This is a genomic window from Phycisphaerae bacterium (genome assembly GCA_035275405.1).
In the GTDB taxonomy this organism is placed as follows: Bacteria; Planctomycetota; Phycisphaerae; order UBA1845; family UTPLA1; genus DATEMU01.
Genome location: DATEMU010000003.1, coordinates 633,521 through 691,191 on the forward strand (window position 1 = coordinate 633,521; position 57,671 = coordinate 691,191).

47 protein-coding genes and 3 tRNA genes (2 of these 50 running past the window's edge) are annotated in these 57,671 nt (G+C 61.6%); 31 read left to right on the forward strand and 19 right to left on the reverse strand.

All coding sequences use genetic code 11. The features are described from left to right. Both VJZ71_04570 and VJZ71_04575 read right to left on the reverse strand, forming a co-directional pair. Nucleotides 1-396: the 5' portion of a tetratricopeptide repeat protein gene (locus VJZ71_04570; GenBank protein HKQ47327.1), read on the reverse strand. Its footprint begins 2,193 nt before the window's first position; 396 of the gene's 2,589 nt are visible here — the first part of the coding sequence; it begins with the start codon at nucleotides 394-396; its stop codon lies beyond the left edge, outside the window. Further along, nucleotides 393-2,975 carry a tetratricopeptide repeat protein gene (locus VJZ71_04575; protein ID HKQ47328.1) on the reverse strand — a complete coding sequence of 861 codons (2,583 nt, stop codon included), beginning with the start codon at nucleotides 2,973-2,975 and terminating at the stop codon, nucleotides 393-395. The genes VJZ71_04570 and VJZ71_04575 overlap by 4 nt, the downstream gene beginning before the upstream one ends. Nucleotides 2,976-3,030: 55 nt before the next feature. Here VJZ71_04575 and folP point away from each other — a divergent pair, with 55 nt between their 5' ends. After that, on the forward strand, nucleotides 3,031-3,867 hold the full coding sequence (folP, locus tag VJZ71_04580) for a dihydropteroate synthase (GenBank protein HKQ47329.1): 837 nt from the start codon (nucleotides 3,031-3,033) through the stop codon (nucleotides 3,865-3,867). Here the strand turns inward: folP and VJZ71_04585 are convergent. Beyond that, a complete protein-coding gene (locus VJZ71_04585) occupies nucleotides 3,856-4,467 on the reverse strand; it encodes a hypothetical protein (GenBank protein ID HKQ47330.1) in 612 nt (203 codons plus the stop codon). The two genes, folP and VJZ71_04585, sit on opposite strands and share 12 nt — an antisense overlap. 170 nt (nucleotides 4,468-4,637) lie before the next feature. On the opposite strand from VJZ71_04585, the gene VJZ71_04590 reads away from it, so the two are divergent. Together VJZ71_04590 and VJZ71_04595 are read left to right on the forward strand one after the other, a co-directional pair. Next, nucleotides 4,638-5,480 (forward strand): protein-disulfide reductase DsbD domain-containing protein, encoded by an 843-nt coding sequence (locus VJZ71_04590; GenBank protein ID HKQ47331.1) that lies wholly within the window; start codon nucleotides 4,638-4,640, stop codon nucleotides 5,478-5,480. 79 nt (nucleotides 5,481-5,559) lie between these two features. Further along, nucleotides 5,560-6,225: a thioredoxin family protein gene (locus tag VJZ71_04595; protein HKQ47332.1), complete on the forward strand. Its 666-nt coding sequence runs from the start codon at nucleotides 5,560-5,562 to the stop codon at nucleotides 6,223-6,225. Nucleotides 6,226-6,280: 55 nt separating this feature from the next. On the opposite strand, the gene VJZ71_04600 is transcribed toward VJZ71_04595, so the two are convergent. From VJZ71_04600 to sucD, 3 genes are all read right to left on the reverse strand, one after another. Further along, on the reverse strand, nucleotides 6,281-8,797 hold the full coding sequence (locus VJZ71_04600; protein ID HKQ47333.1) for a M12 family metallo-peptidase: 2,517 nt from the start codon (nucleotides 8,795-8,797) through the stop codon (nucleotides 6,281-6,283). 116 nt (nucleotides 8,798-8,913) lie between these two features. Then, nucleotides 8,914-10,146 (reverse strand): hypothetical protein, encoded by a 1,233-nt coding sequence (locus tag VJZ71_04605; protein HKQ47334.1) that lies wholly within the window; start codon nucleotides 10,144-10,146, stop codon nucleotides 8,914-8,916. A 114-nt stretch (nucleotides 10,147-10,260) separates the two neighbouring features. Continuing rightward, nucleotides 10,261-11,154 carry a succinate--CoA ligase subunit alpha gene (gene sucD / locus VJZ71_04610; protein ID HKQ47335.1) on the reverse strand — a complete coding sequence of 298 codons (894 nt, stop codon included), beginning with the start codon at nucleotides 11,152-11,154 and terminating at the stop codon, nucleotides 10,261-10,263. Between the two features lie 135 nt (nucleotides 11,155-11,289). Between sucD and VJZ71_04615 the strand changes: the two genes are divergently transcribed. The 4 genes from VJZ71_04615 to VJZ71_04630 all read left to right on the forward strand — a co-directional run bounded on the left by VJZ71_04615 (nucleotide 11,290) and on the right by VJZ71_04630 (nucleotide 16,974). Continuing rightward, nucleotides 11,290-12,453: a class I SAM-dependent RNA methyltransferase gene (locus VJZ71_04615; GenBank protein ID HKQ47336.1), complete on the forward strand. Its 1,164-nt coding sequence runs from the start codon at nucleotides 11,290-11,292 to the stop codon at nucleotides 12,451-12,453. Between the two features lie 76 nt (nucleotides 12,454-12,529). Further along, nucleotides 12,530-15,274, forward strand: a complete 2,745-nt coding sequence (locus VJZ71_04620) for a molybdopterin cofactor-binding domain-containing protein (GenBank protein HKQ47337.1) — start codon at nucleotides 12,530-12,532, stop codon at nucleotides 15,272-15,274. Nucleotides 15,275-15,307: 33 nt separating this feature from the next. Then, nucleotides 15,308-16,285: an XdhC/CoxI family protein gene (locus VJZ71_04625; GenBank protein HKQ47338.1), complete on the forward strand. Its 978-nt coding sequence runs from the start codon at nucleotides 15,308-15,310 to the stop codon at nucleotides 16,283-16,285. A 74-nt stretch (nucleotides 16,286-16,359) separates the two neighbouring features. After that, nucleotides 16,360-16,974 carry a nucleotidyltransferase family protein gene (locus tag VJZ71_04630; GenBank protein HKQ47339.1) on the forward strand — a complete coding sequence of 205 codons (615 nt, stop codon included), beginning with the start codon at nucleotides 16,360-16,362 and terminating at the stop codon, nucleotides 16,972-16,974. A gap of 44 nt (nucleotides 16,975-17,018) precedes the next feature. Here VJZ71_04630 and VJZ71_04635 read toward each other — a convergent pair whose 3' ends face one another. Beyond that, nucleotides 17,019-17,630, reverse strand: a complete 612-nt coding sequence (locus tag VJZ71_04635; GenBank protein HKQ47340.1) for a Maf family protein — start codon at nucleotides 17,628-17,630, stop codon at nucleotides 17,019-17,021. Nucleotides 17,631-17,720: 90 nt separating this feature from the next. On the opposite strand from VJZ71_04635, the gene VJZ71_04640 reads away from it, so the two are divergent. The 11 genes from VJZ71_04640 to VJZ71_04690 all read left to right on the forward strand — a co-directional run bounded on the left by VJZ71_04640 (nucleotide 17,721) and on the right by VJZ71_04690 (nucleotide 25,629). Beyond that, nucleotides 17,721-19,313: a glycosyltransferase family 39 protein gene (locus tag VJZ71_04640; GenBank protein ID HKQ47341.1), complete on the forward strand. Its 1,593-nt coding sequence runs from the start codon at nucleotides 17,721-17,723 to the stop codon at nucleotides 19,311-19,313. A 23-nt stretch (nucleotides 19,314-19,336) separates the two neighbouring features. Next, a complete protein-coding gene (locus tag VJZ71_04645; GenBank protein HKQ47342.1) occupies nucleotides 19,337-20,944 on the forward strand; it encodes a glycosyltransferase family 39 protein in 1,608 nt (535 codons plus the stop codon). Nucleotides 20,945-21,172: 228 nt separating this feature from the next. Then, nucleotides 21,173-21,245 (forward strand) — tRNA-Thr (locus tag VJZ71_04650). Between the two features lie 183 nt (nucleotides 21,246-21,428). After that, the gene (gene tuf, locus VJZ71_04655; protein ID HKQ47343.1) at nucleotides 21,429-22,637 is read left to right on the forward strand and encodes an elongation factor Tu; all 1,209 of its coding nucleotides are present in this window, start codon (nucleotides 21,429-21,431) and stop codon (nucleotides 22,635-22,637) included. Nucleotides 22,638-22,662: 25 nt separating this feature from the next. Then, complete coding sequence (gene rpmG / locus VJZ71_04660; GenBank protein ID HKQ47344.1) at nucleotides 22,663-22,839, forward strand: 50S ribosomal protein L33; 177 nt, start codon at nucleotides 22,663-22,665, stop codon at nucleotides 22,837-22,839. A 42-nt stretch (nucleotides 22,840-22,881) separates the two neighbouring features. Next, nucleotides 22,882-22,954: transfer RNA gene (locus VJZ71_04665), tRNA-Trp, on the forward strand. A 55-nt stretch (nucleotides 22,955-23,009) separates the two neighbouring features. Beyond that, nucleotides 23,010-23,663 carry a preprotein translocase subunit SecE gene (secE, locus tag VJZ71_04670; protein HKQ47345.1) on the forward strand — a complete coding sequence of 218 codons (654 nt, stop codon included), beginning with the start codon at nucleotides 23,010-23,012 and terminating at the stop codon, nucleotides 23,661-23,663. Further along, the gene (nusG, locus tag VJZ71_04675; GenBank protein ID HKQ47346.1) at nucleotides 23,660-24,397 is read left to right on the forward strand and encodes a transcription termination/antitermination protein NusG; all 738 of its coding nucleotides are present in this window, start codon (nucleotides 23,660-23,662) and stop codon (nucleotides 24,395-24,397) included. The genes secE and nusG overlap by 4 nt, the downstream gene beginning before the upstream one ends. Beyond that, nucleotides 24,390-24,566, forward strand: a complete 177-nt coding sequence (locus VJZ71_04680) for a KOW motif-containing protein (GenBank protein ID HKQ47347.1) — start codon at nucleotides 24,390-24,392, stop codon at nucleotides 24,564-24,566. Before nusG ends, VJZ71_04680 begins: the two co-directional genes overlap by 8 nt. 25 nt (nucleotides 24,567-24,591) lie before the next feature. After that, nucleotides 24,592-25,026 (forward strand): 50S ribosomal protein L11, encoded by a 435-nt coding sequence (gene rplK / locus VJZ71_04685; protein ID HKQ47348.1) that lies wholly within the window; start codon nucleotides 24,592-24,594, stop codon nucleotides 25,024-25,026. 39 nt (nucleotides 25,027-25,065) lie between these two features. Next, on the forward strand, nucleotides 25,066-25,629 hold the full coding sequence (locus VJZ71_04690; protein HKQ47349.1) for an RDD family protein: 564 nt from the start codon (nucleotides 25,066-25,068) through the stop codon (nucleotides 25,627-25,629). A 39-nt stretch (nucleotides 25,630-25,668) separates the two neighbouring features. On the opposite strand, the gene VJZ71_04695 is transcribed toward VJZ71_04690, so the two are convergent. The 4 genes from VJZ71_04695 to VJZ71_04710 all read right to left on the reverse strand — a co-directional run bounded on the left by VJZ71_04695 (nucleotide 25,669) and on the right by VJZ71_04710 (nucleotide 31,122). Next, complete coding sequence (locus tag VJZ71_04695) at nucleotides 25,669-26,307, reverse strand: MOSC domain-containing protein (GenBank protein ID HKQ47350.1); 639 nt, start codon at nucleotides 26,305-26,307, stop codon at nucleotides 25,669-25,671. 22 nt (nucleotides 26,308-26,329) lie between these two features. Then, nucleotides 26,330-28,225, reverse strand: a complete 1,896-nt coding sequence (gene pepF / locus VJZ71_04700; protein HKQ47351.1) for an oligoendopeptidase F — start codon at nucleotides 28,223-28,225, stop codon at nucleotides 26,330-26,332. A 134-nt stretch (nucleotides 28,226-28,359) separates the two neighbouring features. Then, nucleotides 28,360-30,336: a succinate dehydrogenase flavoprotein subunit gene (gene sdhA / locus VJZ71_04705; protein HKQ47352.1), complete on the reverse strand. Its 1,977-nt coding sequence runs from the start codon at nucleotides 30,334-30,336 to the stop codon at nucleotides 28,360-28,362. A 9-nt stretch (nucleotides 30,337-30,345) separates the two neighbouring features. Further along, a complete protein-coding gene (locus tag VJZ71_04710; GenBank protein HKQ47353.1) occupies nucleotides 30,346-31,122 on the reverse strand; it encodes a succinate dehydrogenase cytochrome b558 subunit in 777 nt (258 codons plus the stop codon). A 177-nt stretch (nucleotides 31,123-31,299) separates the two neighbouring features. Between VJZ71_04710 and VJZ71_04715 the strand changes: the two genes are divergently transcribed. From VJZ71_04715 to argS, 4 genes are all read left to right on the forward strand, one after another. Then, nucleotides 31,300-33,585 (forward strand): M14 family zinc carboxypeptidase, encoded by a 2,286-nt coding sequence (locus tag VJZ71_04715; protein HKQ47354.1) that lies wholly within the window; start codon nucleotides 31,300-31,302, stop codon nucleotides 33,583-33,585. A gap of 481 nt (nucleotides 33,586-34,066) precedes the next feature. Beyond that, nucleotides 34,067-36,556 (forward strand): sodium-translocating pyrophosphatase, encoded by a 2,490-nt coding sequence (locus VJZ71_04720; GenBank protein HKQ47355.1) that lies wholly within the window; start codon nucleotides 34,067-34,069, stop codon nucleotides 36,554-36,556. A 37-nt stretch (nucleotides 36,557-36,593) separates the two neighbouring features. Further along, nucleotides 36,594-37,046 carry a ribosome silencing factor gene (gene rsfS, locus VJZ71_04725; GenBank protein HKQ47356.1) on the forward strand — a complete coding sequence of 151 codons (453 nt, stop codon included), beginning with the start codon at nucleotides 36,594-36,596 and terminating at the stop codon, nucleotides 37,044-37,046. A gap of 87 nt (nucleotides 37,047-37,133) precedes the next feature. Then, on the forward strand, nucleotides 37,134-39,311 hold the full coding sequence (argS, locus tag VJZ71_04730) for an arginine--tRNA ligase (GenBank protein HKQ47357.1): 2,178 nt from the start codon (nucleotides 37,134-37,136) through the stop codon (nucleotides 39,309-39,311). 15 nt (nucleotides 39,312-39,326) lie between these two features. Here argS and VJZ71_04735 read toward each other — a convergent pair whose 3' ends face one another. The 3 genes from VJZ71_04735 to VJZ71_04745 form a co-directional block, all read right to left on the reverse strand. Then, a complete protein-coding gene (locus VJZ71_04735; GenBank protein ID HKQ47358.1) occupies nucleotides 39,327-39,887 on the reverse strand; it encodes a phospholipase D family protein in 561 nt (186 codons plus the stop codon). A 140-nt stretch (nucleotides 39,888-40,027) separates the two neighbouring features. Further along, nucleotides 40,028-41,215 (reverse strand): radical SAM protein, encoded by a 1,188-nt coding sequence (locus VJZ71_04740; protein ID HKQ47359.1) that lies wholly within the window; start codon nucleotides 41,213-41,215, stop codon nucleotides 40,028-40,030. Beyond that, nucleotides 41,212-42,018, reverse strand: a complete 807-nt coding sequence (locus VJZ71_04745; GenBank protein ID HKQ47360.1) for a menaquinone biosynthesis protein — start codon at nucleotides 42,016-42,018, stop codon at nucleotides 41,212-41,214. The genes VJZ71_04740 and VJZ71_04745 overlap by 4 nt, the downstream gene beginning before the upstream one ends. Nucleotides 42,019-42,280: 262 nt before the next feature. Here VJZ71_04745 and VJZ71_04750 point away from each other — a divergent pair, with 262 nt between their 5' ends. Continuing rightward, a complete protein-coding gene (locus VJZ71_04750) occupies nucleotides 42,281-42,436 on the forward strand; it encodes a hypothetical protein (protein ID HKQ47361.1) in 156 nt (51 codons plus the stop codon). Nucleotides 42,437-42,482: 46 nt separating this feature from the next. Here the strand turns inward: VJZ71_04750 and VJZ71_04755 are convergent, their stop codons facing one another. Both VJZ71_04755 and VJZ71_04760 read right to left on the reverse strand, forming a co-directional pair. Further along, on the reverse strand, nucleotides 42,483-43,007 hold the full coding sequence (locus VJZ71_04755) for a DinB family protein (protein ID HKQ47362.1): 525 nt from the start codon (nucleotides 43,005-43,007) through the stop codon (nucleotides 42,483-42,485). A gap of 23 nt (nucleotides 43,008-43,030) precedes the next feature. Beyond that, a complete protein-coding gene (locus VJZ71_04760; GenBank protein ID HKQ47363.1) occupies nucleotides 43,031-43,966 on the reverse strand; it encodes a PEP-CTERM sorting domain-containing protein in 936 nt (311 codons plus the stop codon). 379 nt (nucleotides 43,967-44,345) lie between these two features. On the opposite strand from VJZ71_04760, the gene VJZ71_04765 reads away from it, so the two are divergent. From VJZ71_04765 to VJZ71_04785, 5 genes are all read left to right on the forward strand, one after another. Then, entirely contained in the window at nucleotides 44,346-45,482 is a 1,137-nt protein-coding gene (locus VJZ71_04765; GenBank protein HKQ47364.1) for an NAD(P)-dependent oxidoreductase, read from the forward strand. 245 nt (nucleotides 45,483-45,727) lie between these two features. After that, a complete protein-coding gene (locus tag VJZ71_04770) occupies nucleotides 45,728-46,783 on the forward strand; it encodes an SUMF1/EgtB/PvdO family nonheme iron enzyme (protein HKQ47365.1) in 1,056 nt (351 codons plus the stop codon). An 802-nt stretch (nucleotides 46,784-47,585) separates the two neighbouring features. Then, nucleotides 47,586-48,749 carry a hypothetical protein gene (locus VJZ71_04775; protein ID HKQ47366.1) on the forward strand — a complete coding sequence of 388 codons (1,164 nt, stop codon included), beginning with the start codon at nucleotides 47,586-47,588 and terminating at the stop codon, nucleotides 48,747-48,749. A gap of 203 nt (nucleotides 48,750-48,952) precedes the next feature. Then, on the forward strand, nucleotides 48,953-49,639 hold the full coding sequence (locus tag VJZ71_04780; GenBank protein ID HKQ47367.1) for a PEP-CTERM sorting domain-containing protein: 687 nt from the start codon (nucleotides 48,953-48,955) through the stop codon (nucleotides 49,637-49,639). A gap of 239 nt (nucleotides 49,640-49,878) precedes the next feature. Beyond that, entirely contained in the window at nucleotides 49,879-51,114 is a 1,236-nt protein-coding gene (locus VJZ71_04785) for a hypothetical protein (protein ID HKQ47368.1), read from the forward strand. 109 nt (nucleotides 51,115-51,223) lie between these two features. Here the strand turns inward: VJZ71_04785 and VJZ71_04790 are convergent, their stop codons facing one another. Together VJZ71_04790 and VJZ71_04795 are read right to left on the reverse strand one after the other, a co-directional pair. Next, the gene (locus tag VJZ71_04790; GenBank protein ID HKQ47369.1) at nucleotides 51,224-53,116 is read right to left on the reverse strand and encodes a hypothetical protein; all 1,893 of its coding nucleotides are present in this window, start codon (nucleotides 53,114-53,116) and stop codon (nucleotides 51,224-51,226) included. Further along, nucleotides 53,113-53,559 carry a hypothetical protein gene (locus VJZ71_04795; protein ID HKQ47370.1) on the reverse strand — a complete coding sequence of 149 codons (447 nt, stop codon included), beginning with the start codon at nucleotides 53,557-53,559 and terminating at the stop codon, nucleotides 53,113-53,115. The genes VJZ71_04790 and VJZ71_04795 overlap by 4 nt, the downstream gene beginning before the upstream one ends. 143 nt (nucleotides 53,560-53,702) lie before the next feature. Between VJZ71_04795 and VJZ71_04800 the strand changes: the two genes are divergently transcribed. The 3 genes from VJZ71_04800 to VJZ71_04810 all read left to right on the forward strand — a co-directional run bounded on the left by VJZ71_04800 (nucleotide 53,703) and on the right by VJZ71_04810 (nucleotide 57,425). After that, nucleotides 53,703-55,385, forward strand: coding sequence for a hypothetical protein (locus VJZ71_04800; GenBank protein HKQ47371.1), 1,683 nt, complete (start codon nucleotides 53,703-53,705; stop codon nucleotides 55,383-55,385). Between the two features lie 653 nt (nucleotides 55,386-56,038). Then, nucleotides 56,039-56,112 (forward strand) — tRNA-Arg (locus tag VJZ71_04805). Nucleotides 56,113-56,195: 83 nt separating this feature from the next. Further along, the gene (locus VJZ71_04810; GenBank protein ID HKQ47372.1) at nucleotides 56,196-57,425 is read left to right on the forward strand and encodes a CofH family radical SAM protein; all 1,230 of its coding nucleotides are present in this window, start codon (nucleotides 56,196-56,198) and stop codon (nucleotides 57,423-57,425) included. 110 nt (nucleotides 57,426-57,535) lie between these two features. Here the strand turns inward: VJZ71_04810 and proC are convergent, their stop codons facing one another. Next, nucleotides 57,536-57,671 carry the 3' portion of a pyrroline-5-carboxylate reductase gene (gene proC / locus VJZ71_04815; GenBank protein HKQ47373.1) on the reverse strand. It continues 689 nt past the right edge of the window, so 136 of the gene's 825 nt are visible here — the last part of the coding sequence; its start codon lies beyond the right edge, outside the window; its stop codon occupies nucleotides 57,536-57,538.

Here is a 57,671-nt window from a genome sequence, read left to right on the forward strand (position 1 = left end):
GCGGCGGCAGCGGGCGAGGCGGAGGACGATGAGGAAGGCCATCGCCGCGTTGAGCGTGTGCAGGGCGATATTGGTGACGTGGAACGTCCACGTGCTGACGGGAAACCGGCCGGCGACGTCGGGGCCGGCAAGGGCGTAGTCGAGCATGAGCGAGAGCATCGGAATCGGCTGGTAGAGGTCGCTGTGGACCATCGTGACGAGGTTCCACGCGTTGCGCCAGGAGGGGTGATTGATGAAGACGTGCTCGACGACAAAGTAGCGGTCGTCACCGTAGAGGAATTCGCCGTGGCGGGAGGGCCAGCCGAAGGCGAAGGCGAGCGCGGCGACGAGGAGAAGACCACCAAGCGTCAACCAACGCGAGCGATCATGCAATGTGTCGTCATTGATCATTGTCATGGCTGGATCGGCATGCGGCTGGACCTGGGGGCGGAGGTTGTCGGTCGGGTGCCGGCGTCTTCGATTCTTCGGTAGAGATCCTCGGCGGCTTCGCCCCAGCCGCCGCCTTTTTCGCTTTGCATAAGCTGCGAGAGAACGGCACGGGCGGCATCGGTCTGCCGGTCGTAGAGGAAGGCGTTGGCCAGGGCGAAATGAACGGCGGGGGAGTCGCGGAGGGGGTCGGGGAGATTGAGCAGGGCGAGTCGAATGATGCGGGCCTGTTGGAGGGAAGCATGGGTGACCGATGGATCAGCGGAGAACTTGCTCAAGATGTCCTTGAAGTCTTGCGTGCGGTTTTCGCGGAGGGCGAGGTAGGCGAGGGCCCAGTCGGTGAATGGGCGATCGCGTGATTCGGAAGCGATCGTTGTTGCCGCACGTTGTGCAGATTCGGAATTGCCGGCAAGGGCCTCGGACCAAACGATCCACGGTTGTACGCCGGCGGTGCCCGCGGCCGCGACTTTTCGCCAATGGGCGGGCAGCTCCGGCTCGCGATGCTGCTGCTGGAGCAGTTCGTGGAGACCGACCGCGGCGTCGTAGTGATCGGGGTGCGCAGCGAGGACGGCGCGGTAGTCAGCTTCGGCCTCTGCGGGGCGATTGAGCTGACCCAATAGGGCGGCGCGATTGAGGCGAGGTGTTGACGCCGCGGGGTCGCGTGCGAGCAGGCGGTCATAAATAGTGAGGGCTTCCGTCGGGCGATTGGTTCGGGCAAGGATGACGCCGAGGTTGAGGAGGGCGGCGGGGTCGTTGGGGTCGAGTCGCAGGATGGATTGCAGCGACCACTCTGCATCCGGCCAGTCTTTCTGGCGGATGCGGAGCACGGCGAGGGATAAGAGCGCGTCGCGATCGTGGGGGTTGATGGTGATCGCGCGCTCGTAGGCCTCGATGGCGGCGGGGATATTGCCGGATTTTTCGTGATTGCGTGCGAGGGCGACGAGGGCAGGGAAATAACTCGCATGCTGGTCAAGAATATCGGTGTAGAGCGCGCGAGCTCGGGCGGCCTCGCCCATGTCGTCGTAGGTACGGGCAAGGTAGTAGAGCGTCCAAAGGTGATGCGGAAGACCGGCGGCGGCGCGGCTGAGTTCCCCGGCGGCGGCGGACCATTGCTTTTTGAGGCGATGGGCTTCGCCGGCGACACCGGCGAGGCGCGGGTGGTCCGGCCAGCGCGTGCGGGCCTTGGCGATGGTGATGAGGGCTTCGTCGGGCAGTTTCTCGATGACGTAGGCCTTGGCGAGTTCGACGTGGGCAAGGACATTGTCACCGTAAACGTCGAGGGCTCGCTGGTTTCGCGTAACGTTGGTGGACCAAGTGGGACCGAGTCGCCAGCCGACGATGAACCACGCGATCAGGCAGGCCGTCGCCGGGATCATCGTCGGAAGCGCAGCGGTGACGGGTCCCAACCGTCGGCGCAGCGCGTCAAAGACAGCGATGGCGGCGGACGCAACGGCGAGGTGCAGACCGACGATGGGGAGGTACATGTAACGGTCGGCTGCGAGGAAGCGGCGGGCGACGGATGCGGCGAGGAAGGGGGCGATGAGGATGAGGAAGAGGACGAGACCGAGGCAGATCGTGCGTTGGCGTCGCCAGGTGAGGGCGATGAGGATGAGCAGGGCGGCGTATTCGACGAGTGCGATGAGGACGGCGGGCGACGCCAGGTTGTGTCCTTGGGGCGGCGGCGACCAACCGGCGAGGCGGTTGGGCCAGACATAGCTTTCGAGGTAGTAGCGACCGGCGAGGAGGATGCGGATCGGGACAGGGTCGGCGGGTTCGGCCTGCATGGCGTCGATGAACCCGGCCTCGCTCGTCGCGCGATAGACGAACCAGGTTGCGGCGGCGGTGATCAGGATGAGAAGCGCGTAGATGGAACGCCTTCGTGGTGGAATTGAACCGTTGAGTCGCCAATCGCACCACATAGCGGCGATGGGGACAGTCGGTAGCACTTTGGATCCGAGCGCGAGGAGCCACGCAAGCGTGGACGCGATGGGCGATCGACCGAACGGTAACTCGAGGAGCAGGATTAGCGAAAAGAGAGTGGCCAGGAGGATCGTGCGTCCGCTGATCCAGGCTACGGGCTCGACGGCGAAGGGGTGGCACGCGAAGAATAGTGCAGTGAGCAGTCCGATGCGGCGGTCCCGGCGCGCCGGGACGAGGCGGGACGCGACAAGGAAGACGAGCGCGGCGTTGGCGGCGTGGAGGAGGATGTTGGTGAGATGGAAGCCGTAGAGGCTGACGCCGTGCGTCGAATCGGGGCTCGGCTTGGCGAGGGCGTAGTTGAGTTGGAAGGAGAGGACGGGGAGCGGTTGGTAAAGATCGCCGTGGACAATGGTAAGGAGTCGGGCGGCGTTGGCGAGCGACGGGTGGTTGACGTAGACGTGATTCAGGGCGAGGCGTTCGTCGTCACCGGCGATGTAGCCGCCAAGCCGCGTGGGCCAGCCGAAGGCGAGGGCGACGAGGGCGACGAAGAGCATGCCGGCGACAGTGCTGGTGTACGTTACGCGGTGCGCCGGAACATTGGGAGGCGCCAATACACTAGGCGACGGCATGAGCGGATGATAGGCTCATGGCAGAGAATTCGGAATGCGGAATTCGGAATGCGGAATGGCAGAAAGTATCGCACGACATCAAGTGATTGAGACGAGGCATGGGTCGCTGGTGTTTGGCGGGCGATGCCTGGTGATGGGCATCTTAAACGTGACGCCGGATAGCTTCAGTGACGGCGGGCTTTATGGGGATCCCGTGGCGGCGATTGCACATGGGCGGCGGATGGCGGCGGAGGGGGCGGATGTCATCGATGTCGGAGGGGAGTCGACGCGACCGGGGTCGGAGCCGGTGAATGATGACGTGCAAATCGAGCGGGTCGTGCCGGTGATACGGGGGCTGCGGGGCGAAGGCGTTGATTCGCCGATTTCGATCGACACGCGGTCGGCGGCAGTGGCAGCCGCGGCGCTGGAGGCGGGAGCGGACATCGTGAACGACGTGTCGGGGGCGCGGGACGATCCGGAAATGGCGGAGCTGCTCGCGCGAGAGGGCGCGGCCTTCGTGGTGATGCACATGAAGGGGACGCCGGCGACGATGCAGATCGCGCCGCAGTATGACGATGTGGTCGCGGAGGTGGGGGCGTTTTTCAGCGAGCGCGCGGCGACGCTGGAGGCGACCGGCGTCGACACGTCAAAGATGATCGTCGATCCGGGAATCGGATTTGGAAAGACGACAGAGCACAATCTGAGGCTCCTGCGCGAGATCGGGCGGTTCGTTGGACGGTGGCCGGTGCTGGTGGGGGCGTCGAGGAAGCGGTTCATCCGGGAGGTGGTGGGCGCAGACGGCATCCTGGCGGGAACAGTGGCGGTGGCGATGCACTGCGCGCTGGCGGGGGTGGGGATGGTCCGGGTGCATGATGTGGGACCGATTCGGAGGTTGGTTGAATCAGTCGCGTGACGATGCTGGGGCCGGGGTTGAGTGCTGCACAATCGCATCACGCCGTACTCGAGCAATGAGTGCGAACAACAAAATTGTGCAGGCGATCATAACGAAGGCCTGGAATGCGGGGCCGGGAATGCCGAGGGATTTCGCCGCTTCGTAGGGTTCGCTGTAGGTCTGCTGGCCCCAAAGGATAGAGCGCGGGAGGCCCCAGCTCGGCAGCGTGTAGGTCAAAAGGTCAATCCACCAGAGGCCCAACGTGATTAGAATGGGACGGGCGATGCGGCCTCCCGGCGCGCCGGGACGGGTCCACAGCAGTATCGTGGCTATGACGGCGACACAGAAGGTGCTCATCGCGCCCGCCAGAGACATCAGGGCTTCGCCGACTGGGGAAGTAATGCCGACCACTTCGCATGCTCCATAACGGCCGGACCATCCCAGGAATTGAATTTCCGGCCAGACGCGAAAGGCGAGGATTTCGACTTGGGTGATTCGGCCGCCAAACAGGACACCCATCAGACCGTGACCGATCAGTTCGTGGCAAAGCACACCCAAGGGGTAGAAGAGTAGCGTAAGCGAGACGTATTGGAGGGCGATCTTGGCGAAACGGGTTTTCATTTCACAGGCTGGCACGCCGTGTCATGTGGGCGTGCCTCAATGCACAGGGGCATGACCGCCGGCGGTGTAACTTCAGCGGCGAACGGTGTCTGTCACTATGATAACAGCGCAGGGGCTGCGGGCGGTCGCTTGGCCCTTGAGGTTTTGTCGCTGCACGGCGACACGCGCTTATGGCAATTCGTTGTTGGTACTCGCTGGTTCTTGCAACCACGCTGGTAACTTCGCCGGCGTTGGCCGGCGATCCTCCCATCAATCCCGATGAGGAGTTTCCGGGTAACCGGTACGTGAAGGTCCGCCTGGCGCTGGAGGAGACGGCGCTGACGCCGGGTAAGGGCGGTCATCTCGGGGTGATTTTTGATATTTCGAAGGACTGGCATGTTTATTGGCGGTATGCGGGCGATTCGGGGTTGCCGCCGAGGGTCGATTTCAAGCTTCCATCGGGCGTGACGATTGGGGCCGCGCTGTGGCCGGCGCCGAAACGTCACGTTGAACCCGGCGATCTGGTGGATTACATCTTTGAGAATCAACTGGTGTTGATGTATCCGATCACGGTATCGGAAGGAGCCGTTTTGGGATCGAAGGCCGCGATCCGGGCGGACGTAGATTGGCTGGTGTGCCGCGATGTCTGTGTTCCGGGACGGGCGACGGCGACGGCCGAGTTCGGTATCGCGTCAAGTTCCAAGGTGTCGCCCGAGGCGGCGATTTTTGCGAACGCTCGAGCGCGGCACCCGGTAGCGGAGGGTCGAACAGCGCCCTACACGGCGGAGTGGAGCGGGCGCAATCTCGTCATCAAGTTTAAGGGGGCTCGCAGGCTTGTTTTTTGTCCTTATGAGAATGACGCAGGGGTGTATCCGGACAATATGCACCGGGATGGCGAAGTGAAGTCCGACACCCTCCGCATTTCCTATCCGGAAGAGGTTCAGACACTGAAGACGATCCGCGGGCTGCTCGCTGTCGAGCGGGACGGGAAAGAGACGTTCCATGAAGTGCAAGCAGCGCCGCCGGAAAGTTGACGACATTTGCAATTTGTGATCCGGGGCCGGGCGGTCCGGCTTTCGGTCGTACGGTTTTCATTTGCAAGGGAGACAACAAATGATCAAGACTCATCGAACATTCGTGATATGGGCAATGGCCCTCGCTGTCTGCGTCGCGCTGGCGGGCGCGAGCCTGGCCATTGCGGGGCCAAAGACCAAGCACATGCCGGGAGCGGAGTCGGCGACGGCCACGGTGGGCGAGTTGGCGCCCGATTTCGTGCTGAAGGATACGGACGGCAAGAGCCATCGGCTCAGCGATTACACCAAGCAGGGGAAGATTGTCGTGTTGCAGTGGTTCAATCCGGAATGCCCGTTCATCAAGCTGCACCATGAGAAGCAGCCCACGATGGCCGACCTGCAAAAGAGCTTCAAGGACAAAGGTGTCGTAATCCTCTCGATCAATTCGACGCACTCGGGTCACGCCAACTACGGCAAGGATGCGGAGGCGAAGAAGAACTGGAAGATCGACTGGCCGATCCTGATCGATGCGGACGGCAAGGTCGGTCACCTGTATGGCGCGAAGACGACGCCGCACATGTTCGTCATCGATAAGGACGGCAAGCTGCGCTATGCCGGGGCGATGGACAACGATCCGCGCAACGAGAAATCGGCGACCGACAAGAAAAACTACGTGCGGCAGGCGCTGGCGTCGATCATCGACGGGGAGAAAGTCGAGACACCCGAGACGAAGCCGTATGGGTGCAGCGTGAAGTACAAGGGCTGAGCGGCTAGATAGGTGATTTGAATCCGGCCCACGGAGTGATCCTCCGTGGGTTTTTTTATGGCGACATTAACAGGGCGGTGAAGATTCGAATATCCCGGCCGTCCGACCATCCATCGTTGTTCAAGTCGGCGATACAACTGGCTGGCGGCGGGCCGACCAGCGCAACGGCGAATGGGGCGACATCGGTGTTGTCGATGAGGCCGTTGGCAGAAAAGTCGCCGGATTGGCACTGACCGGCGGTGAATTCGTGGGCGCCGCGGTCGACGATAGGCGGCGTACCCGCCCCGGTGTCGGCGATAGCAGGGATGTCGGTGCGCCGCATCAGGCCGCCGAAATCGGTCGTCAATGCGACCGGGATGAAAGAATTGCTGCCCGAGTCGATGGAGGGTGAGCCGGGCCGCAAGCGGAGATCGTCATCCGGCGTGCCGGTGGCGTTGTCCTGACCGTCGGGATCGATGAAGCGGGGATCGTCTCCGTTGTTGCCGATGCCTCCGAGGCTTCCGGTCCAGCCTTGGATCGAACAATACTGCACATTGATGGCACCGGTGAAGCTCCACAGTTGGTCGTTCTGGCTGGTCCCCCATTGGGTGCCGTTGTCGCGGAGGATGGAGTTGGCAAGCGTCGGGCCATTCGAGTCGTTAGCGATCGCGCCGCCGACAAATCCGGCGTAATTGCCGACGAAAGTACAGTTCACGATCGACGGGCTGCTGTTTGCAAACGTGGTCATGGCGCCGCCGTAATTTGCGGTGGCGGTGTTGTAGCTGAAGATGCAGCCGGCGATGACCGGGTTGCTGCCGTTCACCATATCGAAGGCCCCGCCGTGCGTATCGGCGAGATTGTCGTAAAAGCCGCAGTTCAGGAATGTCGGGGATGATCCATCCAGCGCGATGGCGCCGCCATATTCCGAGTGATTGGTGTCGAAAATGCAGCGGCTAAACGTCGTGGCCCCGGCGGAATGATAGACCGCGCCGCCGACATAGCCGGCGAAATTCAGTGAAAAAGTGGTGTCTGTGACCTGTGGCGCGCTGCCGAAGCGGTTGGCCATGGCGCCGCCGCCCGGGAAGAGAGTCGGATCGACTGCGTTGGAGATAAACGCACAGGCGGAGACGGTCGGGCTTGCAGAATCGTTGTACATCCCGCCGCCATACCACGCTGCAGAGTTGTCCTCGAAACGGCAATTGGCGATGGTCGGTGTGCTGGCCTGATTGCGCATGCCGCCGCCGGTGTTGGTGAAGAAGACCGTCTCGATGTCGGCGTTGCCGTTGCGGATGGTGAATCCGTCGAGGACGGCCGTTGCGTCGACATCTTCAGCGACGACGACGTGCTGACTGTTGTCCGTCGCGTCGCCGGGTGCGCCGATTTCCCCGTCGAGGATCGTCGGGTTGGTGATCCAGTCGCGCTGGGAGCGGAGCGTCTCCGTTCCATTGAAGCCACCGTAGATGCCGACGCCCCTTTGCAGGCGGAACGACATTTGGCGCAGCTCCGTTCCATTATCCGGCTTGTAATTGCCCGCCGCGACCCAGAGCTCCTCCACGTCCCCGCGCGAGCGGATCGCCTGGGCCACCCCATCCTGCAAATTGATGAATGCCGTCGCCCACGAGAGGCCATCGCCGCCAGGCGCCGCGGCAGAGTTGACGCGCAAGACCGCTGGCAGACCGGCGACAGGCGCGAGGCGGTAGTTGGCGACGATGTGGCGGGTTTGATTGATCGTGTGAGCGTTGTCGGCGGTGGCGGCGTTGCCGGTCGGAGTGCCGAGGTAGTTGACGTTGGGGTTGGAAAAATAGGGAATTCCCGGATTGGGCTGGAAGACGGCCATGATCGTGTGCCAGTTGTTGCCGGGGTCAACGTAGCCGTACGAGTAAGGAAAGTAAGCGTCGTTGAACGCGTGATCGGGATCATGGGCGCAGCCGAGATTATGGCCGGTCTCGTGGGCCAACGTGTAGAGGTCCCATTCGGTCCAGCGCATTTCCTGAAAACCGCTGTAGCCCGAGGGGTTTGTGGGGGCGAAGACGCGGCCGCCGACTTCGAGGCTGTTGACCCAGAGGGCGACGAGGTCGGCGGAGTATTGGTCGCGGAGGGTATGTGCGGCGGCCAGCGCGCCGGCGCCGGCCAGGAGGGCGGCCCCGTCGGTGGCGCTGTCGCCGGTTTCGGTGTAGGCGACTTCAGCGGAGTGGACGAGATTGAGGGAGGTGTCGATCAGGCTGTTGGCGAACGCCGTGTTGGCGTCGGAAATGGCGCCGGCGATTTTCGATTCGATGGAGGCGATGCCGCCGGCGGCCGAACGAGCCTGAGTGGTGTAGACAACGAGTATGTCAATGACAGTGCCGTCGTCGCAGCCGGAGGGCGGTGTGCGGTTCGATCCACTAAGCGATTTACTCGTCGGACGATTGAGGCCCGACGGCGGCGTGATAGGGCTTTGAGGCAGCGTTGTCAGGAAGCCCTTACAGCACTGGTTGAGCCTCGCTGAATGATTCTCCGACGCGCGAACCATAACGGGCGCGGACAAAAAGGCGGCGAGAATGAGCGCGCGGCGATGTTGAATCAACTTCCTACCCCCTATGGCGGGAATCATGATTTGCAACTCCCCACTGCAATTCCAGATTACCTCATCGGACTCTGCGTATCAAGGCATTGGGGAGGCGTAGCGCGGAAAACCGCGCGCAAGGGAGCCCATAATTCGCGACCCTGCTAGTTGAACCAGACGGCGAAGCCGATGAAATTGCCCTGGAAGGTGCGTTGCAGGCGCTGCCAGACTTCTGGGGACGTGATGAGGCCTTTTTCAAGGTAGGGCGCGGCGGCGGAACCTTGTATCCACAGTACGAGGTCGAAGGCCTGGGGCTCGTTAAGGATGCGGTGGAGATTGAGACCGCGGCCGTCGTCAGTGCGCCAGAAGGGGATGAGCTTCTTGCCGGCGAGGATGGCATCGAGTTCGTCGAGAAAAACGATCCAGTCTTTGGTCATCTCTTCCGTGACGGCGCCACCGGGGACGACGCTCGTTTGTTTGGGATTGGGAATCCACTCGCTGCCGCTGTCCGTCTCGGCGATGACGAGTTTCCACATTTCACGGCTGAGTTTTGTCATGGATTGCAAGTGGGCGAGGGCGCTTTTCGTTCGCTCCGCGTCCTTGAGGGGGAAATTGAGAAGGTGGATAAAGGCAATCACGTCGGCGATGTCCACGCTGGCCATCTCAAAGACCTTTGGCCCGGTCTGGAGGTAGTCATACGGCGATTTCACTTTGGCGAAGATCAGGTGACCGGTACGCTCGAAGAGTTCACGGAAGTCGTAGGCGAGGACAAAATCGCCGAGGGCCATGAGGAGATGGCAATAGCCGCGGAGCCAGAGGGCGTCGGCGCGATCGAAGTCGATGACCAGCGCGGCGGAGCCTTCGGGGGTGGGCGCGCCACCGAGGCGGGCAAAGACGCGCCAAATGGTCTCCTCTTCGGCGGCCTTACCGTCACCGTCGAGATCGAGACGGATCATGGCGAAATGGAGCGGCATCTTGACGTCGGGATCTTTGACGCCGGCGAGCGTTTCCTCGGCGCGCTGGAGATCGGCAACCCAGGTTTCCATGATCTTCCGGCAATCGTCGTAGGAGATGGTTTTGGGCTTGGGCTGATGCGGGATCGGGATGCCCACCATCTCGGAGGCCATGCCAACCCTCTCGTTAAAGCCATAGCCGTAAAGCGTCTGGGAAAGCCTCTCGACCGCGCGGATGAATTGCAGCGTACCAAGCTGGAAATTGAGGCCGTCGGCGTCGGAGGTTTTTTTGATCTCGTCGGTGAGGGCCTTTTCGCCACCAGCCAAGTCGCCACTAAAGAGGAACGCTTCGACGAATGGGGCAGTTTGCTTCGCAGGTTCGGCTGAAAGGTGTTGACCGCTTGCCAATAAAGTAAGGACGACAGCGAGTGGATTGATTCTCATGTTGTATTCTCCCAAGGCCGGTGCAGTGAGTTCTGATTGAACGAAAAAGCAGTCAGTCAGAACGGCCTCGCCAGTACGGGCTAACGGCGTGCGTCGTAGCCGAGTCGCTTTTCGCTATTTCACTCCAAGAACACGGGCCATCGTCTCGCCGATCGTGGCCGGGCTGTCGGCGACGTGGATACCGGCAGCCTTGAGGGCGGCGATTTTGCTTTCGGCGGTGCCCTGACCGCCGGAGATGATCGCGCCGGCGTGGCCCATGCGGCGGCCGGGAGGGGCGGTGCGACCGGCGATGAAGGCGACGACGGGTTTCTTAACGTTCCTTTTCACGAAGTCGGCGGCTTGTTCTTCGTCGGTGCCGCCTATCTCGCCGATCATGATGATCGCGTGAGTGGCGGGGTCTTTCTCGAACATGCCAAGCAGCTCGATGAAGTTGAGGCCTTTTACGGGGTCGCCGCCGATGCCGATGCAGGTCGTCTGCGCGATGTTGCGGGTGGTGCATTGCCAGACGGCTTCGTAGGTGAGGGTGCCGCTGCGGGAGATGAGGCCGATGTTTTTGGTCGTGCCATTCGCGGACTTATGGATGTAGCCGGGCATGATGCCGATCTTGGCGGCGCCGGGCGTAATGATGCCGGGACAGTTCGGGCCGATGAGCTTCGCGCCAGCGTCGTCGATGAACTTTTTGGCCCTGACCATGTCGAGCGTGGGGATGCCTTCGGTGATGAGGATGATGAGCTTGATGCCGGCAGCGGCGGCCTCCATCGCGCTGTCAGCGGCACCGCCGGCCGGAACGAAGATCAGCGAGCAGTTCGCGCCGGTCGCCTTCACGGCGGACTCGACGGTGTCAAAGACGGGCAGGCCGTGCTCGCTTTTCGTGCCGCCCTTGCCGGGGACAACGCCGCCGACGTACGTCGTGCCGTACTCGATTCCCATTTTGGTGTGAAAAGAGCCGGCCTTGCCGGTGATGCCGTGGGTGATGACGCGGGTGTTTTTGTCAGCCAGGATGCTCATGTAACCCTCTTGCCCTAACGGCGGGCAGAGCCCGCCCTGCCAATCGAACGCGGGGTGGATCATACCGACCCGATTAGGCACGGGGAAGCGCGGCACGAGCCGTCGCTTTGGGGCGACCGCGGATAGAATGCGGGGATGGACTTCGATCGAGCCGAGACGATTCGCGTGACGTGCGCGCCGGGGATTCCGCCGTATTTGGCGCAGGAGTTGACGGCGCTGGGGTTTGAGGCCCAGGCCGTCGAGAAGACGTTCGTCGAGATCCGCGGCACCCTTCGCGATGCGATGCGGCTGAATCTGCACCTGCGGACGGCGTTTCATGTTTTGTATCTTCTCGGCGAGTTTCGGTGCACGGGGCCGCAGGATTTGTATGACGGGGCGGCGGCGCTTGCGTGGGAGGAGATTATCCCGCCGGAGGAGTACGTCTGCGTGACATCGAGCGTGAGCCATCCGTCAATCACCGATTGGACTTATGCGAATCTGAAGGTCAAAGATGCTATCGTCGATCGGATGCAGGCGAAGGCGGGAAAGCGACCGGATTCGGGGCCGGAGCGTGATCGCGTCGTCGTTGCGGTTTACTGGCACGGCGAGGAGTGCCGTATTTTCCTGAATACGACGGGCAACAAGCTCGCGGATCGGGGGTATCGCAAGCGACCACACATGGCGCCGATGCAGGAGACACTGGCGGCGGCGGTGCTGATGGCGGCGGGGTATGACGGGACGATGCCGCTGGTGAACCCGATGTGCGGGAGCGGGACGATCGCGATCGAGGCGGCGCTGATGGCGACCGGGCGGGCGCCGGGTTTGCTACGAAGCAACTTCGGGATTTTGCACGCGAAAGGGATTGATGACAGTGCATGGCAGGCCGTGCGGCGGGAGGCGGCCAAGGCGCGTCGCAAGGATTCGCCGCCTCCGATTATCGCGACGGATATCGATCCGAAGGCGATTGAGGCGGCGCGAGCGAATGCGAAGACGGCGGGAGTGGATACGCTGATCGATTTCGCGGTTTGCGATTTCGCGGAGACGCGGGTCCCACCACCGCCGGGGATCGTCTTGCTTAACCCGGAGTATGGTGAGCGTCTGGGGGAGGTCGCGCAACTCGAAGGGACCTATAAGCGGATCGGCGACTTTTTTAAGCAGCGCTGCAGAGGGTATACCGGATACGTGTTCACGGGGAATCGCGAGCTGGCCAAGCGTGTCCACCTTACGCCGAGCCGCCGGATGGAGTTCTGGAACGCGAAGATCGAGTGCCGGCTCCTCAAATATGAACTTTATGAGGGAACCCGTCGTGCGGCGAAATAGACGCTGACCTGTGGGATTAATGGATGAACGCGGAAGGCCAATTCGATAAGATATAGGTTGCCGAGGCAAGTGATTCATGGCCGTGATTCCGAAGAGCGATACCCTGGTTTTCACGCTGAACGGGCGCGAGGTGGCGCTGGAGGATGCGCGCGACCTGTCGCTGCTGGATGCGCTGCGCGACCGGTGCGGGGTGACGTCGCCGAAGGATGGATGCCAGCCTCTGGGGCAGTGCGGGTGCTGCACGGTGCTCGTGGATGGCAAGCCCCGGCTGTCGTGCACGATGAAGGCATCGATGGTCGCCGGTAAGGAGGTCACGTCGCTGGAAGGGCTGCCGGAGGAGACGCGAAAGCAGATCGCGGACTGTTTTGTTCAGGCCGGGGGTGTGCAATGCGGATTCTGCATTCCGGGGATTGCGGTTCGGGCACATGCTCTGACGGAGAAGAATCCGTGTGCGACGCGAGCGGAAATCGCCAATGATCTGCGGGCGCATCTGTGCCGGTGTACCGGCTATACGAAGATTGTCGATGCGATTGAGTTGCTCGGGGAAACCCGTCGAAATGTCGAAACATCGAAACGTCGAAACGGAAATGGCCATGCGTGTGCCGGCGGGGTGGGTGATCGCTTGGCCAAGTATGGCGGGGCGGATTGCGTTCTTGGTGGGCACAACTACATCGATGATATCTACATCGAGGGCATGGCGCATGGGGCGATGCGGTTCAGCGATCATCCGCGGGCGCTGGTGAAGCGGATCGATACTTCGGCGGCAGAGGCGTTGGATGGAGTGCTGCGCGTGGCCACGTGGCGCGATGTTCCGGGCGACCGGTTTGTGGGGTTGATCACGTCGGATTGGCCCGTCTTTATCGCCGAGGGGGAGGAGACGCGATGCGTCGGAGACATCCTGGCGGCCGTTGCGGCGGTTGATGAGAAGACGGCGCGGCGAGCGGCGGAGTTGATAGACATCGAATACGAAGTTCGCGAGCCGGTGACGACGCCGGACGAGGGGCTTAGGCCGGATGCGCCAAAGGTTCATCCGGGCGGCAATCTCCTGTCACGGGCGGCGTTGGTGCGTGGGGACGTCGAAGAGGCGTTTGCCACGAGCGCGCACGTCGTTGAGGGCACATGGCAGACGCAAACGATCGAGCACATGTACCTGGAGCCGGAGGCGAGCATCGCCCTCCCGGTCGATCTGGATGGGCAGGGCGCTGCAAAGATATTCGGCGAGTTTTCCATGAAATCGTCGAACGGGAATGGGCACGTAATGCCGACGTGGTCGCATCCACGGAATCCTCGGGAGCTGCGCGGGCTGCATCTCTTGTCGCAGGGACAGGGGATCTTTGATGACCGGCGGCAGTGCTGCAAGGTGCTGGGGTGGGACGCAAAGCGGATGTATGCGGAGCTGGTGTCGAATGGCGGAGCGTTCGGCGGCAAGGAGGACATGTCGATTCAGGCGCAGACGTGCCTGCTGGCGCATCTCGTCGGCGTGCCGGTGAAGACGGTGCTAAATCGGTATGAGAGTCTGCGGCTGCACCCGAAGCGGCATCCGATCCGCAGTCAGTTGCAAGTTGGATGCGATGCGGAGGGGCGGTTGACGGCCCTGCGGGCGCGGATCGTCGGCGACAAAGGGGCGTATGCGTCCGTCGGGGCGAAGGTGCTGGAGCGCGCGGCGGGCCATGCGGGCGGGCCGTATCGGATTCCAAACATCGATATCGAGGCGCTGGCGGTTTACACGAACAACCCGCCGTGCGGGGCAATGCGCGGCTTCGGGGCGAATCAGTCGGCGTTTGCCATCGAGGGGGCATTGGACATGCTGGCCGAGAAGGTCGGCGTCGATGGCTGGGAGATTCGCAGCCGGAACATCATGGAGCCGGGTGACCGGTTCGTGACGGGACAGAGGATGGTGAAGCCGTTCGGGCTGCGGAAGACGCTGGAGGCGGTGAAAGAGGTTTATCGCGGCGCGAAGTTCGCAGGGATCGCCTGCGGGATCAAGAACGTCGGCATCGGCAACGGCCTTCCGGAGCGCGGGCGGGGAAGTATCACGATCGAGAGCGACACGAAGCTCGTCATTCGTACGGGTTTTACGGAGATGGGGCAGGGGCTGTTCACCGTGCTGATTCAGACGGCGGTGGAGGAGACCGGCCTGCCGGCTGAATTGTTCGAGGCGACGAGCGATACCACGCACGATCTGGATTGCGGTCAGACGACCGGCAGCCGGGGAACGGTGCTGGGTTGCCATTCAGTCATGGACGCGGCGAAGAAGTTGAAGGCCGATCTGGCGGCGGGGCGGATGCTGCGCGACTTGGTCGGTCGCGTTTATCAGGGTGAATGGGTTTGTTACAAGACGGACAAGTTCGGCGCGGACGTGCCGGAGCCGAAGACGCATCTGACATACGGTTTTGCGACGCAGGTGGTCATTCTCGACGATGATGGCAAGTTGAAGAAGGTGGTCGCGGCGCATGACGTCGGGCGGGCGATCAATCCGACGCTGCTCGAAGGTCAGGTCGAGGGTTCGCTGCACATGGGACTGGGGTACGCGCTGACGGAAGAGTTCGTCACGGAGGGCGGGCGGCTGGTAACGGACGACGTGAAGGGGTGCGGCGTTCTGCGGGCGCACCACATGCCGGAGCTGGAGATTATCCTTGTCGAGGAGGCCGACCCGGAGACGCCGTATGGTTCGCGGGGGGTAGGGGAGATCGGGCTGGTGCCGACGGCGCCGGCAGTGGCGGGAGCGCTTTATTCCTACGACAAAATTCGGCGGTTCAAGCTGCCGATGAAGGATTCGCCAGCGGCACGGGCGATCCTCGGCCCGAGGGCCGGTAAATAGCGCCGCGCCATTGACTCGTTGCTACCATTGTTTATGAACCCATTTGTCGCACTTTTCCGCTCGCTTGTCCGCCAGCTTCAGCAGAAACGGCGGGTGGCAGTATGTACGGTCGTTGGGTCGTACGGCTCGACGCCGCAGGCGGCGGGGGCGACGCTGCTGTTGCACGAGAACATGACGACGGAAGGAACGCTGGGCGGCGGGTGCGTGGAGGCGGAGGTCCGGAAGCAGGCTTTCGAGCTGCTCCAGAAGAATCGCTCGGGCCTGCTGACGTTCAAACTTGATCACGATTACGGGTGGGACGATGGGCTGATTTGCGGCGGCACCATGCGGATCGCCGTGATGTCCTTGGACTCGCCGGACAAAGCCCGGCCCTTTGAGGAGGCCGCTGAGCGAATAGAGCGGCGCGAGCGAGCCTGCGTGCCATTGCGCGTTGAGGACGAAGGGCAGGTGCAGGAATATCGTCTGCACATCGAAGCCCCGGCGCATTTGATCATCGCGGGGGGCGGCCATGTAGGCGCACAATTGGCGAAGATGGCCGTCGGGCTGGATTTCGACGTGATGGTCGTCGATGACCGGGCGGATTTTGTGAATGCCACGCGGTTGCCGCCGCCGATTCGGCCGGTCGTGGGGGACATCGAGCGGACGCTACGCGAGTTGCCGATTGATGCGAATACCTATGTCGTTATTGTGACGCGCGGACACAATCACGACGAGCAAGCGCTGCACGCGGTAATTGATTCGGCGGCGCGGTATATCGGGATGATCGGCAGCCGGCGGAAAGTTAAGTTGATCTTTGATGATCTGGCGGCACTGGGCGTCGATCCGTCAAGGCTGGCCATGGTGCATGCGCCAATCGGTTTGTCTATCGGAGCGGAGACGGTGCCGGAAATTGCCGTCAGCATCCTCGCGCAGCTTATTGAGGTGCGGCGCGCGGAGCGACCGACGCATGTGGAGGGGCCGGGCGAATCGAGTAGTCGGAAGTCGGAAGTCGAAAGTCGGAATTCGGAATGATGCAGACTCTACCCTACGCTTTTGCCTTTATCCGGTGACTATCGGCGTGCGGAGCACGCCCTACAAGGCAACCCATGTCACGCCGAATAGTTGCACTTCTGCTTGCTGCCGGCCAGTCGCGGAGGATGGGCCAGCCGAAGCAGTTACTGCCGTACCGCGAAGGAACGATGCTCGAGGCGGTGTTGGAGTCCATACTGGCCTCCAGCGCTGACGGATTGGTCGTCGTGGCGAACCCACAGGTCGGGGAGTTTCTCGGCGAAGCGCTGCCGGAACGGTGTTTTCTTGCGATAAACAGCGACGCCGAGAGCGAGATGCTCGATTCGGTGAAGATCGGCGCTGCGCGGATCGAGGTCGAATTCAAGCCGCAGGCTGAGGACGGCGTGCTGGTGGTGCTGGCGGACCAACCGCAGGTATCCGCCGGGGTGATCACGACGTGCGTCGAGGCGTATCGGCTTCCGAAGCGTCATCCGGGGATTCTGATCGCTTCTTATCGCGGGCGGCGGGGACACCCCAGCATTTTTTCCATCGGATTGTTGCGGAAGATTCAGGATTGGAATTCGGATCGGAAGTTGAGCGACTTGTCGCTAGAGCATCCTGAGGCGGTGCGCGAGTTGCCGATCACCATCGCGCCGATGCCGCTCGATGTGAATACGCCGCAAGATTATGAGCGATTGACGGGGAAGGAATAGCTCTGCAGCACTCCGGACGACCTGCCCAAGTGGAGGAACTCGAACTACCCAGCGGCCATGACGGCGACGCGCTGCCATTCCCTGAACATTTCTGCAAGTAGTTCCATCGGGAGGCCCACGACATTCGTGAAGCTACCCTCGGTTTTTTCGACGAATGGATCGCCCTCGTCCTGTATCCCATAGGCGCCGGCCTTGCCCTGCCATTGACCGGTGTCGAGGTACGTTTCGATTGTCGAGTCGCTGAGGGGGCGAACGCGGACCGTGGTGACGGCGTGATTGATGAGTCGGTGTTCGCTTCGCGGGTGAAGCAGAGCCACGCCCGTAATGACCGAGTGGAGTGTGCCGGAGAGGGCGCGAAGCGTGCGCAGGGCGTCGGCGCGATCTGCCGGCTTGCCGAAAATCTCTTCGCCGAGGACCGTAATGGTATCGGCGGCGAGGATCGTCGCGTCCGGGTGATCGACGGCGATGCTGCTGGCCTTGAAAAAGGCGAGCGATTCGGCGTGGGAAGCGACGTCGACATGCGGATGGAGTTCGTCCGGCTCTTCGAGGGGCGGGTGTACAACTTTGAACCGGTAGCCCGCGGCGCGAAGCAGCTCTGCCCGGCGAGGACTGGCCGACGCTAGGATGAGGCGATCGGGTTGTGGCGGCATGGCCATTTAGCGGGCATCCTATGTTCGATGAGGCGATTGTACCCCGGCGACCGCGCAGATGACACGGTGCGAATAGACACCCATGATCGTAGGGCCTTGTCTTTCGGCATAGGCGTCCTGGTCGTTGCGGTGATTTACGCGGTGGGGTTGACGCGTGAAATCCAGCGACCGTGGAACGGCCTGCACGAGTGGAACGGGGCGTTGTACTCGCTGTTCGCGAGAAACTTCCTGCGCTATCCGTGGGAGATCCATCACGGGATGCCGCTCATCGCAGTCGGTGAGGCCGTTCCGGCGGAAAACGAGAGGTCGATCTATCCGAGCCATCCCGCCGGATTGGTCTGGCTCGTTGCCGCTTCTTTTCGAGTGTTGGGTGAATCGGAGTGGGCGGCGCGACTGGTCCCGATCATCGCCTCTTTGGGAAGCGTTACCCTGTTGATGCTCCTGGTACGGCGGCGCTGGGGCGACGATCTCGCTCTCGTGTGCGGGCTGGTCTATAGCATCTTCCCCATGACGGTTTATTTCGGCCGGATGGTGAACCACGAACCGGTGTGCACGTTCTTCATGCTGGCGGCCGCGTGGTCGTGGGACCATTGGACGAATCCGCCCCGAGAGAACTTCGGGCGGCGCTGGGCGATCGTTGTGTGGATCATCGCGATTATTGGAGGCATATGGATAGACTGGGCCGGAGCGCTCTATGGCGGGTTGTTCGCAGTTTACATTGCGTGGCAGGCGATTCGTCGTCGCCGCCATGCGCATGGCGGGTCTCAAAGACCCTACCTGCCGACTACGACCGCCGCATTATGCGTGGGCGCCGTCACAATCGCTTCGGCTGGGATGCTTTTTCACATTGTGTGTGGGGGATTCGACGGGCGGTGGGACGATCTCGCAAGGGTGTTCGCCTCGCGCGCTTCCTCGGCGCCAGACGATTGGCCCGACCGGGCCTGGACTGTTACCGAAGGAAATTTTTCGTTGCCCGGTTTGTTTTTCGGAATAGCCGGTCTGCTATTCATCGTCGTCGAGCTTATCGCAAGTCGAACGGGAGGGCGTCCCGCGACGGCGCTCGGTGGTTTCGGCGTGCTTTTTGCAACAGGCGTTGTTTGGCTGGCGCTTTTTTGGCGTCAGTATCAGATGCACCAGTATTGGGCGTTTTATCTGGGCCCGTTTGCGGCCCTGGGCTGCGCGGTGGTGATCCAAAGGCTGACCAATTCACTCGGCAAGGTGCATCGTATCGCCGCCGGCGCGCTGCGAATCGTTCTGCTTGGGGTGCTGGTAGTCTTCGGGATTCGCGGAACACAGGACTATTACAATTTTCGGAGCCGTCCTTCCGACGACCTGGCCGCCTGGAGCGAGGTTCGGCGAATGACGTCGCCCGATCAAAGGATTCTCGTGTTTCCCGATCCGTTGCACCACGAGGACTGGGGTGGTACCCGCGTGCGCTACATCAACCCTCCCCAGTTTCCTTATTACGCCGACCGGCCCTTCGATTCAGAGGGGAATCTGGACCGCGTGGAGGCGAGGGCAAACAGCTATCCCCTTTATCTGGTCGATATGAAGGGCATCGGCGAGGGCCATGTGGGTCTGGCGGCGCTGTGCGAGCGATTTCCGTGCGATCGCCGAGGGAACATTCTGCGGGTTGACTTCATTCAAACGGCTCGGCCCGCTGACGGAGCGCCAACGTCAGCTAAATGAACGAGTCGAAAAATTCGCATCGCATGAGCGCGACCGAAAAGAAGATAGTCCCTCAAGGCGGCCGCGGTCTGCCGTTTTCCGCCTGCCTCGTCCTGATGGTCGCCATCTATGCGACCGGACTTTCGCGCGGCGTGACGCGGCCGTGGACGGGGATGCATGACTGGAATGGGGCGTTCTTTTCGCAATTGGCGCGGAATCTCCTGCGCTATCCGGCCAGCGTCCATCATGGCATGGGCGTCATGGCGATGGGGGATGCGATACCGCCCCCGGAGGAGCGCTCGCTTTACGCACGCCATCCACCGGCGCTCGTCTGGATGGTCGCCGCGGCCTTTGCCGCCGGGGGGGAAAAGGAATGGGTTGCCCGCCTGTTGCCGATCGCAGCCTCGCTGGCAACGCTCGTCCTTTTTGTGCGCCTCGTTCATCGAAAGCACGGAACCGAAACCGCGGTCTATGCGGGGTTGATCTACGCGCTTATGCCGATGACGGTCTATTTCGGCCGCATGGTGAACCATGAGGCCATCTGCCTGTTATTGATGATGGCGACGCTCGTGGCCTGGCAGATGCGCGAAAACTCCGCGGTTGGCGGCACTCGTCAATGGGCGGCCAGCTTATGTGCCATTTGTCTGGCGCTGATGATATGGGTGGACTGGGCCGGTCTGTTGTTCGCCGGGCTCTTTTGCGCATGGCTTGTTTGGCAATGGCGGCGAAGGCGGATCGGGTCCCTGCCCGTACTGATCATCGGGGGCACGGCGGTGATGACGTCGATCGGCATGGTGGTGTTTCTGGTGTACGCGGGGTTTGAAGGGCGCTGGGCGGATTTGATCGCCATGTTCAACGCCCGGCGAACGACCGCCGCGAAGGACCAGCTCCAGCGCGTCTGGACGCACGTCATTCAGAATCTTTCCTGGCCGGTGTTTCTACTGGCGATTGCGGGTATCGGCGTTTCGATCGGCCGGCGTCTGCGCTCCAAAAGCCCGACTCGGAGCCGCAAGAGAATCGCGGTTGAGCGGGCGAAGTCTGTCGGGCTGGGCGTGCTCGCGGTCACGGGGCTGCTCTGGGTGACGATATTCTGGCGGCAGCTTGTGATTCACAATTACTGGATGTTTTACCTGGGGCCATTCATCGCGACGACGGCGGCCCTGTCGATGGCGGCGTGGCGCGAACCCCTGCGTGCGCGTTCGGCCCGACTCGCCGGCGCAACAACCGCTTTGATCGTCACCGGGATGGTCGTGTTCTGTCTGATCGGCAGCCGGGACTACTTCAACCGGGTGACGTTTCCCGAGGGGCTCATTCAGGCGTGCCGCGAGGTGCACCGGCGCACGCACTCCGGCGATCGCGTGCTACTGTTTCGCCGCCCCATCACCATCGAGAAACACGGCGATTACCAATTTCGAAACGTCACCATGCCTCAGCACGCGTACTACATGGATCGCCCGTTCGATGTTGACCGGGATGCCGGGTCGATCTTTCGTCGCGCGGGCGACTATCCGCTGTACGTGGCACCTTACAAAAACCGGGATTACCCCAAGGCAGGCGCGGTGATCGAAGCGCTTCGCCTGCGATTCCCCCACGAACAAGTTGGTACGGAAATGCTCTTCCAGCTTAGTGGAGCTGCCGAAAAGAGGGGTTGACTTTGGTTTCGTCGTCCGATTGTAACCTATTGTCGATACAGGGATAATGCGAACGGCGGAGAGACGCTCGGACTGGCGATGAAGTAACGAGTTGGTAGTGAATTCGGTTTGACTCGGGGGATAATGGGCTTATACTTGCCGGTCTTAATTGTGGGCTGGCGCAGGACCTAGAGCCATCGTCGGCCTTTGGTGGCGAAGGCTGCGAAGGTCGCCACGGACGCGCAGGTTGCTGCTGTAGCTCAGTTGGTAGAGCGCGTCCTTGGTAAGGACGAGGTCACGGGTTCAAGTCCCGTCAGCAGCTTTCCGGCAGCAGGTATTTTTCGCCGTTGGATGTTCCGGACGAGCGAAAAGTTTGACGGCACCCGGTCGGCTCGCCGAGGGATTTGGGAATCGGCGTCGTCCCGGTTTGTTGGGTATTGAAAAGCCGTGACTGTAACGGCGCAACCAAGAACTAGAGAAGGCAGTCTTCGGAGGAATCGCTGGCATGGCCAAGGAGAAATTTGAACGAACGAAACCGCACGTGAACGTCGGCACCATTGGTCACGTGGACCACGGCAAGACGACGCTTACGGCCGCGATCACGGCGGTGCAGGCCAAGAAGGGTCTGGCCAAGTTCAAGGCTTACGACGAAGTGGCGAAGGCATCCGAAAAGGACGGCCGGCGCGACCCGACGAAGATCTTGACCATCGCGACGAGCCACGTCGAGTACGAGTCGGAAAAGCGGCACTACGCCCACGTGGACTGTCCGGGTCACGCGGACTACGTGAAGAACATGATTACCGGCGCGGCTCAGATGGACGGCGCGATTCTGGTAGTCAGTGCGGCCGACGGGCCGATGCCCCAGACGCGCGAACACGTTCTTTTGGCTCGCCAGGTGAACGTGCCGGCCCTGGTGGTGTTCCTGAACAAGATTGACCTGCTTGACGATCCCGAGCTGCTCGACCTCGTCGAACTTGAGGTTCGTGAGCTGCTCAATAAGTACGAGTTTCCCGGCGACACCATCCCGATCATTCGCGGTCAGTCCAATGCGGCGTTGACCAACCCGGCCGACCCCAAGGCCTCCGAATGCATCACCAAGCTGATGGAGGCGCTGGACAACAATATTCCCGAGCCGCTCCGCGAGCAGGACAAGCCCTTCCTGATGCCCGTCGAAGACGTGTTCAGCATCAAGGGCCGCGGCACGGTCGGCACTGGCCGCATCGAGCGCGGCATCATCAAAGTCGGCGAGGAAGTCGAGATCATCGGCCTGAACAAGGAAACGCGGAAGACGACCGTCACCGGCGTCGAAATGTTCAACAAGACGCTCGACGAAGGGCGGGCCGGCGACAACGTCGGGCTTCTTCTTCGCGGCGTTGAAAAAGAAGAACTGGAGCGCGGCCAGGTGCTGGCGAAGCCCGGTTCGATCACGCCACATACGAAGTTCGAAGCCGAGGTGTACGTCTTGACCAAAGAGGAAGGCGGCCGGCACACGCCGTTCTTCACGAACTATCGGCCGCAGTTTTATCTGCGCACGACGGACGTGACGGGCAGTTTGAAATTGCTGGGCGGTGCGGAAATGTGCATGCCCGGCGACAACGTGACTCTGGAAGTCGAATTGATTTCACCGGTCGCTTTGGAAGAAGGCGTTCGTTTCGCGGTTCGCGAGGGCGGCCGTACGGTCGGCTCCGGCGTCGTGACGAAAGTATTGGCATAACAGAGAGGCGCCGGCGGAGTCAAAGATGGCCAAGGCAAGCAAGAGAGAATGGGTTTGGCTGGAGTGCTCCGAGTCCGGGGACCTGAACTATCGGACCGAAATCAACGTCCAGCAAGGCGTACCTGAGAAGCTCAAGGCCGGCCTCAAGAAATACAGTCCGCGGCTGCGACGCCACACGCTCCATAAGATCAAGAGGAAGTGATCCGTGGTCAGTGGTGAGTGGCCGGTGACGGACCACTACCGAAGGAGCGTAGCTCAATTGGTAGAGCACCGGTTTCCAAAACCGGCGGTTGGGGGTTCGAGCCCCTCCGCTCCTGTGACTCGACCGGCTGGGTTTTGAAGTCGGATTACCGCGTCCGTAGCAAAGGCAACATGGCAAAGCGAAAGGACAATGGCTCAGACCGAAGCGGGTCGTACGCTTCGGGTGCGGCGCTGGCCGACAAGGAGTCCGACATGGCCGAGGCGGCGTTCCATCCCAGCCGAGACGAAGGTCGCGATCCGCGCGCCGTACCGGGGCGAGGATCGGAGCCGCCTCCGCGCGGCCCCACGGATGGCGGTGGGGGCGGCGGAGGGGGAGAGGGCGGCGGATTCTTCGAGATTTACAAAATCGGCCAAGGGTATTACACGCGCATCTGGAGCGGCGTGGCCTATGGCGTGTTGGTCCTGTGGATGGCGCATTTCCTCTATGTCAAATGCGAGATGTTTGGGGAAGGCGCGACGACACGATACGTGCAGGTCGGCGTCGCGGTAGCCACGATTCTGGGGTTCGGCCTGGTGGGCTATTGGGCGCTCGCGTTGAATCGACGGGTTTGCGATTTCTTGATCGCCACCGAAGGCGAGATGAAAAAGGTGAACTGGACCAGCCGCAGGGAGATCATTGGGTCGACGAAAGTGGTGATCTTCGTCCTGCTGGCCATGGGGGCGTTGTTGTTTGTCGTGGACATCTTTTTCATGGTGTTTTTCAATTGGATCGGGATCTTGAAGGGCGGCAGCCTGCTCGACACGTTCTGGGGGATGTTTAAATGACCGAAACCCCGTTTGAACCTGTCGATATCCTCTCCGGCGAAACGGCGGAAGGGGGCGATGCCGCGACACCGGTCGGGGACACACCGGATGAGCGCAGTCCTGCCGTGAATGAGACCGCCGTGGTCGATTCACCGGTAGCCCCGGTAGAAACCGCGCCGCCGGCGCGATCCGGTGCCCCGGTTTCAATGCAATGGTATGTGCTTCGCGTGGCCAGCAACCGCGAGGATCAGGTGGCCGAGGCGCTGTCGCGAAAGGTGAAGATCGAGCACCTGGACGATCGCATCGGGCGGATTCTGGTGCCGACCCAGCGCGAAAAACGGATGCGAGGCAAGGTGGCCAAGGTCTTCGACCGCAAGCTGTACCCCGGATATGTCTTCGTCGAAATGGCGACGGAGGAGGACGGGCGGATCCCCGAGGACGTTTGGTTCATGGTCCGCGAGACGATGAGCGTCGGCGATTTCATCGGGTCCGACGGCAAGCCGACGCCGATGAAGCCGCACGACGTGGAAAAGATGCTCGCCGTGGTGGAGAAGTCGGCCGAGCAGCCAACGCTGGCGGGCATGGCGGGCATGAAGAAGGGCGACGCGATCAAGGTCAAGGAAGGCCCGTTCGAGAATTTTGAAGGCGAGATTGACGAGGTCTTCCCGGACAAGGGTCAGGTGCGCGTCATCGTGACCATCTTCGGGCGACCGACGCCGATCGATTTGGAATATTGGCAGATCGAGCTTGCCTGAAGAATTCAAGAAAGGCGATGCAATCCGGGTCAAAGAAGGCCCGTTCCAAGAATCTGAAGGCGTGGTTGACGAAGTTTTCCCGGATAAGGATGAGGTACGAGCCATTATTCCTATCTGGGGCCGGCCAACGCCAGTTGTTTTTGAAAACTGGATGATTGAGCTGGCATAGCGGCGGCTCCGAGAGGTAAGGCAACGTGGCAAAGAAGAAGAAAACACCGACGGCGACGTTCAAGGTGCAGGGGGCGGGCGGTCAGGCGACTCCGGCCCCGCCGATCGGGCCGGCGTGCGGGCAGTACGGCGTGAACCCCGGCCAGTTTGTGCAGCAGTTCAACGAGCGGACACGGCATCTCAACGGTATGCCGGTGACGGCGGTCGTGAACGTCTATGCGGATCGTACCTTTGATTTCGTCGTGAAAAGCCCGCCGGCGTCGGTTTTACTCAAGGACGCCGCGAAGGTCGCCAAGGGCGCGGGCAATCCGCTCAAGGAGAAGGTCGGCAAGGTCACTCAAAAACAGCTGGAAGACATCGCCAAGACCAAGATGCCCGATTTGAACTGCTTCAATATCGAGGCGGCCAAGAGAATCGTGGCGGGGACGGCGCGGAATATGGGGATTGAGATCGAGGGATGATCATCCTCTCGCGCTGTCGCGTCGGGCGATACGTGTGTGATGAACCAACTCGTCGGGCCGGTTTTCGACTATCGAGATTACGCTGGGTTTTGGCGCCGAAGCATCGCGCTTGTCATTGATTTTCTGATCTTAATAATCATCTATTTGTGCGCCGCCGAATACTGGTATGACCTCGTTCCCGAATCGTGGTGGACCGCAACGGTCGCCGCCAATATTGAGTTCGGGCTTTTTCTCTTTGTACTCGCCTATCTTTTCCTTTTTCGTTTGACCCAGGGCGGCACGCCTGGCTATCGGCTGGTCCGAATCCGCTACGCGCACATGTTCAATGAAAAGCCGACAATGTTGCAACGCTCGTATCGCGCGGCGATTACGATGTTCATGATCTGGGGACTGTTTGTCATCGATCATTTTTGGATTCTCTTCGATGAGCGAAAGCAAACATGGCATGACAAAGTGAGCGGCTTCTACGTGGTGAAGTGCAAGGCGCGGCCCATGGGGACACAGCAGGTCGTTCAGCGAATCGTGAACTTCATGATGCTCTCACTCGTCGTGTGGGAGCCAAAGGGTCTGGCGCGGCCGGTCGTCTGTCAATCGCGCGACTAGACCTCGTCTTGCAGCGTAGAGATCGTTGATCCCAATTAGTTATTCCCCCATGACTTTTCCGCGAAAGGCGTCGCGCCAGGAGGCGGCGAGTTCGGGCAGGTTGACCAGCCGCTCGCGCAGGTCGTCACTCAATTGTACGTCGCGTTTCAGGCGGAGCATGCGCACGATGGACAGATCGGGGTGGGGCCGGGAGACGAGTTCGACGGCGTCACCGGCTCCGATCGCGCCGGTGTCCAGCACACGGAAATAAAAGCCGGAAAAGCCCTCCTCCCAGACCCACGGAATCATCCGCGGTTCTTCGTGTTTGCCAGCGAGCTTGGCACACGGTTGGCGAGGCTGAGAGACCTGCACGGTGGCCGAGCCGATGCGGTAGGTGTCGCCGATGCAGATGTCGGTTTCCAACATCCCGTCCGTCGTGAGATTTTCGCCGAAGGAGGGCACGGGCATCTCGTGTCGAAGCCGCTCTTGCCAAAACGGGTAATGCTCATGGGAGTAACAACAGATCGCCTTGTCGGGACCGCCGTGGACCGAGCGGTCGGAGACGCGGTCGTTTTCGAATCCTTCCAGTGTTACGTGGACGGGGCCCGTGACGGGGTGTCGATTGATCGAAGTGCTGTAGGTACGACCGCCCCTGGCGACGAGTTGCGGGCGGCCGATGTTGACGGAGACGATTTGCATCCTTCTGCTACGGAGGTACGCGTTACTGTGCCGCGCGGTTCGACTGCTTTTGGAAGAGCGACTCAAACTCGGTGAGCAATTCATCGAAGAGCTGCATTGTGTCCTCGATGGGCCTGGGCGTCGTCATATCCACGCCGGCCAATCGAAGTGTTTCGAGAGGGTAACGGCTGCTGCCGGAGGACAGGAACTTCATCAGACCATCCACGGCCGTAGGGTCCCTGGCGAGGATGCGGCGGCCGATGTTGGTCGCGGCGCAGTGGCTCGTCGCGTAGGTGTAAACGTAAAAGTTGCTGTAGAAGTGCGGGATGCGCAGGCCTTCGGCGGCGCCGCAGTCGTCGTAGGCGGCGTGCGGCCCGTAATACTTCCTGACCATGTCCTGATACTCTTTGCTGAGTACTTCGCCCGTCAGCGGCTCGCCTCGTTCCGCCATCTCGTGAAAGCGCATTTCGAACTCCGCGAACATCGTCTGGCGAAAGACTGTCGTGCGGATTTCGTCGATCTGTTGCTGGAGAATGAGGAGCCGTTCAATGTCGGTCTTGGCGTGGTCAAGAAGGTAATGGGCCAGGATGACCTCGTTGACCGTAGACGCAACTTCGGCGCAGAACGTGGCGTAGTCGCCGTAAATGAACGGCTGATTCTTGACGGTATACCAGGAATGCATGGCGTGGCCCAATTCGTGGGCGATGGTGGAGCGGTCATTCGTGGTTCCGTGGAAGTTGAGCAGCAGGTAGGGGTGGGTGAGGTAGCTTCCCCAGCAGTAGGCGCCGCTGCGCTTGTTGGGCGACTCGTAGACGTCGATCCAGCGGGACTCAAAGGATTTGCGGAGCGTCGCAATGTAGTCCGGGCCGAGGGGCGCGAGGGCCTTCAGAATCGTCTCGACGGCGTCATCGTATTTGAGCGTCTCCTCCGGCGCCTCAACGATCGGCACGTAGAGGTCGTATTGATGCACTTCGGAAAGGCCCATGAGCTTCTTGCGCAGCGCCACGTAACGGTGCAGCTTCGGCAGATGGCGATGGATCGTCGCGACGAGGTTGTCGTACACGGCGACGGGGATGTTGGGATTGAAGAGCGCGGCTTCGCGACAAGTTTTGAATCCGCGGGCTTTGGCGTAGAACATGTGCTGCTTGACGTGGGTCGAGAGCAGGGCCGAAAGCGTGTTGGCCTTGGCCTGGTAGGTTTCGTGCAGGCCCGTCCAGGCGTCTTTGCGGACGCGGCGGTCACGGGAATAAATCATCGCCGAGTATTGGCCGACGCTGAGCTTCACGTCATTGCCCTTGTCGTTCTTAATCGTGGGGAAGTCGAGGTTGGTGTTAGTGAAGCGGCTGTAGATGTTACCGGGACCGGAGGCGATGTCGCCGGCCATGGCCAGCAATTCCTCCTCGCGGGGTGAGAGGACATGGGCGCGCTGGCGTTCGAGGTCTTCCAGGTAATGGCGATAGACGGCAAGCTCCTTATTCGACTCCAACCAGGCGTGGACCTTTCCCGCTGGAAGGCTGAGGATCTCGGGGACAAGCCAACTGGCCGCCTCCGCAGCCCTGGTGGCGAGCGACTCGGCGCGATCCGCGCGTCCCTGCGCAACATTGACGCTCATATCCTCGTGGTAAGAAAGACCGGCATAAACGATGAGCCGGTCGATCTCGGCGGCGAGGTCGTCGCGGAGCTTGAGGGCGGTCAGGAGCGATTCAGTGGAATGGCCGAGTGTTCCCCTGAGCTTGGGCAGCTTGGCGATCAATCCATCGGCCGTCTTGAAGGAGGCTTCGAAGTCCGAGTCACTCTTGAAGATGTCCGTGAGGTTCCAGCGATGTCTTTCCGGAATTTCGCTGCGCGGCCGAAGGCCCGTGACCGAAGGGATATTTGTGACTCCGCCTTCTTGAGCCCAAGCAATGTTCTGGCTGGCCAAGCCCCAACTCATCGTCATGCCAACACCTAACCCCCGGTCGAAGTTTATTTATTGTTACATCGGAAAAACTGGGTTCCGCGCCAGGCGGCGACCGTTGTCCGCATGACGGCATCATAGCTTTTCCGTCAACGCGGACAAAGTTGGGCTGAAAGTTATACCGCTGCAGCGGCCATATGCTTGGGCTTGGTAGCGCCGCCGATGAATTCAGTCTTCCAGATTCGCTCGATTTCTTCCGCGCCCTTGAGACCGTAGGTGCGCGGCCGCGGGGGAATCAGGCTCGTGTCGACCGATTCGTAGGAGAGCTTGGGTCCATCGGAAGCGTGGACGGCGATCGTCGTCTTGAGCCACTGGTCATTACGCTTCTTGAATTGTTCGCACCATTTTCGGGCCTGGCCCGTGAGGTCGCCGGCGGCGGGGTCGAGGCTGGCCATCTCGAAATCCGGCTTGTAATGGGCGCCGCGGGATTCGTCGCGCTGCAGCGCGCCGAGGGCGATGACCTTGGCGAGAATGAGCATGTCGCCGAGCGCGCGGGTGTAGGACAGGTTCTGGTTCGTCCACTGCCCCTTATCGGCCAGCGGCGCGCGTTGATAACGGTCGGAAAGCTCGTCCAGCTTGGACAGCGTGGCCTGTATCTTGTCGTTGTGGCGTACGACCGTGACGTTTTGCGTCATCGTCCGGCCCATTTCATCTTGCAGCCTGTAGGCGTTTTCATCGCCGGTCCGCGAGGCCAGCCGGTCGAAATGATCGCGGTGTTTCCGCACAGCGGCGTCGAAGAGCGACGTGGGGCTATCGGCGGCGGATTGTTTGAGCGACTTGAAATAGGACTGAATCGACGGGCCGACGATCAGGCCCGCGAAGATGCAAGACAGCAGCGAATTCGCGCCGAGGCGATTCGCGCCGTGATACTGGTAGTCGGCTTCGCCGATGGCGTAGATGCCGGGGACATTGGTCATTTGGTTCTTGACCGCTCCGTGGACGATTCCGCCCGTCGCAGCGTCTTTTTCGTAATCGACCCAGAGACCGCCCATGGAGTAATGAACGGCGGGAAAGATCTTCATGGGGACTTTTCGCGGATCAACCCCCTGGAATTTCTCATAGATTTCGAGAATGCCTTCGAGCTTGTGGGTTGTCGCGGCGGGCAGGTGGGTCAGGTCGAGATAGACGCAGTATTCACCTTTTTCCACGCTCAAGCCGCCGTTGGCGCAGACGTCGAAGATTTCCCGCGTGGCGATGTCGCGCGGGACGAGGTTTCCGTACGTCGGGTAACGTTCTTCGAGAAAGTAGTAACGCTCGGATTCGGGGATCGTGAGCGGGTCGCGGGGGTCTTGCGGCGTTCGCGGAACCCATACGCGACCGCCCTCGCCGCGGGCGCTTTCGCTCATGAGGCGGAGCTTGTCCGCGCCGGGGATGGCGGTCGGGTGCACCTGGATGAACTCGCCATTGGCGTATTTGACGCCTTCCTGATAGGCCCGGCTGTTGGCTCCGCCGGTGCAGATCATCGACATGGTGCTCTTGCCGAAGATCAATCCGCAGCCACCGGTCGCGAGGACGACGGCGTCGGCGGGGAGGGGGCGGATCTCCATCGAAAACATGTCCTGGACGACGCAGCCCTTGCAAACGCCGGCGCTATCGAGGATGAGGCCGAGGAACTCCCAGTATTCGTAGAGCTTGATGAGTCCTTCGGCGTCCCAGCGGCGAACCTGTTCATCGAGGGCGTACAAGAGCTGCTGGCCGGTCGTCGCGCCGGCAAAGGCCGTGCGCTTGTAGAGCGTACCGCCGAAGCGACGGCGATCGAGATGTCCCTCCGGTGTGCGATTGAAGGGCACGCCCAACCGATCAAGCAGGTCGATGACCCGCGGTCCCCAGTCGCACATCTCTTTGATCAGCGGCTGGTGATTAAGGAAGTCACCGCCATAGACGGAGTCATCGAAGTGCTTCCATTCGCTGTCGCCCTGGGCGCGGGTTACGTCGTTGACGCTGTTGATCCCGCCCTGTGCGCAAACGCTGTGCGAGCGTTTGACGGGGACCATGCTGACGAGGTCCACAGCGATCCCCAGTTCAGCGAGCTTCATCGCCCCGGCGAGGCCGGCCAGCCCACCGCCGATCATTGCCACACGTTGTTTAGCCATAGTAGGAGATCAACTTTCGTTCACTTGCTGCACGGCCATTGTTTTGGGAGCCGCTTTCGCGTCCAGCGGCGTTCTCGCGAACGCGTAGAGGCTCATCCCGCCCCAGAGAAAAAGGACGATCCCCACGGCCGCGCACGCGTAGCCCATTTTCCGCTGGGCCTGGGCACCGACGGTAATGCCCCAGCTAATGCAGAACGTCCAGATTCCGTTGGCGAAATGGTACACAGATGCCGCGAGGCCGAGGAGGTAAAAGCTTAGCGTGATCCACACGGGGACCACCAGGCCAAGTTGGGTAATCCTCCATTGGGTAAGGCCGGTGCGGGTGATCTCGTACGGGTTCTCGCTTCCAATGAATTCCGGTCCCCAACCCACCCAGTGCGCAAATCGGAATTTCAAGAGGTGTACGATGATGAAAACCAGCGCGATATAGCCTGTGACGCGTTGCAGCGTGTAGCGACGATTGGCCATGTAGGGATATTCGCGAGCATTGGGCTGCGCGGTGAGGGCGATTTTCACGCCGTAGAGGGCGTGGAAGGCAAGCGGGAGGAAAATCCCAAAGAGTTCGAGCGCCCATAGGTAGGGCAAGTGGTGCAGGCCATGGACGGCCTCGTTGAAACGCTCCGGACCGGGAGTCTTCGAAGCCCAGCCTGCGGCCAGCGAGTTGGTCAAGAGATGCTCGATGAGGAAGACACCGATCGGCACGATGCCGGTCAGCGAATGCAGCTTGCGGAGCAGGAAATGATGCTTCTCATCAAAAGTGGGCGTGTCAGGAAGTGGCGTGGCCAAGATTGGAATCCCGATAAGTCAGTGTTTGCGGCCGCACAGGGCCGGAGCGACAAGCCTAGAAATGTCGCGGCCTGGCGTCAACCCCGCTCGGCGCGGACCGGTCGATGGCGTATAATGGACGTTCCTGAGGGGGGATGACCTTTTCTTTCACATAAGAGGGTAGGAGCGGTATTGCTGATGAGATCTCGACTCGCTCGCCTGCATGTTAGCGCCACATTTATCGTACTGATGCTGGTCTCGGCCGCTCCGGCGGGCGACTTGGGAATCAAACCCGGCGATCAGGTGGTTCGGGTCGATGTGACCACCGCCGAACGACTCGCGCTGCTCGAGTCGATGAACCTGGACATTTGGTCCCATGAGATCGGGGTCGGCCCGCTCGACGTCTATGTGTCCGTCGTAGATCGAAAGCGGCTCGATGAGGCCGGATTCACTTACCGCGTGCTCAACCCCGACATTCTTCGCTCGCGGAGGGCTGAGGAAGAGGCCTACCGGCGGCATGTCGAACAAGCCGCACGCGGGCTGGCGACGCCGTTTGATTCCTATTTGCCCCTGGCGGACATCGAGACGTACATCAACAACCTCGCTGCCGCGCGACCGGACTTGTGTGAGGTCATTGACATTGGCAACACCGTACAGGGTCGCGATATCTGGGTCTTGCACATCACGGGCGCGGGGGCGGGGCCCAAGCCCGGCGTTTTCTACCATTCGCTGATCCATGCCCGTGAATGGATCACGGCGCCAGTAGTGCTGTATCTCGCCACGCACCTTGTCGAAAACTACGACACGGATCCCTGCGTTCAGGCGCTGGTGGATCAGACGGATTTTTATCTTGCCCCGTGCGTAAATCCCGATGGTTACAGCTATACGTGGACGAACAATCGGATGTGGCGAAAGAACCGCAGGAACAATGGCAGCAGCTACGGCGTCGATCTCAATCGCAATTTCGGGTACCAATGGGGCTGCTGCGGCGAAAGTGGCTCGAGCAGTTCGCCCGGTTCGGACACCTATCGCGGCCCAAGCGCCTTCAGCGAACCAGAGACACAGGCGATCCGTGACTTCGTCCAGGCGCACCCCAACATCAATGCCTACATGGACTATCACAGTTACTCGCAGCTCCTGATGTGGCCGTGGGGGTACACGCCGTCTTTGACACCGGACAATGCGCAATTCGCCGCGGTTGGCAATGCCATGCAGCAGATGATCCTGGACGTGCACGGCACCTATTACGAGCCGGGGCCGGCCAACACCACGATCTATCCGGCGAACGGCGTATCAATCGATTGGGCCTACGGAGTCGAGGAGATTCTGGCGTATACGATCGAATTGCGTGACACCGGCGAGTTCGGTTTCGTTCTTCCCCCGGAACAGATCGTGCCGACGTGCGAGGAGAATCTGCCGGGGATTCTGTACCTGTCACGATGGGCTTCGGCGGGCGTCCTTTTGGACCTACAGGGTCCGGCGCCGGAACAAATCGTCGCTGGACAATCGACGCCGATCAGCGTCACGCTCATTGCCGCCCAGGAAAACTACGTGCCGGACTCGGGGCTGATGCACTATCGATTCAATCCCGTCGACCCCTATTCAACCACGCCGCTCGCGTTGCAAAGCGGTACCACGTACATCGGGACGCTGCCCGCCGGGACTTGCGGGGACACGGCGGAGTTCTATTTCACGGCTTCCGGCAGCGGTGGATACGTCGCCGTTGATCCTTGCGGCGCGCCGACAAATGTTTATTCCGCGCCGGTTACGCTGGCCGAGCCGTCTCCGGAACTCGCGTATTCATTCACGATGACGACCAATCCCGGATGGACGCTTGGCACGGGATGGGCGTATGGCGATCCGACGGGTTCGTGCGGCGATCCGCAGAACGGCTTCACGGGCACGAACGTGCTCGGGTACAATTTAAGCGGCTGTTATTCGGACAATATTCCGGTTCGGTATGCCACCACGACGGCGATCGATTGCTCGGACCTGGTAAATACGCAACTTCGATTCCGCCGGTGGCTGGGAGTCGAATCGTCGGTTTACGATCACGCGAGCATCGAAGCCTCCAACAACGGCACGACGTGGACGACCGTCTGGAATTTCGTCGGTCCCACACTTGTCGAGACGAGCTGGTCGCTTCAGACATATGACATCTCGGTGGTCGCAGACGAGCAGCCGACGGTTTACCTTCGTTGGGTAATGGGAGACTCGGACGGAGGCCTTACATTTTGCGGCTGGAACATTGATGATGTCGAAATCCTCGGGGCCGAAGCAAATCCTTGCTCGGGGTTCGCCTTGGGCGATGTGAACAACGACACGTACGTGGATGCCTTGGACATCGGCGCATTTACCGAGGCCCTCCTGCAATGGCCGACGATCACACAGCAGCAGACTTGTAGTGCGGACATCGACGGCGTCTGTGGCGTGACGATGGAGGACGTGGAGCCTTTCGTGCAGATACTCGTGGGGAGTAGTTAGAATCGCCCGGCTATTCTCAAGGCCAAGTGAGGCATAACTCATTATTTGTCATAGCTTTATAGCTTCAGCGGACTTAATGGCCCACTCGCCTTGAACTTCGTCTCCCCCCCCCTTATAACGTGCAGTTCTCAATTCGCCGTTCACGCGGGCGGCGATGATTGCAGCGCCTTGAACGGCGAGGCTGGGCGGTCGGAAGGCGTGGCAAGCCGCCCGGGCAAGTGAAGTCAGCGACAGCCGGCGAAGATCGGCGCGCCGGTGCGCGGAAATCTCTCCAGCCGCTTGACGGCAGTCCAGAAGATTGAAGAGATTGGCGAATTGTGAAGGGTCGATGTCGAGGCTCGCTTGTGAAAGTTCTCACGATGCGGCCGCGTTCGGCTCCTCGCCGGCCAGGACTTTTCAATTCCACAAACAGGTAAGCAGGCTTTTTTGTATGGAGTCAGACGTGAGACGCAGCAAGACGAATTCATCGGTTCTGAGTGTTCTGCTTTTATTGACCGCGATCGCGACGCCGCTCCTTCTCGCGACGCCGGTGATGGCCAGCGAAGCGGATTTGGCAATCCCGGATTTGCACGCGGGACATTTCAACATTTTCGGGAAGGATATTTCCGCATGGAATCTCCTGGCGGGCGGGGCCTGCATTATTGTCATTACGCTCGGCTTCAGCTTGTATCTTCGGACTCAGATTCACCGGCTGCCGGCGCACCAGTCAATGCTCGACGTCGCCGAGGTCATTTTTCAGACCTGCAAGACGTATCTGATCCAGCAGGGCAAGTTCCTGTTGATGCTCTTTGCGATCATGGGCACGGCGATGACCTATTACTTCGTGGGTCTGCAGCATGAAACCATGAAGACCGCGATGATGGTCTTGTTCTTCTCGATCGTCGGAATGGGCGGGTCGTACTGCGTGGCTTGGTACGGCATCCGCGTGAACACCTACGCCAACTGTCGAACGGCCTTCGCGTCGCTCAAGGGCGAACCGTGGGACGTCGTCAACATCCCCCTTCGTGCGGGCATGTCGGTGGGCTTGTTCCTGATCTCGCTCGAACTGGTCATGATGGTGATCATCCTTCTGTTCGTGCCGCGCGAGATCGTCGGCTACTGCTTCCTCGGCTTCGCGATCGGCGAGTCGCTCGGCGCATCGGCCCTTCGTATCGCGGGCGGCATCTTCACCAAGATCGCCGACATCGGCTCCGACCTGATGAAGATCGTCTTCAACGTCAAGGAAGACGATCCTCGAAACCCCGGCGTCATCGCCGACTGTACCGGCGACAACGCGGGCGACTCGGTCGGCCCCACCGCCGACGGCTTCGAGACCTACGGCGTGACCGGCGTCGCGCTGATCTCGTTCATCACGCTGGCGGTCACGGCCAAAGCAGGCGTGGTCAATTACCTCGATATCCAGGCCAAGCTCATCGTGTGGATCTTTGCGATGCGCTTCCTGATGGACTGCATGTCCGGTATTTCATACTTCATCAATCAGGCGATTTCGAAGGCCAAGTACGGCGGATTGAAGGAGTTCAACTTCGAGGATCCGCTTACGCGGCTGATCTGGATCGCCGCCATCCTGTGCATTTCGACTTCCTTCGGCATGAGCAAACTGCTCATCGGCGACCTGTCCGTGACGATGTTGGAGAACGGTCAAGAAGTTGTCCACGCGCTGCCGCAGCTCTGGTGGCAGTTGGCCACGATTATCAGTTGTGGCACTCTGGCCGCCGTGTTGATTCCCGAGTTCACCAAGATATTCACTAGTTCACACTCCAAGCACGTACACGAAGTCGTTACGGCTTCCCGCGAAGGCGGCGCCTCGCTCACGATTCTCTCCGGCATCGTGGCGGGCAATTTCAGCGCCTTTTGGATGGGCATGTTGATCATGGGACTCATGTCCGGCGCTTACTTCGTGAGCGGGTACGAACTTGGAAGTGTCATGGGAGTGAATGCCTCAATTTTCGCCTTCGGACTCGTGGCCTTCGGCTTCCTCTGCATGGGGCCGGTTACCATCGCCGTCGATAGCTACGGCCCGGTGACCGACAACGCCCAATCCGTCTTTGAATTGGCCCAGACAGAGAGCATTCCGGGAATCAAAGAGGAGATCAAGCGAGATTTCGGCTTTACGCCTGACTTCGAACGCGGCAAGCATTACCTCGAATCAAACGACTCGGCCGGCAACACGTTTAAGGCGACGGCCAAGCCGGTGTTGATCGGCACGGCCGTGGTCGGCGCCACGACCATGATCTTTGCGATCATCCTGCTGCTCAAAGACAAGGGACTCCTCGCCCTCAATTTGACCGATGCCCCTGTCCTGCTCGGCTTCATGAGCGGCGGGGCCGTCATTCACTGGTTCGGCGGCGCCTCGATGCAGGCGGTGACGACCGGGGCGTACCGCGCAGTTGAGTTCATTAAGAAGAACATGAACCTCGACAAGAAACAGGCGGATATGAACGATTCCATCACGGTCGTCCGCATCTGCACGCAATATGCCCAAAGCGGGATGTGGAACATCTTCATCGCCTTGATGTCGATTACGCTGGCCTTTGCGTTCTTCGATCCGAACTTCTTCGTCGCCTATCTTGTATCGATCGCGGTGTTTGGTCTTTTCCAGGCGATCTACATGGCCAATGCGGGAGGCGCGTGGGATAACGCCAAGAAGCTCGTCGAGGTCGATTTCAGGGAGAAAAATACGCCGGTCCATGCGGCGACCGTCGTCGGCGATACCGTCGGCGATCCGTTCAAGGATACGACGTCTGTCGCCTTGAACCCGATCATCAAGTTCTCCACGTTGTTCGGCCTGCTTGCGGTGGAAATCGCCGTCAAGATGACCGAGGCCGCGAAACATGCCGGCACGACCGATTACACCAAGGTCATCGGCGTGGTCATGCTGGCGATCGCGCTTATCTTCGTCTGGCGTTCGTTCTACGCGATGCGGATTCCCCGGGAGAACCTCCGCGGCGGCAAGCCGGCGGCGGGCCACTGACGATCACGGCAGAGCCGCGCGCCCATCGGGAGGGGTCATGGGACGAAAGGCCATCAACGCCAAACGCGACGCCCAGTCCGTCCCCGGCGTCAAGGCCGGCGATGACGCCCGCGAGGCGCTTCGCCAGCGCCTGGCCCGTGCCGCCTACGCCGCGCGGCAATACGCCATTGATGCGGCCAGACTGGTTTGCGACGAAAAATGCGAGGACATTCTCGTCCTGGACCTTCGGGGCGTCTCGACGATCTGTGACTACTTCGTGATTGCGACGGGTACCTCCGACCGGCAGATGCGGGCGGTGGCGGACCATCTGCGCGAACTTGGCAAGACGCGCGGGGAGGAGCCGTACAGCGTATCGGGCTATGACGAGGGGGCGTGGATCGTCGTGGACTATGTGGACGTAGTGGTGCATCTCTTCGACACGGAGAAGCGGTCATACTACGATCTGGAGGCGCTTTGGGGGGACTGCCCACGGGTTGAGTGGGGGGCCTAATAAACGTCAAGACATCGAAGTCGAAGCCAGAGCGGCGCAACGGGCCAAGTTTTGATTTTTTGGTGATTTGACGATTCACTTGCTGGCGTGACATCACTTCTGGCACAACTTGAGGCGTTCATCGCGGCGGCGCTGGCGGATGCGTACGGCGATACAGCGGCCGGTGTCGGACCGCAGATCCGCGCGGCGGCAGACGCCAAGTTCGGCGATTATCAATCCAACGTGGCGATGGGGCTGGCCAAAACGCTGGGGGCCAAGCCGCGCGAGGTGGCGCAGAAGATCGTGGAGGCGCTGCCGCCCGCAGCTCGCGACATGATCGAGCCGCCGGAAGTTGCAGGGCCGGGGTTCATCAATCTCAAGCTGCGTTCGGAGTTTCTGGCGGCGCGGCTCGGCTCGATACCACCGGCGCCGGTCAATGCGGATGAGGATCGGCTGGGCATCGAGCCGGTAGAGACCTCGACACGGCAGACCGTCGTCGTCGATTACTCGTCGCCCAACGTGGCCAAGGAGATGCACGTCGGGCATCTGCGCAGCACCGTTATTGGGGACACAATCGTCCGTGTGCTGGCGTTCGAGGGACATCAGGTCATTCGACAAAATCACCTTGGGGATTGGGGGACGCAGTTCGGCAAGATCATCCTCTCCTTATGGCATCTGTGTATGGGGCGGCATCAGAACGAGACCGCGGCGGATTTTGATCGATTGGCCGACGAGATCTCTCGCGCCGCGCGAGAGGGCGGCGACGCGAAGTCGGCGTTGCTGGAGCATCGCCGTCGGATTCACCAGGAAAACCTCGAGCGGGATCTGGACGGCCGGGAGTTCAGCCAGTTCATTCAGACTTTTGAGCCGAGCTTCGGCGAGCTCCTGCCGGCGTACCGCTATGTCAACGCGGTGGAGGATGCGGCGGAGGGAACCGGCTTGACGGTTACGAACAAGGTCACGAGCGAGAGTTATCCTCTATCCGCGGTGTCGCGCCATGTCGCCGCGATGTTGCAGGGCAAGACGCCGCACGACAATACGCAGGAATTGGCCGCGTGGCGCAAGGCCAAGGATGCGACGCTGAAGGAGTGCAACGCGATCTATCGGCGGCTGGGCGTGCTTCTGACCGACGATGACATTTGCGGAGAGAGTTTCTACGAGCCGCTTCTGCCGGGCGTGATTGAGGAGGTTCAGGCGCGGCTCAAATCGACGGAAGGCCAGAGCGGCGAATTTCGCGCAGCTTGTCGCAAGGACAAAGGCGCCGTGTGCGTCTTCCTGGAGAAACCTGATGGCTCGCCCGCGTTCAAGGGCCCTCAGGGCGACCCGTTGCCCATGATCATTCAGAAGTCGGACGGGGCGTCGCTGTATGCCACGACGGATATCGCGGCAATCCTTTATCGCGTCAACCATGCGCACCGGCATGTCGTGGCCTTGCAGACTCCCGGGTTGAAGTCCGTGTTGTTGGGCGAGCCGTTTCGCGGCGGGCTGGGGGCGGATCGCATCGTCTATGTGGTCGGTTCGCCGCAAAAGCTGCACTTTGAGATGCTGTTTCCGACGGTACGCGCGATGGGTTGGTTAACTAAAGCAGAGGGCGAGATTCGGCTGGAGCACGTGGCGTTCGGCTCGGTGCTCGGCGGCGATCGGAAGATGCTGCGGACCCGCGGCGGAGAGACGGTCAAGCTCAAGGATCTGCTCGAAGAGGCCGTCGAACGGGCGGAGAAGATGGTCCGGGAGACGGAGGACGACACCGAAAAGCGCCGCGGTTTTGCGGAAGCGGAGATCAAGAACATCGCGGCAACGGTGGGCATCGCCGCCGTGAAGTACGCCGATCTGGCACAGAATCGCAATACAGATTATGTTTTTTTGTGGGACAAGATGCTCGCGCTGCAAGGAAACACGGCTCCGTACATGCTCTATGCGTACGCCCGGGTCCGATCGATTTACCGCAAGGCCGCGGAATCGGGGCCCGAGGTGATTCAATCCGAAAACAGCGATCCGAAATCGGCAATCGTGCTCTCGCATCCCGCTGAGCGCGCCTTGGCGATTCGTATTTGCCAACTTGCTGAGACCATCGAGACGGTCGGCGAGAACCTCCTGCCGAATTTCCTGTGTGACTATCTTTTTGATCTGGCCGGTCGGTTCATGGCCTTTTACGAATCGTGCCCCGTGTTGCAGGCGCAGGACGATGCGACGCGGGCATCCCGCTTGCGACTGTGTGATCTGACAGCGCGGGCACTTCGCTTGGGCCTTCGACTTCTGGGGATCGGGACATTGGAGCGCATGTAACGGCCGCTGCCCGGACTATTTTGTCGGCTTGCCCGAATGCTCCAGGTGCGCCTCGAAGTTCTTGTGAAATCGCTCGATCACTTCCTCGTCGTGCTTTATGACGACGATGTTCTCGGCGTTGCTCTCGCTGGCCGCCTTGGTCAGGTTGTAGGAGCCCGTGATGACGGTCGTGTTGTCGATGAGGATGATCTTGTTGTTGGCGACGTCGTGATCGCGGTCGAACAGGATTTTTACGCCGCTTCGCCGCAGGACCGGCCAGCGACCGTAGGACATGTTTTCCTGTGATTTGTCGAGGACGATGGTGACGTCCACGCCGCGGCCCTTGGCGGAGGCGAGGGCGTCCGCGATTGGTTTGGACGTGAAGATGTACATCTGGATGCGGATTCGCCGTCGGGCTTCGCTGATTTCCCGTACGATCCGGTCTTCCAATTCGTCACCGGGGGAAAAGTAGGCGCGGATGGACGGCGCGCCGCGTGAACCCCTCGGCGGTGCCATGGCGGCGGAAAAGAAAAATGCGGCGACGGTAATGACCGCGCAGGAAACAAAGACTGACAATGTACGTTTTCCCGACGTCATAGCTTTTTCTCCAGCCCCCGTCGCGAGTTTTACCATCGATTTCAAAAGAGGCAATTCCCGCGTTGGATTGGAATCGGCCCTTGTGATTTGTTCGGGGATCGGGGACTTCAATTGGCCGAATAGGGCTGTCGCAGCGGAAATCAGGCAATCGGCCGGTAGTAATAATCCCGCTTCTGCGGCCGCCAGCCGGCGTCGGCGATGAGGCGGCGGATTTCGGGTTCGTTGAGGCGATAAGTGGCTCCGGCGGCGCTGACGACGTTTTCCTCCATCATCACGCTGCCCATGTCGTTGGCCCCATAGAAGAGCGCGAGTTGGCCGATCTTGGGGCCCATCGTGACCCAGCTCGATTGGATGTGGGGGATGTTGTCGAGGTAGAGCCGCGAGAGGGCGAGCATGGTCAAGTATTCGTGGGCGTCGGCGAGGAGGAGGTGCTTGCCGTCGTTGAGGGGCCTTCGGCTGAAGGCTTGAGGCTTGAGGCTTGAGGCTTGAGGAAGAGGCTTCATTCGCCCCAACGGCGTATTCTCAGGTTGGAACGTCCAACAGATGAAGGCGCCGAAGCCGCCGCCGTTTCTGCGCGCGAGCGATTCATCCTGTAACTCCCGCAGCAGCCGCAGGTGCTCGAAGCGCTCCTCCACTGTCTCCATATGCCCGAACATCATTGTGCAACTCGTGGACATGCCGAGGATGTGGCACTGGCGCATGACCTCCAGCCACTCGTCGGTCATCGTCTTTCCGATCCCGATCTTCTCGCGGACCCGGTCCGAGAGGATTTCCCCGCCGCCGCCCGGAACGGTATTCAGCCCCGCCTCCTGCAATCGCGCGAGCACGTCGTGGATGGTCATGTCGAAGACCTGGTGAAACGCAAAGATCTCTGGCGGGCTGAAGGCGTGGATGTGGATCGTCGGGTAGTTCTTGCGGATGAAGCGCATCAGATCGAGATACCACTCAAACGGCAGACCGGCCGCGCCGTCGGCGGGGACCAGGCCCCCTTGCATAAGGATCTGCGTACCGCCGATGGCGATCAACTCCTCGATCTTCCGGCCGATCTCGTCGTAGCTCAGCGTGTAACCGGTCGGCAGGTCCGTGCGACCGGTATTCATGCCCGGCGGATCGGCCTTGAAGTTACAGAAGATGCACTTGGCCGTACACCAGTTCGCGTAGTTGATATTGCGGTCGACGACGTAGGTGCGATAGTCCTCGGGGTGCAGCCGCTGCGTCGCGGCCAGCGCCCGGCGGCCCAGGCCGTGAATCGACTCGTCGAAGTAAAGTTGCCGAAGGTCGTCCGTAGAGAGGCGGCCCGTCGTTGGCATGGCGGCGACGGCGGTCATGGCAATAGCCCGTGGCGATCGGCGAGGTGAAAGAAGCGGTCCATGGCGGCGTGCATCGGCGGCGTCAGCCGATAGCGCATGATCTCGCACAGGTACTTCGTCGCGACATCGACGGGCCAGCCGTGGATCGCGGCGTGCTCCCCGGCGATTCGGCGTGCATCGGCGACACCGGCATCGCGGGCTTCGGCCAGCAGCCGCGTCATCGCCCGATGATCGCGGTCCTTCGGTCCGTACCACGCCGCAAAGACGAAGGGCAGGTCAGTGAGGTGCTTCCACGCCGCGCCCAGATCGACCTCAAAGCCGAAGCCGCGCGGGGCGTTGCGGACGACCTTGTCGCCGATCAACAAAACGGACTCGTTGGACATTCCCTCGTCGGCGACCCCGGCAGGCCGGCAGGAGATCAGCTCGATATCGCGGCTGTACAGTTCGCGCCACACGAGCCGGGCCAGGACGATCGACGTGTGTGAGTCGCCGTCCACATGCACGCGCTGCACCTTGTCTGGCGGGACTTTGGAAAACACGCGGACCGTCTGCGTCTCGCCGTCGCTGGCGATGCAGCCGTCGGCGACGAGCGTAAGCCGCTCGCGGTTTCGCCAGTAATCGACGACCGGCAGCAGCGCGGCGTCGCACCCGCCGAGGGTGAGCAATTCGCTCAATTTCGACGGGACCGCCGGCTTGATCACGACGCCCCGGCGATCGAGCAGGCTTTCGTAAAGCGGCAGGGCGTTCAGAAACGATACCACGCCGAGCGTCGCGGTCGCGGCCGGGGCGATGGGCGGGATGAGGGTCGATTCAGGGCTCATGGGTTTCAATGGTGCCGTTCAGGGGTGTCCGATTTGGTCCAACAATGACCGTGTCAATCCGCGGTGGATTATACGAAAGGCCGTTTTCGTCGCCATCGGCCGCGGCGACCGCCATATCTTTCAACGGTATTGAAAACTCGGCCTGGGGCGAGCGACCGGCCGATCTGTTTCATACGCGGCCCGTCGTGCAATCGTGCGGCCAGGCCGGGGTATCATCTACCGGCGGCGGACCGCGGAAAACCGACGCCAGGAGTTACGCAGCATGGCTGGTGAAGAAAACGTCTTCCAACTCACGTTCATTGACCTTGCCATTCAGGTGGCGGGCATCTTTTCGAACGTCATCGTCGCTCTCTTCCAGAGCGTGTTGACACAGGTCTTTTCCGGCCTCCTCGGGGCCGTGACGGGCGGGACCGTCTAGCCTTACCCTTCCAGCCGCGCGCCGGTCGCTATCGCGTGGCCATCACTTACGGCACTGCCTCCTGCCGGCCGTCGCGGCGATGACCCTTCTCGTCGTACAGGCTCAGGTCCACATCCAGCAGCCACTTCGTCGTGGTCACGATCTGCCCCGTATGAAAGGCGAAGTGCTCGACGACGTGCAGGATCGCGGCGACGCCGGAGAGCCTGTAATTCTGGATCGCGTACTCGCGGACGAGCGCCGCATCGTCCACGCCGCCAAGTACCGCGTACGCCTCGTCCAATACGCCCGCCAGCGATTCAAGAAGCTGCTCCCGGGACAGACCGTCGCGCCGGGCAAACTCCGCCGGCCGGTCGCGCGGCACAATCGCCCCGCCCAGCCCCCCGACGATCCATTGGCGGACATTGCCGGCGAGGTGCAGGAGGAGATTGGCGACGCTGTTGCTGTTGTCGTTCGGGCGGAACCAGATCTGCTCGGCGGAGAGCAGGGCGCAGCAGCGGCGAACCTGCGCGAAGTGGTCGGCAAGCTTCTCGATCGCGTAACGGCGGAGGATCGGGGCGACGGTGCCGGTCATCGACCCAGTATAGCAGCGCGTGTCTAACGTCGGGCGCGGGTCCGCCGGCGCCGGAGGCTCGACAGCAAGAGACCGAGCGCTGCCAGCGACAGCGCGGCAGGTTCGGGGATGACCGCCCGCCAACTTTCCTGAAAACCGCTGGGGTTAGTGCCGTATCCGACGATCGTGTTGCCATCAGAGGAGATTCCCCACGCGTCGATCAACCTCCACCCACTGAGGTCCAGGCCGAAGTCATTAACAAGTACGTCGCGGAGGTTGCGCATGCCGTAATTGGCATCCCAAATAAACGCCTCGAAGTCGATGGAGTATTGGCCCGTAACCGATTGCCCAACGACGAGACTTCCGTCACCCGATACGTCTCTTGCAATACTCTCGAAATCGCCTTGGGGCAGATCGCCGAGTCGCTGAACGCCACCTCCTGATGTCCAGCGATACGCCTCCAGCGACCCGAGACTCGACAGGGGAGCTCCCCAGCCAACCACGACAGTTCCATCGCTGGAAACTGCCGAAGCGGTTTGTGCCAGGAAGTCGTCGGGTTGACCGCTAAGTAGCGACATTCCCGTTTCGTTCCGCCAGATGAACGCCTGTTCGTAAAGCGGACCAAAAGTATTCCCTACAATGACAGATCCATCAGTCGAAGAGTCCCACGCTTCGCCCTTTCCGTCGTGGCCGCCAGGGACGTTTCCAAGACTCACATAGCCGGTATCCGGCGTCCACGTCACGGGATCATCGTCAATCGTGCTGCGCGCCGCCGACCCGAGAACCAGCGTCCCGTCTCCCGAAACTCCATATGCCCGGCTGAACTGTTGTGGCGAGCCGGGAAAGTAGCCCAACGCCACCCTGCCGGTTTGTGCAGTCCATCGGAATGCTTGGCTTGCCGAGCCGGACCCGCTGTAACCAGCGATGACCGAGCCATCGGCTGAGACGCCATAGGCGATTCCGCCCCCCAGAGATTGCATGCCACCGGTTTGAGTCCAACGATAAGCTGACCCACTCCTCCACCCGACAACCGTCGAACCATCGCCAGACACATCAAATGCCTGGTTTAAAATGTTGGCGCCCGTGGGACCGCCCAGCCCCATGAAACTGGGCGTGGGAGCGCTTCTTGTCGACTGACCTTGCGACAGCAACAAAACCACGACGGGAAGTATTTGATACATGATGACCTCCAAATGGGGAAAGGGTCCCCATGCCCGATGATGACGCTGGCAATTTGCGTGCCATAAACCTACCCCCCGGCCATGGGCTGCCCCACATTCTACGAAAACACCAGGTGTCGGCACATGTTCCAAACACGCCAAGCGGGCGATTTTATTCCCCAACGCTATTATCGAGGCCATGAAGCTGGCAGTGGATGACGCTATCTGGAGTGCACCGGGGCTCTTTGCCCCCTTGGGCGAGGTCTCCACTTTTGCCGGTCGCAACGTCAGCGCCGCGCAGATTGCCAACGCCGACGCCCTCGTCGTCCGTTCGGTCACGCGGGTGGACGAGCGCCTGCTGGCGGGCTCGCGCGTGCGGTTCGTCGGGACGGCCAGTTCGGGGGCCGATCACATCGACACGCACTATCTCGCCGCGCACGGAATCGCCTTTGCCGACGCCGCGGGCTGCAACAGCCGGACCGTCGCCGAGTACGTGCTCGCGGCGCTGCTGCACCTGGCCCGGCGCGCGGCAATCGACCTGGCGGAGAAGACGCTGGGCGTCGTCGGCGTCGGGCGGATCGGCTCGCTCGTCGCCGAATGGGGCGAGTCGCTGGGGATGCGCGTGCTCCTGTGCGATCCACCGAAAGAAGCTCTCGCCGAGGCGCAGAGGCGCGGAGGTGCGGAATCTTTCGTCAGCTTTGACCAGATCGCCGCCGAATCGGACGCGATCACGCTGCACGTCCCGCTGACACGCGCGGGGTCGTACGCCACAATCGGGATGGTGAACGCTGCATGGCTCGCGCGCGTGAAGCGCGGGGCGATCCTCATCAACACTTCCCGCGGCGAAGTCGTGGAGGAGACCGCGCTGCTCGCCGCGGCGGAGGCCAACCGCATCGGCCCGCTCGTGCTCGACGTCTGGCGCGGCGAGCCGGCGATCGATCCGGCGCTCGCGCGGGCGGCGGCGATCGCCACGCCGCACGTCGCGGGCTATTCGCTCGAGGCGCGCAGGCGGGCGGCGCTGATGATCCGCGAGCGCTTGGCGGAGTTTTTGGGGGAGGGCAAAGCTCCCGCTTTGCCCGTCACGAGCGACAAAGCAGAGCTTTCTCGTCCCCTGGCCGGTGCCACACTCGCCGACATCGCCCTCCAGGCGACGGGTCTCGTGGAGACCGATCGGGCAATGCGGGAGTGGATCAAGAGCGGAAGTGCGGCCGGAGGGTTTGATGCACAGCGGGCGCGGTGCGTCCGGCGGCGTGAATTTTCCGCGTATGCGGTTGAGAACCAGTCACTTGATGAACGATCGCATAATCTCCTGCGGATTTGGGGGTTTCGCCCATAGTGACGGTTGATTCGAGAAGACGACTGGTTCAGGAGGTCTGGCCGGACACGCGCGCGGCGCTTATACTCTGAACGGACTCGGATGGCTGTCAGGATTGGATCGCATCAGCGGTTCCTAACGTGATCGAATAATTAGCATTTATCCTTCCCAGGCGATTCTCGTGACCGGCATCCGGGTCCTTCGTTGACGGGGCGATTCCCCCGTCGGTTCGAAGTGAGGCCCAGTGGGGGAGCCGGAGTTTCATCATGTCACAATTTGTTGGATTGAACGGGTTTGGTCGGTTGGATTCCGCGCGCCGGGAGCATGGGCGACCCCCGCCGGTCGGCTTGTGCGGCGCGGGGGGAATGGTGTTCACCGCCCTCCTCGTGGTCGCCTTCTCTTCCAGTCGGGCCCCGGCGGACATCGCGATCGAAACCGTGCATGTCGCCAACCCGGGAAACTCGCCGGATACGCGCCACGAACTACCCGGCTACGGCGCGGTGGGCTATGCGTACGACATGGGCAAATACGAATTGACGATGGGTCAGTATGCGGCGTTCCTCAACGCCGTGGCCGGAGTAGATACTTACGGGCTGTACAGCTTTTCGATGAATGGAGGCGGCGACAGTTGGGGAGGCGGGATCTTCCGCCATGGCAGCACCACGCGCACCTATTCGGTAACCCCCGGTTATGAAAATCGGCCGGTCAGCTACGTCTCGTTCGGCGATGCGTTGCGATTCGCCAACTGGATGCACAATGGACAGCCGACGGGCGCCCAGGGGCCGACGACGACCGAGGATGGCTCGTATTTTCTGAACGGCGCGACAAGCCTGGCGGCCCTCTTGGCCGTGACGCGGAAGCCCGGCGCGACCTGGGCCATCCCGTCGGAGAATGAGTGGTACAAGACGGCGTATCACAAAAATGACGGGGCGACCGACAATTATTGGGAATACCCCACCAGCAGCGATTCCATGACCAGCGATATGGCCAATACCGAATCGACTTTTTTGCACCCTCTGATCGTCGGCTCCTACGCCTACCCCAGCGCCTACGGCACGTTCGACCAGGCGGGAAACGTCAACGAGTGGAACGAGTCGGTCATCGAAGGGTTGTATCGCGGCGTTCGCGGCGGAGCGTTTAATAATGACGATTACACGTCAGCGGCGGGTAACCGCTATTCCCTCGACCCGACGCTGGAACGAAGCAACTTGGGGTTTCGAATTGCGATGGTTCCCGAGCCCGGCAGCTTGATCATGGCGGCGGTAGCGGCGCTTGCCGTTCCAAAACGAAGGAAGAAGCGACATGGGATATCCCGCCGTTGATCCCTGGCCGGAGGATTTGACGATTTGCGGAAATTCTGCGCTGCGCGGCGCGAATTTGTCGCGTATTCCGTAGAGAGTAGCTCATTGGACGATCGGGCGGTGACGTTCCTGGGACAATGGGGTTTTCGCCTGTTGTGATCAGAACCCCACCCGCGAGGGAGGGCTGAGTGATGCCGCACCGCGATCAGGGAATGGAATGCTTCAAGAGGCGTTCACTTGCAGGCACTCGCGTGCCCGGTTCTGAGGGGCTCGCGAGTGATTAAGAGGCGAACTTCCTTAACCTGCCTAATAACAACGGGTTACAGGCAAAATAAAAAATCGCGTTGGAAGCGGCCTGGGGGCTTGAAACGTACCGCCCCGGCCGGGTAACATAGTGTGGTGAGTACAGGCCGAGAAAACGGCCTGTGCCGCGCTGCCAACAGGTAGCGGACGCTGCGATCGAGCGCCAGACGCGATCTTTGCAAGAGAGTTGCGGTCGGCGCATACGCGGATCATCGGGTTGCAAGAGCCTGATCGGCCCTGCGGGATTGACATTCGCGGCGGTTTTCGTTACGCTGGCGGTGTATTGGGTGGGAGCGGCGCGCAAGAGCCGCTGGAGGATGGAAGCCAGAGGTGGGAAGCTTTTCCGGTGCCCAGTCTGGTTCGGTCCAGTGCGACGCGTAGAGACGCGGCGCAGGAAGTAGTAACGAGCGACCCAAAAGCCCCGGTAGGCGATGGGTCCAGCGAGCAGGCGGAAAGTTCCGTCTGCCGTACTGAAGGGTTGTTGCGAGTTGCTCGTTTTGAGCAGGGAGTAAGCAAAGCGATGAATAAGAAAACGTTGGTTTTGAGCGCCGCCCTGTTGACGATCCTGTCGTCGACGGTCATGGCGCAATCCGTAATCTGGCTGGACGTCCGGCCGAACGATTCCGGCTCGACGATCCGCACGATCAGCGGCAACGTCGGCGTGACGGCGACGAACCCGTTCCTCAACGCCGCCGGCAACGGCGACGCGCTGAACGGCGGCCGCCGCGGCCAGGGCCAGACGCTCTATATCGAGCCCAAGGCCAATGACGGCTGGGAATCGATGAACGTCTCGACGACGCGAAACGCCAATTCATTCCCCAATTTCGACGGCGATCTCAACCACAGCACCGGCGACCTATGGATCTACATGGACGTGCTGGAAGATCTGTCCGGCGCGGGCGACGTGATCTCCTCCGTCGGCTTGGACATCGACACCCGCCTGGTCGGAGCGACCATGCGCAACAAGATCGCCTCCATGGCCGTAACGCTGGACAACGCCAATACGGTGTTCAACTCGATCACGCCGGCCGGCGCCAGCCCCTGGAACAACAAGGTCGATGGCAACGTCGTGCCCAATGATCCGCCGGATTGGGAGAAGGCCAAGGCCGTCCGCGTCCCGGTCGATCCGGGCCCGACCTATAACGCCAGCTTGGGCATTACCCCGCGAGACCCGGTCCTTGCGAACACGACCCCCTATCGGCTGGGCAAGATTCGATTGACCTCCGGAACGCGAAACTGCTCGGGCCGAACGGCGCCGGCTTTCAACGACAACTCCACCTATGACATTTTCCTCAAGGTCAACAACCTGCTGATCACCCGGGTTTACAATGGAGCCGGGGATGCAGTGGAAGATGTGCAATTTGGCTACAGCGGGGCCACGCCTGAAGCGCCCCCGGTCAGCGGGAACTCGGCTGGCGCGGTGTCGCTGGTTGCCGATGGTCGCGTACAAGTCCGCCTTAAGGGCGATTTTACCGGTGATGGTAACGTAACTGGTGCCGACGTTGGTGGTTTCAACGGAGCCGTAAACGATGCGGCCGAAAACCAACTTCAGACCTATCTTGGCGATTTTAACGGAAATAACACCACGACAGGTGCTGATATCGGAGCCGCTGCTGGCGGCACACCTCCGTTTACGTTCTTCCAGGGCGCGGTAAACCGCTCTGGTATTGCGTCTTGTCCGTGATTTTTGGGAAAAAACAGGGTATGCGGGCCAAAAAAAAGGCCCGCATACCCTTGAAATGAACAGATGGTTGTGGTAGGATTGGTCCTACGAGAATAAATGGTTTTCTCGTCCAACAGGAAGGCAAGCCCAAGGGTGGGGGCCCGGCGGCGGGAAAGAAACTAGGAATTCAGGAGAGGTATCTCAGTACCCAGGAGATGGATGAAATGAAGACAGCAAGAATGTTAGCTTTGGCAGCCCTCATGACCGTCGCGATCTCCGCTTCGGCCAACGCGGGCGGGTTTGTTTGGGCGGAAGCATCGGGAGGCACCGGCGGTGGTCCGGGCGCTCCGTTGCTCTTGGATTGCGACACTTCGGCCCCGGCACCGACGCGCTGCGAATGGCTCATCACGATCTTCTATCAGACCGACGGATACGGTGGTGGAAGCTGGAGCCTCGACCTTTATCAGGATCCTGCCTTTTTGGACAAGGTCACCGTAAAGCAGTTCAACTATTCGGAGACTGCGACCAACGATCCGAGCGATCCGGCCAACAACACTGCTCCCGACAGCGTGAACGCCAATGGCTTTCTCCTTCAATCGATGGGAAGTCTGACGTTCCAGCCGACGGCTGCCGGTACTTGGCCGTTGTTCCAGTTTATCTTGTCGAAGAACAAACTCCCTGGTGACACCAACATCTACAACATCGGAATCGGCGTCGGCTTCAACGAGTTCGGCGGCGATGATTCAAATGGTTACGAGGTTGTTGGGTTCGGCCCGAATCCTCCTCGCGAAGGCACCTACACGGGCGAGGCGGAAGGCAACCCGATTATCACGATCCGCAACACGCCGGAGCCCACCACGCTCGCGCTGGTCGGACTCGGCTTGGTCGGCCTCGTTCGCCGACGCCGCTAATCGCGGTTAACTTACCCCGTCTGGCCGCTCGATCGGCCCGACACTGAGATGTCTCCTTTCGCGGTCGGTCGCCCCAGTGCGACCGACCGCTTTTTTTTGCAGTGGGGCGGGCGTCTCCGCCCGCCCGTAGGTTGCTGCCGTCCCGCCGATCCGCGGTATAATCTAAAGGGCAAGCAATGTCCCCCGGTCATCGTAAACCAACCGTTTGAACCTGCTTTTAATGTCTGCGGAGTTCTCTCATGGCCTTTCGATTCAAGTCATTCAGTTGCACCTGCCACTTGCTGGCGCCCTGCGGCCTGGTGTTCCTGGCGGCAACGGCGATTCACGCAGATGTCCCCAACGTCCTCCAGGATGCCGATCCGACCTTTATTGAGGGCTGGCAACCGGAGATTGAGAAGCAAATTGAACTCCTGTCGGCGGCCTACGGGCTCGACCAGGATGCACAGAACAATTTGCGTACCGAACTCGAGTTGCGGCTGGTCCTCGAGCACGAATACGAAGCCAAGATGATGGCCGAACTAGACGAACTCGGCCGCAAGGTACAGGAAGCCGGTGCGACCGAAGATGAGAACTCGCCGGAGTTACAGGAGTTGGGCCGGCGCTTCTCGGAATTGTCCAATGGCATGCCGCTCAATGAAACGCAAGTGGCCGATTGGATGGCGACGCGCGTCAGCCCCGAAGTGGCCCAGGAGGGCCGGCAGCGCTGGGAAGAGCTCGTGCAGCGCCGCGAACAATACGTGGCTGCGTCGATGAACGAAGACGATCGCGTGGCCGGCCGCAAGGCCGACATGGCCGCCGAGGTCCGCGAGATGCGCTCCCGGGACAGCAACGAATACGAGCCGCGGCCGCGCGGGCCCAATGGCGATTTTGTCGATGCCCGGACGATGGAACGCGCGGGACGGCCCTACGTGAACCCCGCCGACATCGCCGCCGCCCGCGAGGCCCGAGGTATCGCACCGCCCCCCCGGCCCGGCGCCGCCGCCCGCCATCCGCAACAGACCGCCCAGGACCGCAGCTATCCCACGGCAACGCCCGGGGCCCAGGTCCCCGGCGCCGCCGCCGCGGATGCCCCGGGCCTGCCGCGACCGCCCGAGCCGGCCCGCCTGCAAAAGTCGCCCGCCGACGGCGATCCCTCGGCCCCGCCGCCGCCCGCCCCCCCGCTGGACGACTGGGAAAAGCACGTCGTCAGCGTCGCGCAGAAATACGGCTTCGACAGCGGCCAGAACATGCGGGCCATGTCCATCCTCGGCGACCTCAAGAAAAGGGCCTATCACTACCAGCTCAGCCGGTCGGAAGAGTATGCCCGGGCCCAGATCATGACCGACGCCAAGGCCCGCGGCGACGCCCTGAAGCACCTGAACGCCCCGCTGGACGCCCTGTTCGCGGAGCTGAAGCAGCGGCTGGAAAGCCTGCCAACCATGAGCCAGAAGCAGCGCGCCGGCGCCCCGGCCCCGCCGGCGAAAAAGGGGCGGTAGATCCGTAGCGGCCCCCGTCTCGGGGGCCGATGAGCGCCCCGCAACCCATCCGATCCTTGACAACATGCTTCGGCCGACTCCGATTGGACGTCCGCCGAGACGGCGGACGCTACTTGGTCCAGGCGGACGCCGTGCAGTGGATGGCCCCGAGGCGGCGCTGGCTGTCGGCGGAGAGGATCGGCGTGACCTCGACGCTGCCGCCGAGGGCGTCGCGGACGGCTTTTGCTGCGGCGGCGTCCAGCGGGGCGTAGAGACCGCCCCAGGCGGGCATGACATATCGGTCCGGCTCGTGAAACCCGTTGAGATAATTGATGCTGCGATCCTCGTCCGCAAGGCTGGGGACGGGGGCGACGCGCCAGCCGAGATCGGCGAGCTGGCGATGAAGCGCGGCGCGGTCAGCGCGGCGGCGCTGGAGGGCGATGATGTAAGCGCGGGTGAGCGCGTCGGGAGGCAGGTCGTCGGGCGTGGCGGCAACGCTGGCGAGGATGTCGAGGGCCAGAAGGTAGCGCTGAAAGTTGGCCGTGCCGTGGTCGGCAGGACCGGTGGCAAAGGCGGCGGCGACGTCGGCGGGAAAATAGCCGTCCTGGTTGGCGAGGCGATTAGAGGGGCCGGAGAGGAGTTCGACGACGCGGCGGTCATTTTCGGAGGCGAGGGCGCCCTCGACCTGGCGGAGCGTGTCGGCGTCGATCGTGCCGCGGCGGGCGAGGATGTCGGCGCCGATGGCGAGGATGATGCGGGCGGCGGCGATCTCGTCGTTGACGAAGGCCACGAGGCGGCCGTCGTGGGCGCGGATGGACAGTTCGAAGTCAAGGTGGAAAGAGACGGCCGGCAGGGCGAGGCAGCGGTCGACGCCGCATTCGATGCGAAAGGCCTCGAGGACCTGTTCGCGGGACAGGCCGAGGGCGGTGTTGCGATAGATCTCGGCCTCGCCGATGAGGAGGAGGGTCTTTCCATCGGCGGGGTTGCGAACGGGGAGGAGATTGCCGCCCTGGAAGATAAGGGGGGAGGCGACGAGCGAGATTCCGGCCTTGGAGAGCGAGCGGATCGCGAGGGAGGCGTCGGGATCGAGAACGGTGCGCTCCTCGCCGCGATTGGCGTAGCGCGGGATCAGCAGGGCGGGGGTTGCTTTGCCGTCGGCGTTGGGGGGGTGACCGGGCTTGGCGTTGTCCTGGGCCCACTGTTCAATCGGCCAGGGGGAAGCGACAAGCGTCAATTGGCGGCGGCGGGTGAGGGGCCAGGACCTGGCCTTCTCGATGATGGCCGCGCGGTCCTTTTCCTCGACGCTGAGGGTGAAGTCGCCATCCGGCCAGGCGGCGATAAGTTGGCGGATGATGTCGAGGGCGCTGCCGTCGCCGGGACCGCGGAGATAGTCGGCCGTCGGGGATTGCAGGCGGAGGCGGACGATGGGCGTCTCGCCGGATTCGGGGGACAGTCGGAAGCCGGCCCGGGAGGGTTGAAAGGCGAAGCGGAATGCCTCCAGGTGGCGGTTGAGTGACTCGCCGTTTTCGGCGGTCGCCAATCGTCGGGCGATTTCGCGGACGATTCCGTCGCCGTCGAGTGAAGCACCGTCCAGTTGAAAGTACCCCAGCCAATCGACGGGCAGGCCGACCGATCGCAGCGTGGGAAGCTTGCCGTCGATGACGAAGTGGTCCGGGCCGAGCGATTCGATGACGTGTGCGAGCGTGGCGAGCAGGCCGTCGGTGGCGAGGCGTTGCGTGACGATGTCCGTCGCGCGGCGCAGCGGTTCGGGGGCGTCCGGCGACGGCGGTCGAACGGGCCAGAGATCCTGGGGATGGTCGAGCGATGGAAACCGAAACCCGCGCAGCAGCGGCGGCCCCGCGCTGAAGGAAAGGCGGTAGGACTCCCACGGCTCCACGGGCTCGACACGGATGACGTGGACCGTCGGCGGCGCGTCGACGACCTGTGCGAACGCGGCGGTAGAGGTCGTGGCGCAGGTGATTACACCCAGTGCGGCGACGACAATGTGGCGGCGCTGAATCACGTGCGCCCCTCTCTGCGGCGTCGCCGGGCGACAAGCGCGATCACGAGGATCAAGCCCCCGCCCGCGATGCCGAACACGGTGCGTCTCCGCACCGGTGCCGAGGAGGATGTCGGAGAGGATCCGGTCGCGCTGGTTTTTCCGGAATCGCCCGCCGGTTCGCTGGGGGCGGCATCGCCTCGGAGGACCATTCGATATCGCTTTTGGTAGTCCATGCGGATGATGCGATCCGCCACGCGCCGGAGAAACACTTCGGGAACGTCGAGGGACTCCAACGTTCCCTGACCGATCGGTTGGCCCTTCAGACGCGTGAGCAGATCCTGCTCGATGGAAGGCGATGATTGCGGACCCGGCCCGGGCGCGGTCTGGGCGTGTGCCGGTCCGTTGGCGGCAATCGCCAGTAATAGGAGACCGGCCCACGAGTATTGAACGGTGAGGGACTTCATTTTCGAGGGCCGATGATGGGCTCTTCTGATGCAGAGGCAAAGCCCGCGCGACCGCGAGCTTACGTCCAACACAGACACGGGTCGATGGCTATAATATGCTTATCTTGTCTTTTCGGCCTCGCCGTTCGACCCGGAGCGCAGGCATGACATCGTCCCGATGGCTTGGTTCGCTTGTCGTACCCGCGATGCTCCTCGTCCACGTCGAGGGTGCCCGGGGCCAGATCGATCATCGGGTCAATCGCGGAATGTCAGAAACCGCCGGTACGGCGTTGGACAAAAATCCGGGCGTCGGGATGGGTCGGTACAACCTATCGCGGCCGGTAATGACCAACCCCGGCGCCATGTCGAACGCCATCATCACGGGAAATGTGACGGGGTTGGCCGGGTTTCATGGCGATTCGCCGATTACCCAGTCGAATCTGTTTCGCGATTCGCTGCCGTCGGCGGGCCTTTCGAGTTTCACGGCCCGAAGCGTCGGGCTTCCGGAAGTCGAGGGGAACCGCACGCTGTCGCCGAGCTTTTACTTCGGCCGGGAGGAGACCGTTCCGGATGCCGGCCAGATTCGCCAGGGCCTGAATGCGCCGGGTTCGGCCCGGTTGATCACGCCGTATACACCCCCACCGGAGTCAGCCGTCCAAGCGCCGGCCAACCAGGAACTTCAATCGCTGATTCGCCCCGTGGAGGATCGGCGCGTCGGCATCGTGCCGGCGATCCCCGGAGCGGGCATGACGCAGCAGACGATCGTGCCACTGGAGGATGGCAGGGCGGGCCTTACGTTATCGCCCTATGGGTCGGCGGTCGGTTCATCGATTTTCGGGACGCCCCTGCCCACTGCCGTGTCGACCGGAGTGCAGAGTGACCGGGGACGCGCCTCGAGAGACCTGACCCTGCCATGGGAGAACCAAACGCAAGGCGAGGATGAAAGGACGGACGAAGGCGAATTCGACGGCCTTAATCCACGGGCTCAACCGCGCGTGGATACGGATACTGCGGAAATCCCTCCCCCGTCCGACGACGGGCTGATGAATCGGCCCGTGGAATCGGGCATTCGTCCACCGCTGATGGAGCCTCCGTCGGACGAGATCCCCACTCCGGAAAACCTGGGCGACGATCGGTTCGCGGATTTGTACAGCGCGGTGGAGTTGGCCCAGCGATTCGGTGCGCGGGACTTGGGTTTTGACGTGAGCGCGCCCGCCGATCCGAATGCGCCGCCGTCGCCGCCCGATGCGCCGCGCGGAAGAGAATTGGTGCGAAAGCCGAGCGAGGGATTGCGAAACCTCGCGACGGCGGCGAAGTGGGCCAAAGATGTGGTGGACGATCCGCTGCGAAGTTTCGCCGGCAAGTATCAGGATCGATTGAATCAATACATGGCCGCCGGAGAGGCCGATCTACGAGCCGGGCGCTATTACGCGGCGGCGCGGCACTTTGATCTGGCCGCAACGGTCGATCCGGTGAACCCCTTGCCGCAGCTGGCGCGGGGCCATGCGCTGATCGCGGCGGGCGACTACCGGTCGGCGGTTCACTCGCTCGAGCAGGGGATCCGTCGGTTTCCGCAGATCGCCGCGTTTCGCATTGACTTGCCGGGAATCGTGGGGCAGCACGACATCTTTGACATTCGCCGAGCCGATCTGGAAGCCAAGCTCGCGACCGGCGACAATGTCGAAATGAGATTTCTCCTCGGCTACATTGAGCTCTATTCTGGTTTGCCCGACGAAGGGCTCAAGAATCTTCAGCAAGCGGCTGTGGAAGCGCCGCCTGCGAGCATGATCGCGATTTTTGCCGACCTGGTCTCGGGACGGCGCGAGCTTCCCCGGATTGGGAAATAGGCCGGGGGTTGTGAATTCCAAATCGGCTACGGGGTTACCCCAGTGGGCTAAGTAGCCTCCCGTTTGCTGGGCACCAAAAAAATCCCCCCCAAATGCAGGATTTTTCTTGACAGGGCTCAAAAAAAGAAAGCACCAGGCGCCTCAAGGGCAATCCCGGTGCTTTCCGGAGGGGAAAGAAGCCAAAAGCTAATCCGCCAAAAAGGCGGGAAATCGCGGTATGCCTCCTAAAGCCGTCTGCGTTTCGCAGTGCGATTCACTCAATTATAGCACGCTCCAAGCTGTATTCTCTTTATCGACAAAATTCTCTAATCGCTACAACCCCTACCATCCACTTTTCACAGGCCCCTATTATGGGACTCGGCGAAGGGGTTAGGAAAATCCTGATGCCGATAACCACCCGACTGGTACGGTCTCCCCCCCTTGGGGGTTCGCCCCTTTCCTCTGCAATAGCCTTGCATGGGTCTTGGAAGGCCCATGAAATGCCACAATCGGTTGAGGAGTCCGATTGACACCCCCCAAAAGGGGCCTAGACTGCCCTCAGCACGCACCAATCCTTGCAAACAGGTCTTGCGCCGGGCGGAAGCTCGTCGTGGGCAAGAAAAGGACGGGTGACGGGGGAGGCCACGTACGGCGGCCCGCCCCCGGAAGGTCGAGACCCCGTAGCTCAGCTGGATAGAGCGCGGCCCTGCGAAGGCCGAGGTCGGACGTTCGAATCGTCTCGGGGTCGTTTTTCCCAATCCTGATGAAAGTCCGAAAGCCGCGAAGGCGAAAATGCGCGGGCACGTTGCGGGGATTAGAATCACGCCTGACATGATCGCGCCTATCAATTCACGATCCGAGCTGAATTCCATCGCGGAGAGAGTGGAGGCGGGGCAGCGGCTCTCCTTCGAGGACGGCGTCGCCCTTTTCGCCTCACGCGACATTCACGAGATCGGCCGGCTGGCCAACCTTGTTCGCGAACGGCTGCACGGCGACGCGGCCTATTACAACGTCAACCGGCACATCAATTATTCAAACCTCTGCGTCCTGCGTTGCAAGTTCTGTTCGTTCTATCGGCCCTATCCGACGAACGGAGTTCTTTCGCGATCACCCGTCGTCACGACGATGGGGGAGCACGGCGGATTGTCGTTGCCCATGGCCGGTGACGCGTCCGGCGATGCCTATGAGTGGAATGTCGATCAAATTGTCGCGCAAGCGAGCGAGGCCTATCGGGCGGGCGCGACGGAGGTCCACATCGTCGGCGGTCTGCATCCCAAACTGCCGTTTTCGTACTACGTCGAGATGTGCCGGGCGCTCCGCGCGGCGTGCCCCCGAATGCACATCAAGGCATTCACGGCCATTGAGATCATCCACTTTACCCGGATCACCAAGCCGCGGATGAGCATCCGGGAAGTGCTCGAAGCATTGCGCGACGCGGGGCTGGGGAGCCTGCCGGGCGGGGGCGCGGAGATTTTTGACGATCGCGTCCACGACGAAGCGTACAAGAACAAGGTCGGCGAGGAGGGCTGGTTCGATGTGCATCGCGTCGCCCACGAGATCGGGATGTACACCAACGCGACGATGCTCTACGGCCACGTCGAGCGGAGCGAAGAGCGCGTCCGACACATGATCAAACTCCGCGAGCATCAGGACGAATCGCTCGCGAGCCGTCGGGCGGCGTTCAACTGTTTCATCCCGCTATCGTTCATTCCCGAGGGCAGCGAGCTTTCGAACTTGCCGGGACCGACGGGGCTGGACGACCTCAAGACCATGGCCATCAGCCGCCTGATGCTGGACAACTTTCCGCACATCAAGGCGTTCTGGATCATGCAGTCAGCGAAACTGGCCCAGGTCGCCTTGAATTGGGGCGTCGACGACCTCGACGGTACCGTGGTCTTTTATGACATCACCAAGCGCGAGGGCGGGGCGGGCAACACGCATCAGGAAATGACCGTCGAGCGGATGCAGCGGCTTATCCGCGAGGCCGGTCGGCGACCGGTCGAGCGGGACACGTTGTATCGTACGGTCGTTCGCGAAGGGGCGGATTGGCGGCTTGAGTAGCGGCCCCCGTCTCGGGGGCCGTTGGAATGAACACTTGGCAATCATCCCCAACTGGCCAGGGTTCGGATTGAGAGCACCCTCCCACTCGACGTCCGCCGAGACGGCGGACGCTACGTTTCTCCCGCGGCGATACGGCCGAGTTCTTGGCTGCGCCTGAACGCGGCGAGGACCGCCTCCGTGACGTGCTCGGAGACCTGGCACTCGCGGAGCTTGTTCATGGCCGCCTGGGTCGTGCCGCCGGGACTG

Excerpts from the sequence above, each read along its gene's own strand:
- folP (HKQ47329.1), top strand. The coding sequence starts at position 3,031 with ATGGCAGAAAGTATCGCACGACATCAAGTGATTGAGACGAGGCATGGG.
- VJZ71_04780 (HKQ47367.1), top strand. The coding sequence starts at position 48,953 with ATGAAGACAGCAAGAATGTTAGCTTTGGCAGCCCTCATGACCGTCGCG.
- VJZ71_04760 (HKQ47363.1), bottom strand. The coding sequence starts at position 43,966 with ATGCAATCTCTGGGGGGCGGAATCGCCTATGGCGTCTCAGCCGATGGC.
- VJZ71_04765 (HKQ47364.1), top strand. The coding sequence starts at position 44,346 with ATGAAGCTGGCAGTGGATGACGCTATCTGGAGTGCACCGGGGCTCTTT.
- sdhA (HKQ47352.1), bottom strand. The coding sequence starts at position 30,336 with ATGGCTAAACAACGTGTGGCAATGATCGGCGGTGGGCTGGCCGGCCTC.
- VJZ71_04810 (HKQ47372.1), top strand. The coding sequence starts at position 56,196 with ATGATCGCGCCTATCAATTCACGATCCGAGCTGAATTCCATCGCGGAG.
- VJZ71_04630 (HKQ47339.1), top strand. The coding sequence starts at position 16,360 with ATGTCACGCCGAATAGTTGCACTTCTGCTTGCTGCCGGCCAGTCGCGG.
- VJZ71_04635 (HKQ47340.1), bottom strand. The coding sequence starts at position 17,630 with ATGGCCATGCCGCCACAACCCGATCGCCTCATCCTAGCGTCGGCCAGT.
- VJZ71_04605 (HKQ47334.1), bottom strand. The coding sequence starts at position 10,146 with ATGAGAATCAATCCACTCGCTGTCGTCCTTACTTTATTGGCAAGCGGT.
- VJZ71_04575 (HKQ47328.1), bottom strand. The coding sequence starts at position 2,975 with ATGCCGTCGCCTAGTGTATTGGCGCCTCCCAATGTTCCGGCGCACCGC.
- VJZ71_04775 (HKQ47366.1), top strand. The coding sequence starts at position 47,586 with ATGAATAAGAAAACGTTGGTTTTGAGCGCCGCCCTGTTGACGATCCTG.
- nusG (HKQ47346.1), top strand. The coding sequence starts at position 23,660 with ATGACCGAAACCCCGTTTGAACCTGTCGATATCCTCTCCGGCGAAACG.
- VJZ71_04695 (HKQ47350.1), bottom strand. The coding sequence starts at position 26,307 with ATGCAAATCGTCTCCGTCAACATCGGCCGCCCGCAACTCGTCGCCAGG.
- VJZ71_04595 (HKQ47332.1), top strand. The coding sequence starts at position 5,560 with ATGATCAAGACTCATCGAACATTCGTGATATGGGCAATGGCCCTCGCT.
- rpmG (HKQ47344.1), top strand. The coding sequence starts at position 22,663 with ATGGCCAAGGCAAGCAAGAGAGAATGGGTTTGGCTGGAGTGCTCCGAG.
- VJZ71_04600 (HKQ47333.1), bottom strand. The coding sequence starts at position 8,797 with ATGATTCCCGCCATAGGGGGTAGGAAGTTGATTCAACATCGCCGCGCG.
- VJZ71_04800 (HKQ47371.1), top strand. The coding sequence starts at position 53,703 with ATGACATCGTCCCGATGGCTTGGTTCGCTTGTCGTACCCGCGATGCTC.
- tuf (HKQ47343.1), top strand. The coding sequence starts at position 21,429 with ATGGCCAAGGAGAAATTTGAACGAACGAAACCGCACGTGAACGTCGGC.
- rsfS (HKQ47356.1), top strand. The coding sequence starts at position 36,594 with ATGGGACGAAAGGCCATCAACGCCAAACGCGACGCCCAGTCCGTCCCC.
- VJZ71_04785 (HKQ47368.1), top strand. The coding sequence starts at position 49,879 with ATGGCCTTTCGATTCAAGTCATTCAGTTGCACCTGCCACTTGCTGGCG.
- VJZ71_04735 (HKQ47358.1), bottom strand. The coding sequence starts at position 39,887 with ATGACGTCGGGAAAACGTACATTGTCAGTCTTTGTTTCCTGCGCGGTC.
- VJZ71_04585 (HKQ47330.1), bottom strand. The coding sequence starts at position 4,467 with ATGAAAACCCGTTTCGCCAAGATCGCCCTCCAATACGTCTCGCTTACG.
- VJZ71_04745 (HKQ47360.1), bottom strand. The coding sequence starts at position 42,018 with ATGAGCCCTGAATCGACCCTCATCCCGCCCATCGCCCCGGCCGCGACC.
- VJZ71_04620 (HKQ47337.1), top strand. The coding sequence starts at position 12,530 with ATGGCCGTGATTCCGAAGAGCGATACCCTGGTTTTCACGCTGAACGGG.
- secE (HKQ47345.1), top strand. The coding sequence starts at position 23,010 with ATGGCAAAGCGAAAGGACAATGGCTCAGACCGAAGCGGGTCGTACGCT.
- VJZ71_04770 (HKQ47365.1), top strand. The coding sequence starts at position 45,728 with ATGTCACAATTTGTTGGATTGAACGGGTTTGGTCGGTTGGATTCCGCG.
- VJZ71_04740 (HKQ47359.1), bottom strand. The coding sequence starts at position 41,215 with ATGACCGCCGTCGCCGCCATGCCAACGACGGGCCGCCTCTCTACGGAC.
- VJZ71_04715 (HKQ47354.1), top strand. The coding sequence starts at position 31,300 with ATGAGATCTCGACTCGCTCGCCTGCATGTTAGCGCCACATTTATCGTA.
- VJZ71_04625 (HKQ47338.1), top strand. The coding sequence starts at position 15,308 with ATGAACCCATTTGTCGCACTTTTCCGCTCGCTTGTCCGCCAGCTTCAG.
- VJZ71_04645 (HKQ47342.1), top strand. The coding sequence starts at position 19,337 with ATGAGCGCGACCGAAAAGAAGATAGTCCCTCAAGGCGGCCGCGGTCTG.
- pepF (HKQ47351.1), bottom strand. The coding sequence starts at position 28,225 with ATGACGATGAGTTGGGGCTTGGCCAGCCAGAACATTGCTTGGGCTCAA.
- VJZ71_04795 (HKQ47370.1), bottom strand. The coding sequence starts at position 53,559 with ATGAAGTCCCTCACCGTTCAATACTCGTGGGCCGGTCTCCTATTACTG.
- sucD (HKQ47335.1), bottom strand. The coding sequence starts at position 11,154 with ATGAGCATCCTGGCTGACAAAAACACCCGCGTCATCACCCACGGCATC.
- VJZ71_04590 (HKQ47331.1), top strand. The coding sequence starts at position 4,638 with ATGGCAATTCGTTGTTGGTACTCGCTGGTTCTTGCAACCACGCTGGTA.
- VJZ71_04750 (HKQ47361.1), top strand. The coding sequence starts at position 42,281 with ATGGCTGGTGAAGAAAACGTCTTCCAACTCACGTTCATTGACCTTGCC.
- VJZ71_04755 (HKQ47362.1), bottom strand. The coding sequence starts at position 43,007 with ATGACCGGCACCGTCGCCCCGATCCTCCGCCGTTACGCGATCGAGAAG.
- VJZ71_04690 (HKQ47349.1), top strand. The coding sequence starts at position 25,066 with ATGAACCAACTCGTCGGGCCGGTTTTCGACTATCGAGATTACGCTGGG.
- VJZ71_04615 (HKQ47336.1), top strand. The coding sequence starts at position 11,290 with ATGGACTTCGATCGAGCCGAGACGATTCGCGTGACGTGCGCGCCGGGG.